Genomic DNA, 42,126 nt, shown 5'->3' with positions numbered 1-42,126 from the left:
CTCTTGCAAATCGGGGGCCATCCACACATGAGGCGGCCTTACGAAAGCCATTCGGAAATAGCGCTACCGACGATTACATGATGACGATGGCAAAGCCAATAAGCCGCCATGGCATGTCTTTGCGCTCCCGCGGCGTCCTGCGGTGTAGGCGGCCATGATGACTTGAGACAAAACGGTCTCAGCGCCCCTGGAAGAAGTGCGCTAAGACCGTTTCGACAGGTCCGGTATCCGCCAGACGTTCCTATAACTTGCGCTATTGCCACTCGTTCCCGGTTTTCCTGCCTCCAACAAATGCCGGATGGCCCGCCGGCGTGAACCGGCGGGCCCTGGTTGTCGGAGCCGGATCAGGCGCAGCGTCGTGCCCGGGCTTCCTCACGCAGCTTGATGGCCCGCGCATGGTCGATTATCTGCCACGCAACCCGATGCATCTGATCGATCGCGGAGTCGGCATCAGGCTGGGCTAACAGGATGGCAAGCAATGTCGCCCAGTCGTCTATGGCTGTAGCATCTGCAAAGGTGTCGTAGCCGTCGGCTCGTCGGACAATCCTGGTGCCCTTCATGCCATCACCGTGGGCAGGTTGTCTCTCCAACCAACCTGCTCCAGCAACCCATCATGGTCCCCGATTCCGGACACCCCGCTCTCCTCGGCCGGGTCGTCGTCTTGCCGGTCGCAATCGTCCTGCTCACCATCGATAGGGGGATAGGGCCAGGCGCTGATCTGTCGCCACGATTTGCTCTGGTCAATCATGCGATCGATCGAGCCTAAGGCTCCGCGTCCTCCCCTCCCCCATCGTCGTCGCAGGGCTCGAGCTCCATGTGGTTGTCGGTCTCGTCCAGGAAGCGGATGAGGCGGTCAATCTCGTCTCTAGCCTCCTTGCGGAGCCTGCCGATCGCGCGGAAGATGTGCGTCTTCTTTCACGTCCAGCCAATCCAGGCCGGCCGTGGGGTTAATTGCAGACGTGTTTAAGGGTGGCGTGCTAAGCACGCTGTCAGCCTGGGTCATTTGGATGCATCCTTCGTGGCTTGGGTTAGAGCCGGGCGGAAGTTCGCGCTTCCCCTCGGCTCGCATTTTTGGTACACCATAAATATGAAGAAGTCAATTTCGGTACACCAAAAAAAACGTGGGCGGCCAGCAACCGGTCGGGATCCCGCCGTGACAATCCGCTTGCCAGAGACAGTTTTGGCCAGCGTTGAACACTGGGCCATGTCGCAAGAGGATCAGCCGCCTCGTTCGCAGGCCATCCGTCAACTTGTCGAAATCGGTCTGTCGAAATCCACACCGGCTAAGCGGCCAAAGGTGCTCTCGACCGCTAAGCAAGGCGCCGAACGCGCGGCCGAACTGGCCGCTGACGTGATCGGCAAACAGATGCCAAACACAAGCAACGAGGAAAAGGCCACGCGCCGGCGTCGCCTCATCAAGGGTCCCTCGGAGTTTCGGGGTGTCAGGCGCGATCGGCCGCAGTGAAGCTAGTTGCTGAGATCTGGGGGCTGAAAGCGAAGGTGAATAGTGGCGAATACCCGACACGTCTACTCGAAAGAGGGGGAGCATGTTTATTATCGCCTCGGCGACAATATCTATGAACCGGTGGAGTCCGCGCGTTTTGGATCAGCGGCACTTGGTGGCATTCGCACGAAGGCGGGGCCGAGTACTATGAAAGAGGAAACTGGATATACAGCAAAGACGGCGAGCCACTATTCTATTACGCCGGGTAGTAGAACAAACCGGAATCTTGGTGGCCCGACCGGCCGTCCAGAGGCCATCCGCCGGCTGGTAGAGCTGGGCCTGAAGGCTAAGAAATGACTACCGTCGTAGCAAGCCGTCCTTGGACGGCGGAGGAAGATGAGCGGCTACGGGCTCTAGCAACAGCCGGTCGGAATGCCGCGTACGCTGCAAAGGAATTAAACCGGACCGAGGCGGCCTTGGCCAACCGCGCTTCTAAGCTGGGCATCCGCTTCGGAAAAGCGAAGTCTCGCGGTTTGGGTGCTCGATCATCCCGCTGAGGTGGTTGCCACCTCGCGCTTTAGTCCCAAAGCCCGCGGCTGCGGCTTCGGCGTTGACCCTGATAAGCGGCAGAGCCTTCTATGCATATTCCGGGTGAGCCTTAAAGTAGGCCCTCCAAACGCGTCGCCCTAACTCCAAATGTCCTAAGCGTTTTGCCTTCGTGCAGCGCGGCCATCATTCGCGCTGCCTTCTCGTCCGAGAGTGGGCCCGTAGCTGCCACCATTGCCGCCTCCACCAAGCGCGTGATTGCGCCGGCAGATGCAGAACCTGAGTCGCGGCAGAGCGGTGGCGCGCGCCGTCATCGCATTTCCCTAGTCGGCGAGATTAATGGGTGAGTCGTTCTCACCGTAAAAAAGCCGCAGCGATCTTTGATAAGGTAGTTAGGCTTCCCGTGAGAAGGGCGCGCGCCTTTTCGGAATGTAGCCTGGCAGGTGGTGGTGATATCTGTTGTGGGTCAACCGCGTCACTTTGGCCGTCGGCCGACTACTTCCGATCTCCCCCTGGGGGCGCACAGGAAACAGATCGGCAACTTAGAGACAACGATAGACCCTTCATTTTGTACCTCCCATTCTGGTTGTTTAGCCGTGAGCCAGATACCTCTTCCACTATGCATTCCAATCCGACCGCAATTCGTATCTAGCTCATAGCTGGTGTCTCTCTCGGCGCCGCCCGGCTGCTGTCAGATCGTCACGCGGCTGCCGTCGAAGCGCGTGAAGGAGAAGCCGTCGAAGGGTTCGCGGAGGGTAGTGCGCTCGTCCCGCAGCATGCCGATAGCCACTTCCTCGCCGATCGCCATTGAGGCGGAAGCGTCGGAACGCCAGTGGATGCCCGCCCAATTCCGCCCGAAACCGAAATTCACCGCGAGCTTGTTCAACTCTCCACCAACCGTGAGCGGTGGGCCGCTGTAGGGCGCGAGCTTCGTCGGGTCAGCCGGATCGGGCTGTACCGGGTTGGCGATGACGCGGCTCTCGTCGAAAAACGCCTTCAATATGGTAGCCGTGACGGCACCAACGCCTGTGGCACCGCCGGGATAGGTGGAGTGAAGGGGCGAGGCCTCCGGATAGGTTTGTGACAAAAGATAGGTGCCGTATTTGGCTTTACTACGATCGAGGGCTTCCGATTTCAGGAAGTTATCATGCAACGGGTAGTCGCTTACGCCATTGGCGAGGCGATGGTGCGCCAGACCGCCATAGGCTTCCGGTCGCACAGCCCGGTGCACGAAATACTTCTGCCAGTAGGATGCGCGGACGGAGTTACTGATCCCCGTGGCGAGTAGTGCCTGCACATGGGGCAACCCGAAGGTTGCACCACCAGGGCCTTGGGTTTTCGATTTCCGATACGGGTTCGATGAGTAGGACACGGGCTCTGCCGGCGGATACATCCCCGAATAACGTTGATCCGTCCCACCGCCGGGGGTCGCAAGGATCAGTGCTGCCGCCCACGCAAATGCAGGAGGCGTGCGGACATACTCCGCGAGATCTCTCCCTGTCGTTATGTATCGCGGTGTCACGTCGAACTGCAGCCTGCGTTTCGCTGCAACGCCGTTCTGGATCGCCAGCCACTCCTCGTATTCGGTCAGGAATTCGCTGGTGGGCAACGGGGTGCGAATTTGAGCGCTGATCCACTGTGCGGCATAGGGCACGTCCCGGAGCAGGAATTGCGAGATCAGCGGGCCGTCCAAAACGCCTGGAGGCGTGACCGAGCGGCCCTTCGGGTCAGCCGGGTCGAAATAAAGCGCATTGGCTCGGAACAGCGTACCGGGTGTGACCCGCCCACCAGACTTCGGCCCCCGGAAATCGGCAAGCTTGTTGAGTTCCTCGGTTGCTGCAAGCACGTCGCGATTGGAGGTGTCGTCGCGCAACTCGGTAAGCGGAACATCACGAAGCAGGGATTGCCAATATACCTCGACCGCCTCGCCGCCGCGCTCCGCACTTGCAAGGGCCGGTGCCGGCGTTATCCCAATCTGAGTAGGGTTTATGCCGCTGAGACTGACGGCCTGTGTGCCCACGGGATTGACCAGTTTGCGAGTGCCGCCGAGCGGGATTTTTTCGAAATCAGCGGGATCGCCCGACTGGCAAGCGGTATAGAGGGCCTGCCATGCCGCTTGTTCCACTTCGCCGCGTTTGTCGTGCGGCAGGCCCCGTGAATCGGAACCGATCTTGTTGGTGTAGCGCGCCTCATCGCCATTCGTCGGGTGGGGGACGATGGGAATTTTCTCGTTGTTTCTCGCGCAGACTTCTCGGACTTCGAAGGCGCGGCGCTTGAACGCCGCATCGAGCGGTCGCGGGTCCGCGCTCACAGGCTGTGCTGCTGCCGGGGCGATTCCGGGCATGCTCGGCGGAGACGCAAGCACGGCGGCGCCAACTGCGATGCCGGCCCCACCGAGGAGCGAGCGGCGAGTGACCGCGGTGGTCGGCAGGGTCGGCGATGCCAGGTCAGATTCAGTCGAAATGGTGGGGTGATCAGCCATGGAGATCTCCTCCCTCGCAGGCACCGCTCTGGGCCCGCGTTTTCAGGATTCAAATGGCACCCGGGCGCGTTTACGGGCACCCGCGTTGGAATGCGAATGGTGTAGGACCGGCGAAAAAAGGAAGTCGGTTATTTGAGTGCAATGCTTGCCGATGGAACGACTGCTGTCCGTTCAGTCCCGCGAGGATTCGGCATTTCCCGCCTGCGACGACAGCTATTCAAAGGGTACCCCATCTCGTGCGTCCTGGAAAGACGTCTGATTTTTGGACGACTTCCGCGAAGGGTCACACTGAGAAGTCCTGAGGTGCAGCCGGGAAGTCGGCTTTGCTTTCAAGAACGGACATCGTCAGTCTGGCCTCTCAGGTCCGAAAAGTGCCATGAACGGACTCATGTACCGCGGAAAAAATGGATTCTATTCGTCCACCTCGTCCCAACGGGCGAGCATCTTCTGCGATGGTCATTCGGGCAGCCCGGCTTGCCGCAATCCTTCTTCATATCGCGCGAGATCGTCGGCCCGCCAAGGGCCCAGCACGGCTTTAAGAGTGGAAACACGTAGCGCGGGATTCAGTTGCCGCAGCCGAGCCACTGCCTGATGTGCTTGCTCCGGCCGTCCGGCCATTGCATTGCTTGCGGCGGCGATGCGTAATCCAGGTTGAAAGTCCGGACTGTCCTGCAATGCCATTGCCGCCCACGATGCTGCTTCGTCATAGCGGCCCAGGAAGAAATGGGCATGCGCGGTCCCGGCCCGCATTCCTATTACCCACGGATCGAGTGGGCTCAGGCGCATCGCACGTGCGAAGCGCTCGATCCCCGCTTCCCGCTCGCCGAGCCAGTTTTTTACCCAGCCGCCCCAATTCCATGCCTCGGCCAAATTGGAATTGAGCACAAGCGCGCGATCGACTAAGCCAGCGCCCACCTCGAGATCGCGAACAACAGCCACTAATGCATACCCGCCGGCTGCGAGCGCGATTGCGTCATCCTTGCCCAACTCAACCGCCCGCTGAGCGAGCCTTGTCACCTCAGCAATCTCGCTCGGTGTGACTGAAATCCAGCCATTGGTCTGGGCTGTGACGTAGCAAAAGGCCGCACGACCGTAGGCGGAGGCAAAATCCGGGTCGAGCTCGATCGCGCGGTTGAACAGGCGCAATGCCTCGTTGTTCGCTTGCCGGTTGGCAAACTGATAAAATCCGGCCAACCCGCGTAAATAGAGGGCATAGGCGTCGAGACTCTCGGTCGGCTTGCGCTTGGCGCGCTCGATCTCGGCTTTTTCCACCGCTGGGGCGATCGCCCCGACAACGCTCTCGGTCACCTGGTCCTGCAGATCGAAGACGTCGCTGAGCCCGCCATCAAACCGTTCCGCCCAAAGATGTGCCCCAGTGGCGGTATCGACAAGCTGTCCTGTGATGCGGACTCGATTTGCCGCTTTGCGAACGCTCCCTTCCAACACGTAGCGCACCCCGAGCTCGCGTCCGACCTGCTTCACGTCGACGGTGCGCCCCTTGTAGGTGAAGCTCGAGTTGCGGGCGATGACGAACAGCGCCTTGAAATGAGACAGCGCCGTGATGATGTCATCGACCATTCCGTCCGCGAAATATTCCTGCTCCGGATCGGAGCTCAGGTTGGTGAATGGCAGAACAGCAATGGAGGGTTTATCGGGCAGCGCAAGGGCGTCATCAACACGCAGGCGGGTCGGCACAGCTGGCACGGTGCGGCCGTATGGGACGCGCCAGACCCGCATCGGTTCGGCGATATTCTTCAAGGATTGCGAACCCAAATCCTCAAACGTTACATCTACCTTGCCACGAATTTGCCGACGAGCGTCATCCGAGACGCTGATACCGCCCGGCTCTGCAATCCCCTCGAGACGCACTGCAATATTGACCCCGTCACCAAAGATATCGTTTTCTTCGATAATGATATCACCGACGTGAATGCCGATGCGGAGCTCGATCCGCTTGTCCTGCGGCACGTCGATATTTTGTTCGGCCATGCCGCGCTGAATTTCGTCGGCACATCGCACGGCGTCGACCACGCTGGCGAACTCGGCAATAGCGCCGTCCCCGGTATTCTTGACGACACGTCCGTGATGCTCAGCGATTTTGGGATCGAAAATCGTTCTTCTAAGCGCTTTCAGTCGCGCCAGCGTGCCCTCTTCGTCTATCCCTATCAGGCGGCAAGAGCCCGCGACATCCGCCGCCAGAATTGCTGCCAGCCGCCGCTCTACGTGCTCGCCGCTCAAGGTGGCCCCCATGCTCGGGGAAATTGATGGCTATATAGCACGATCGTGAGCCGATGTCGGCTATGCCGAGTCCGAAATGGGTCATTAGCGTCGGTTTGACCGGATCACGGCGACTTCCGGTCCTACCCCTGTGAACGGACATTCTCAGGATAGGCGGGCACGTCTCAAAGGTGCCAAAGGCGGTCATTAGTTGAAGCGCATAATTGACGTGGTCTCGACCCACTTAGTGTCCACTCAGCACCAGCGTCTTGATCGGCAGCAGCAGGGCCTGAATCCGCAACAGCATCGCGTGCACAAGTCCGGTCGCATCGACGACGTGCAGCGCGAAGCTCTTGAACGAACCGACTTTCCCTGACGAGATCAGTTCGTGATTGCTGGTGTAGGCGTTGGCGATACAGCTGCTGCCAGGCGTCACGCCCTCCAGCCCGCCCTTGTAGATCGGCTCCATGAAAACGAGAATGGTGCCGGGACGCACGGTGTTCTGCGCCTCGATCAGCTGTTCGCCACCCCTGAACTGGCCCGCCGCGATGTAGTCCTGCACGTTGGTAACCACCATCGGAATGATCGTCCACGGCTTGGAAATGCAGGTAGCCTCGGCCACCATGCCGACCTTCATGACCTGAGCTTCTATCTGCCCGAACCCCGCCGACAGGGCGCGCCGTCCCGCGCCCTCCGGAATCAGAACGCCGGCCGACCGCACCATCGGATTGACGATGTCCCCGGGCCTCAGCCCGAACTGCTCGACCCGCCCGTCGACGCCCGCGCGAATGAAGGTCTTGTCCAGATCGACCTGCGCCTCCGCCAACGCCGCCTCCGCACTGGACTTCTCCGCCGGCAAAAGCGCGCTTAGCCGCGTCGTCGCGGATTGCTTGGACGCGGTCGCGGCGTCGAGGCTGCCCTGGCGACCCGCGACGGTCACCGTGAGCTTTTCGATGTCGCGCTGTGGGACGATGCCGGGATTGCGCTTCTGCAGTTCGCTTTTGGTGTTCAGTTCGTCCTGCGCCTGCTGCAGCGCGCCCTTTGCCTCTTGAAGCTGACCTTCCGCCTTCAGGATATCCGCCTCGGCGGACAGCATCGCGGCATCGACTTCGGCGATCTTGCGCTTGGCCGTCTCCAGCGCGGCCTTCTGCTTGGCGCTGTCTAGTCTGAAGAGCACGTCGCCTTGCTTGACGGACGCGCTGACATCGATGTTAACCTCCGCGACCCGGCCGGCTACTTCGGGCACAATCGGGACGGTCCGATAGTACAACGTCGCCGATGTGGTCGACGGATGATAATAGAAAATCATCGTGATCAGCGCGACCGTGAGCATCAGGCAGGAGATGATGCCAAATCGCAGTTCGAACCAGACCGAATAGAGCGTGATCTCGTGACCGAGGCGTTTGCCCTGCCGGTAACGGCGGTAGAGATAATCCGGGAAGATGGTCAGCAGCGAACAGAGGAGCAGCTCAAGCATGGGCGTGCACCTCGCTCTTGGCGCCACCGGCCTTCTCGATGCGGGCCTTGGCCTCGGCGGATGCAGCAGCGTGCGCCGCATCCCCAACCGGCGGCTCGGTTGTGTCCTGTTCAGGCGGAACGCCGGCCATCTTTTCGACCGATCCGGCGATCCTGCGCAGCGGCGTGCTGAAATCCGGCAGGTCGATCATCGCGAGGAACAAGCCGATCACCCAGAACAGGTGGTTGTGCGTGAACAGCGACAGCAGGCCCAGCACGGCCACGATTTCCAACTGGAACTTCTGCGACTTGTGGGCCATCCGCTCCGGCAGTGAGTGCAGGTGCAAATAGAAGTTACCGACCGCGAGAATGGAACCGATCAGAACAATGCCGATCACAATCATTAAAACGTCGGTGTCACCCGGCGCGGTAATAAAGCCTGGGAGATGATGGGGGGCGCTTGGATGAAGTGCCTCGCTCACGTAGTGCTCCATCTGAAATGCAAACTATACTCCAGTGGAACACTCGGCGTCTTGGAACGCAAGCTCAGGCTTGCCTTTGGCCAACGTCCGTTTCGGGTCAATCGCGTCATTTTGGTCGTCGGCCGACTACTTCCGGTCTTCCCTTGGAAACGGAAATCGTCAGGGCGGTCGCCATGTCTCAAAGGTGCCAACAACGGAAGTCGCAATTCTTGTTCGCGTCGCGGCAACTCAGGCAAAAATCGAACTGTCCTACACTCTTGCGTTTAGCAGGTGGGCGGCTATGGGAAAGGCCAGTTCATCATTGCTCGTGAATTTACCCAAGGCGTTCCTGACGTCAGTGATTAGAGTTGCACGCGCCGCATCGTCCACCTGCGATACCGGACCAGCTAACGGCGAGCCCGCAACGTAACCTCAACACAAATCGCTCGACCGAAGGAAAGCTTACGGTCCCACTCCGCTGTTGAATTGCAACGTCCTGAAAACCTGCGGCACGAACGAGAGCTTCCAATTCGTCGGCATTGGACAACCCAAATGGCGCACGCATGATAGAACTAATTTCTTAGCCCAAGTGCTGCATAGTGCCTGCATTGCCGGCAAGACCGCAGCCCCTGCATCACCTTAGATTCGCAGTTCCCACCTGCTCACCGTGTGTTGTGGACCGCTCAATTCCGTCAGCGCCCACACCAGCGCGTCGACCCGATCCGGCGAGTAGCCGTTACGCCCGCGGTCGAAATCACTGGTGAATGCGCACATCTGATCTTCAAGCGTCGAGAAATTGCCGACGTGATGAACTTTACGCTGCTCGTATAGCGCGGCGATCGGCTCTGCTCGAACCACCTTGCCGCGGCTTGCGTGCACCGACTTGAAACTGACCAGCCGATCCAGAGCGCGAATTGTCGCCTCGACCATCGCGCCACCGTTGTTGATTTCGGCCAGGATGCGGTCGGCTCGGTACCGCCGGTATGCCTCGATCGCCTTGGCCGCCCACTCGTGGGGCGCGTAGCGGCCGGATAGGTCGTCGAGCACGTAAATTTGCTGGTCCTTGGTAACGCCGGCAATCACGATGCCTGTTTCGTCCGAACCCTCATTGTTCGAAACAGCTGGATCGATGGCCACAACGATACGCTTCAAGTCGGGCGCCTTGCTCACGCGGTCGCGGTCGAGCCAATCGAGTTGCCAGAGGGCGCCGGGCGTATCAGATAGCATTTCCGCGTGGATTTCCTGCCGTCCTAAGCGGGTGCCCTCGTAACGATCGCGCAGCGCTTGGATGAACGTCGGTGCCAGGTTGGCTTCGTTCTCGAACGTCGAGCCGCGCGTCACCACGACGTCCCGCCCCTCGCGTGCTAGCAGCGCTTTTAGAAGCTTCACGGGCCGCGGTGTGGTTGTCACGAGCCAGCGCGGGCGCGCACCGAGGCGCAATCCGAACTGCAACATATCCCATGTTTGCTGCGGCTCATTCCATGCTCCCAGTTCGTCGGCCCACGCCAAATCAAATTGGGGACCCCTTAGCCGGTCGGACTCTTCGGCGGAGAATAGAGTGGCGATGGCCCCGTTTTTCCATGTGAGCCTACGTTTGCTCGGTTCGTATTCTGGCATATTCCACGACGGCGCGAGGCGCAGTAACCCGCTCTCGCCTTCGACCATGACGTCGCGGGCATCGGCGGCCGTTGCGGCCACCAGGCCGATGCGACCGGCGGCGCCGGTTTCGACCATCTCGTTTATCCAGCCGGCGCCCGTGAAATTCTTCCCGAAGCCACGGCCAGCCATGACCAGCCAGCCGTTCCAGTCGCCGTCGGGTGGTAGTTGGTTCGGTCGGGCCTTGGCGCGCCAGCCGCCGTCGGCCAGTGTGTCTGCGAAGGTTGCGAAGATGCTGGTCATGCGTTGCTCGGCAGTTCGATTGGACATGGCGACAATTGGGGCGGCTGGAGCGGTTCGTGCTCGATAACCGGCGCTGCCTTAGGCTGTCGTGCCGGCGCATCCGCCATTTCAGCGTCAAGCGCGCGCAGCTCAGCCATGACCGCAGCGCGAGCGGCCGGGAACGGTGCTAAGGCGCGGAGAACGCCCGCTTGCAGCCGTGCGAATATCGGGCTGTTGATGATTGCGACGTTGTTGTTCGTGATGTTGACCGTGCTGGCGAACGCAGAGATTTCGCCAGTGACCTTGCCGATCTTTTCCAGCGTGGCAATGAGCTGTCCGGAAACCAGCGCCACGCCGCGCGCATCGCCAGCCTCGCTGCATGCCGTCATAGCGGACATCAGCGCCGTGCGCACGATCCTGAAATAGTCGAGCACCGACTCGCCCTCTGCCGCGGCGTTGGCGTGCAGGGCTTCCATTTGGCTCGGGCCGGCTAGGTAACTGGCCTTCGCATCGTCATGAACGTGCCGAGTCCAATGGCGATGGATCGCGTCTCTGCTAACGGAGAATTTCTCAGCCAGGCTGTCGAGCGATGCGCCACCAGCGCGCAGCAATTCAATACGCCATCGGTCTGGATGGTCGCAGATTGAGCAGCGCGGTCCCTTTTTACTCAAACTTAACTCGCAAAAATTCGTTGCACATGCAACTAATATCACAATGCGAGTGCGGGCGCAACTTAGGGCGCTTGGAGACGTCCAATCGTCGTCGGATCCACTGCAAACGAGCGCGCGATATCCGCTTGCGTCTCGCCGGCAGCGAGTCGCGCCAGCGCTTCCCTCCGTTGGTGCGGCGTCAGCTTGCTCGGGCGGCCGAACCGAACGCCGCGGTCTTTGGCTCGCTTGCGCCCCTCGCCCGTGCGCGCTCGGATCAGCTCGCGTTCAAACTCTGCCAAGCCGGCCAGGATCGTGACCATCAGGCGGCCGTGCGCGCTGGTCGTATCGCACCACGGATCACCGAGCGATCGGAAGCCGACACCGCGTTCGCCAAGAGTATGCAGGGCGTTTAGAAGGTCGCGCGTGGAGCGCGCCAGGCGATCGAGCCGCGTCACTAGCAACACGTCGCCGGCCTGCACGGTGCGGAGCGTCTTGGCCAATTGGGCACGGTCGCTTTTGGCGCCTGATGCTATCTCAGCAAAGACCCTAGTCGCGCCGGCGGCTTTAAGCGCGGCCACCTGTGCCAACACAGTCTGCCCGTCCGTCGAAACTCGCGCGTATCCGTAAATCGCCATGTGAAAGCCCCTGACTTTTGCACCCGACTTTCGCAGGTTGAAACAGTCGCGAAATCAATGCAATGAAAATACTGCAAAACTTGTGATTTTTGCAGGTTACGTCGCGCAACAGATGCTGTAGCACGTTGCGCGAAGAGAGGCGGCTAGGCGTGATGATGATGCCGCAAACGTTCAAAATCGAATGCTCGCGCAAATATTTTTCGTCGACGCGAAGGACATCCGGCGGCGCGGCGGTGTAGGCTTTCATGTGATCGTAGAACGCGTAGCGGTCCGCTTCGCCCAAATCGCGCGCCTCGCTGATGCGGAGGATCACGCTTTTTAGGAAGCCGTTAAACCGGCCGAGCACCTGTTGGGGCGAAACCTCCGCAAAATTCCACCCGCCAACGGCCGCTTTGACCGGCTCCAATAGCGTATCCTTACCAATGCCCTGCGCGCCCCCGAGCACCAGCGCATGATTGACCTTTTCGTGCGGTCGCTGCACGCGATGTGCCAGCCATCTAATAATATGGTCCGCTTCCTCGCCGAAAACGTACTCGACGTGCCGCACCCATGGCAACGCATCCACGCCAGCCGGTGGCGGCATCAGGGCTTGTGGCGGTCGGTAGAGATTGAACGCCTTGGCGCCGATGTGGTGTACCCACCCGCCATCCGCCATCAATCGGCTTTCAATAACGGTCGGCTCGCCGGGCGCCCAAACCATTTGCTGGACGGCGCGATTTTGATCCAGCCACTTGCTCGCCAGGATCGGCTTTTCCCGCATCGGGATTTCGACCGGCGGCAATCGCGAATCAACGCTCGCGGCCGGCCACAGTTCGCCAGTTGGAATGTAGATGTATTTGTGGTCCGGGAGGTACGCCCAAAACTCGTCATGGGTTGCCTCGCCGGGCTTGGCGTCTTTCTTTTCCTTCGGCTTCCGCGGTGCCTTCGGCTCCGAGGTCAATCCCCGGAGCCGCGCGAGCATGCTGGTCGGCAATGTACCGTCACTCACCGCGGGACCTCAAATAGGTGGCGACCTCGGTTGAGCTACGGAAGAATGGACCGTTAGGAAGCGCGACCCATCCGGTCTCGGTGCCGAGCACGTAGCCCGTATCTACGTCGAACTTGCCGAACGGTGTGATTGGCACCGGTATGTCCTGCCCGTTTACGGACCATGCGATCACGTCGATCAGACTGAACAGGTTTCCGGGCTGGTTACTCAGTATCCAGATTCGCTGATCTGGTTTGGCGGAAATGATGGTCTCAGGCATTTGGTGGGTCCTTTTCTGGTGCGGACCCGATCGAAAAATTAGTTGCACGTGGGACTAATAATGCGGTATGAAACTGGTGTTCCTGCCAAGCTAGTCCCCGTCGTGCGCGCCAACGTCGATCGGGTCAAAGATTAGAAGCCCTCCGGGAGTCGTGCCCCGGAGGGTTTTTTGTTTTAGATGTTGGGCGGCTCGACAAGCTCATGGTTCGAGAGCTTCACCAGTGCCCCAACGTAGTCGAGTGCGTCCGAGTTCATATCGCCACCGCTTCGTCGTAGCCGAGAACTCCAAGGTCGCGCCCTAGATCGATCAGATGGTTGGCCCCCTCAAGCCACTGGAATTTGGGGACAAGGACCAGCCGCCCGTCGTCCTCGGGACGTTTCGGCAAATCAACGAAGAGATACGGCTGATCGGGACGCCCCGTCTTTTTGAGCCTGATGCGCTCCCGAGCCAGGACGCGGTTGATGCGTTTCACAAGCGCGGTTTCTGTGATGATGCGGAAGGTCATGCCGCCACCTCCAGGCCGAGCTTGCGGCGCAGCGGAGCGGTCAGAACCAGGATGCGGCCCCCTACTCGCATGGTGTCGATCTCGCCACGATGCACAGCGTCGTAGGTTGCGTTCCGGCCGGTACCGAGCACCTTGGCGGCATCGTCCACGGTGATCGTCGGTCGGCTCAACAGTTTCTGCAGGTCAACGTCCATAGTAGGTTTTCCTTTAGTGGTGAGTAGTACCCACTGTTTGCATCGCCATGATTTGTCAATAGTGGTGGACAGCACCCAACATTTCCGCTATATACCCTCCCATGGCAACATCATTGAAGAGCTTCATTCCCGACCTCGCCCGCATCTTAGGCGAGACACCCGGCGCACTTTACGAACGCCAGCGCGCCCTTGTTCGTGAGGGACTGTTGGAATCAGCGGTTGGCCATGGTCCAGGCAGCGGTGTCCGCGCAACACAGGAATCAGTGACCATGCTTTTGATCGGACTACTCGCTAGTGTGAGCCTCGCGGAGGCCGGTCCGCTCGCTGAGTCGTTGGCTAACGCAGTGCATGGTGCAAAGTGCCCCCTCACCGGCGCCAAGGTATTTCAGGCAGCTTTGACCCGAATCCTTTTGGACGAGTCGCTTTCGAAGCGGGTCAATGAAATCAGCGTTCAAGTGAATGCTGGCCTAGCCACAATAACCTTCGACGGCAGTAATCCCCAGTGGGAGCAAACGACAAAAAAACTTAAAGCTGGGTTGGAGAGTCGCGGGGCAAAACACGTGAAGATCACTCGAACGCCCGATAGCAGCGTATTTCTAGCGCAAAAATACAAGAGCGCTGGCTTGCGCGTCAGCGTTTCGATCGGTGGTGAGACGGTGCAAGCGCTGGCCAAGATCGTATCCGGCTTAGTTGACGAAACGTCATGAAGGGCCACATCCAGCAGCGCGGCAAGAATTCGTTTCGGCTCAAGTTCGATGCCAGCCGCGACGAAAGGACGGGTGAGCGAAAAACTCAATTCGTAACGTTCCGCGGCACCAAGCGTCAGGCCCAGATCAAGCTGGCCGAACTAATCACGGCAGTCAACCAGTCCAAATACGTCGAACCGAGCAAGGTCACGATTGCTGAATTCGTGCGTGTCCGCGTCGACCATTGGGAAGCCGCCGGCGACATCAGCGCCAGGACGGCGGGGCGGTATCGCGAGCTGGTCGAAAATCAAATCGTGCCGCACATCGGCGCCAAGTTGCTGCAAAAGCTGCGAACGCTGGATATCGAGGAATGGCATACGACGCTGCGGACCAGCGGCAAAGCGAACGGCAAAGGTGGGCTTGCGCCACGCACGATCGGCCATGCCCATCGCGTGCTCGGGAAAGCGCTGCGCGACGCCGCAAAGAACGAAATGGTCGTTAAGAACGTCGTCGCCTCTCAATCCGCGCCCAAGGTCAACGACGACGAAATGGTGATCGTCAAGGACGTGCCGGCGTTTATCGAATTGGTGCGCGGCCACCGCCTATTCGTCCCGGCGATGATTTCGCTGTTCACCGGCATGCGGCTTGGCGAGGTGCTCGCGCTCCGCTGGGGTCGCGTCGACCTCGACCGAAAGGTAATTCAGGTCCGCGAGGCGTTGGAGGAAACCAAGGCGCACGGCATCCGGTTCAAGACGCCCAAATCCAAGGCCGGCCGCCGGGACCTCACCCTGCCCGATTTCCTTGTCGATACGCTGCGCGAGTTCCGAAAAGGGCAGTTGGAAAGTCGGCTGGCAATGGGGCTCGGTAAGCTACAGGACGCCCTGCTATTCGCGGGCCTTGACGATGCCCTGCCCTCTCAGAAGCGATACAGCAAGGCGTGGAGCGACTTTGCCGATCAGATCAAGATGCCTGATTTGGCGTTCCACAATCTGCGCCACACCCACGCCAGCCAGCTCATTGATGCCGGCGTGGATATCGTGACAATTTCCAAGCGCCTCGGGCACGCAAAGCCAGATATCACCTTGCGCATCTATGCCCATCTGTTCCAAAAGGACGACGGCAAGGCGGCAGCGGCGATCAACGCGGCGCTGAATCGCTAGGGTGCCAATCGGGTGCCAGTTTCGTGGTTTGTTCTATCGTGAATTGACGCTAAGCACTTGATTTATTGGTCTGGAAGGGTGGCCGAGTGGTTTAAGGCACCGGTCTTGAAAACCGGCGTGCCTGCAAGGGTACCGTGGGTTCGAATCCCACCCCTTCCGCCAGAATCTGCTATAACATATTGATTTTCTAGGTTTTTGACTTCGGTTGCCATGCCTACGCACAATCGGCTGTACAATCTGCTTTCGACGACACAGACATTATCGGCCTCATCGTTTTTGCCGTTGTGCTGATGATTTTTTTTATCGCCGCCTTGCTCTCACGGCGCAGGAAGTGCCCGCCGGGATGACACATTGAAGCCGGAAAAGGCTGGAGCATTTCCCCCTTCCGGTCTCCTTTCGTCCCTTCTTACAGCAAGAACGCACCCTAATGCTCACAGCGAAAATGCGAGGGGGCGTTATGGGAGAAATGGACACAGACACGATCGGTCTGATCGTTCTGATCGTCGCCGTCCTTGCGGTCATTGTTGCGGGGAAGCGGCAAGCGCGCAAAGCCTGATTAGGGCTGCGATACTACTTTCTGCCAGACAATTGATGCCCGGATCCCTAGCCGACGCCGTAAGGCTTGTTGAGAAAGTAGTCGCGGTTGCCCAGCGCCTTCTCCGCGTACTGATCGATCGCAACGGTGATCGCCTGGACGTGCTGATAGCAATGGCCTTCACGCGTGGCTCGCTGACGCAATTCAGCGAGCGCGTCGATCCAGTCGGAGTTGTCTGCCTTTTCGTCGTACCATTGCAATTGTTCGCGCGTCACCATAGCGCTCCTTCATTACCCTCTGGATTGTGCGGACGAGCCCTTCCGTCAAAACCCATTGAAATAATTGAAGATCTTTCATTATATCAATCGTACGCACAATCGAGCGTACAATCGTTTGGCCACACCGATACCATCGGATGATCGCCGCGTTAGCCGCGCCGGAGTATTTATTGGCCTAGTATGCTCTTCAGCACAAGGAGGTGTCATGGACCCCGCGTCGATCCTATTTGTGATCTTTATCGTTGGGATTGGCGCCGCCGCCTTGTGGCCGAGCCGAGCACGATAAGCTGGTCCCGATGCGCCTAGGTTAGCGGTCCAAATACAAGATACAGCAAGAGAACGATCACCGACGCGGTCACGATGGCATCCAAAATGACGCGATGAATCGAGCGTTGCATATGGCAACGGTATAGATTCAAGCATAGCAGTCTGCCCGTTACATTGCATAAGTATGGCCGTCACCGGCCCCCGGCAAAAACGCAACGCACCGGGCCACCGGCCAGGAACTAAGCGGCCCGCGCACGCAAGATCATTGCCCGAAATGAATCTCTGAATTGCGACAAGGTTCTGGCTCGGCTTTGACTCCCTGACATGCGTCAGGCGGACTGGTCGGAATCACCGGAGGCGAAGACAATTGAACGGCGCCTGGGGCGCTCTGACATATGGGCGTGTTTGTGAAACATAAGGCGAGACCGGCCGCAGTGAAGGCAGTGCGAGGTCGTCGATCACAGCCTGAGCTGAGTCCTCACTCGCGGATGGAGAAATCCCATGGAAATCCGAATAGGCTGGAACGACGTCGGTGATCCAACGAAGCCCGGCGATTACAAGTTTCGCGACGGTACCGTTACGCTCACTGACGAGCAGATCGGCCTGTGGATTGCCGCGCCTGCAGGATACTTCGAGGCCGCTCAGTCGTCCGATTCCAAGCCGGGGCACATCCGATATTTGGTTGGTGAGTTCTACGCTCCAACAACCTGATGGTTCTCGTGACCAAGCGCGTGATTGCGCCGGCAGATGCAGAACCTGAGTCGCGGCAGACTGGTGTCGGATTGCGCCATCGCGTTTCCATAGTCGGCGAGATCAGACTGAGTCGGTAGATATCCGTACCGACAGCTTCCGCGCGTTCCGATACTCAAGGCGATAACGGCTTAATGCCGCAATCTGTAGCTGGTTGCCGTTGCCGCACCGGCCGCGCTCCAATGAGCACATGGCTGACAAGGGCTGGCAGCGCAAAATCGAGCATCCGATACCGCTGTCAGGCGGGCAAAAGCTCATCACGTTACGAGACGCCGCCGATTACATCACCACTCTTCCAAAGAAGGAGTCCGACCTAGCCGGCGACGGTTCGACGGTGCCTGGAGCAACAAACAACCGCCGTGGACGGTGCTACGGTGAAGCCTCATCGCGCTGGAAAAAGCGCTATCAGATCAACGGCATTGGTCGTAAGGTAGGCGGTCCCAACCCTTCCGCCAGTACCGCGTCAATGTTACCCAACACAAGCGCGCCTAGCTGTGGCGATTGCGGCGCGCCCGATGATCATCCTTGGCAGCGACTTCATGATCCTCCCTTGCCCTGACTAGCGTTGCGCTTGCCGCTCTCACCGAAGGCTGCCCGATAGATCATCCAGTACATCGCGCCAACGAGGCCGGCACCACCTACGATATTGCCGAGCGTGACCGGCACAAGATTGTGAATGATGCCCGCCATTGTTACGACCGATGCGTCGAAATCAGGAGGGACATTGCCTGTCCGCACCATCAACCAGGCCAAAGGCAGGAAATACATGTTGGCGACGCAGTGCTCAAAGCCGGCGGCTATGAAGGCGGAGACTGGAAATACGAGCGCAACAACTTTGTCGGTAACCGACCGGCCGGCATACGCAAGCCACACCGCCAAGCAAACGAGCAGGTTACACAAAACTCCCTTGAAGAATAACGTCACGGCGTCGGGCTGGATCTTGGCGACGGCCGTATTCAATATCGACAGGCCGACGCGGCCTCCGTTCATGTCGAGATGATGCGAAAGGAAGACCAGGACCACAAGTCCGAGCGCGCCGATCAGGTTGCCGAAATAGACAACGACCCAGTTGCGCAGCATTTCCTTCGTCGTCACATTTCCGCTCGCCCAAGCCATCACGATCAGATTGTTTCCCGTGAAGAGTTCGGCTCCGGCAACCAGAACGATGACCAGCCCGAGCGAAAACGCCACTCCACCCATCACACGCGCCGCGGCGAAGCTCAGCCCCGCATCGCTGACGATGACGGTATAGTAAAGCGCGCCCAGTCCGATGCTGCCCCCCGCGATCACCGCCAGCATGAATGAAGCCAGAAAGGGAAGGTTCGTCTTCTTGACTCCGACTTTCTCGACAGCCTCCTTGATCTCGGCCGGGCTGTAAGCATTCAAGTTGAAGATGGGTGGTTGCGGCGGGGATGCCCGATCAGCCATGCCGTATCTCCCGTGCCTGATCCATCGACGAGCGTAACCTTCCGGCGCGCCCATGGTCCGGCGAACGATCTTCGCTGGGATCGTCGATCTGCGAGATCCTGGTCATGAATGAACCATGGCAAGGGCTCCAGTCACCTAGCCGGCGCTGCTCCCAACCATGAGGAGACCCACAATCTGGGTGGCGATTACCTTCACTATCGTCATGGAAGGAAAGATCATGGCGTAGCCGATGTCGGGCCGCTCGGTGGGCGCCATTTTGGTCGAATAGACGAGAATAGCCGGATTTCCTGTCGCCCCGGATGCCACGCCCACTAGGTCATCGTACGGGATCTTCAGAACGTAGTGGCCGACCAGCAGGACGATGAATACCGTCGTCAGAAGAACGGCAACCCCGATAAAGAGCATTGTAAACCCGGATTCCGCAACGGTTCGAACAAAGGGCTGCCCCGCGTTGACGCCGACGGTAGCAAGAAACATCGCAAGTCCGAAGTTTCGCAATACGATGTTCGCTGGCAACGGCATGGTCCATAGCATGGGGCCTGTGCGCCGCAATTTGCCAAGGATGAGAGCGACGATCAGCGGTCCCCCTCCGATACCGAGCGTCACGACGCCTACTCCAGGAATCGGAATAGGAATAAGCCCAAGCAAGACGCCCATGACCATTCCGAGTCCGAGCGAGACGTAGCTGAATTCGGCCGCCGCCTTCACCGTGTCGCCGAAATGGCGCCGGATCTCTTCCTTGCGGTCCGGAGGCGTCAGTATCCCGACCCGATCTCCGAATTCGAGCATCAGGTCGGGCGCCGGCACGAGGTCCGCATCATAGCGGCGGACATGCAATAAATGGGTTGGATAGCCCGTCGGCATGGGAAGGCTGGCAAGAGGTACTCCGACTACGTTGGCCTTCCCGACAAAGACCCTGATGTAGTCGAGATCGGCGCGGTCGCTGGCCAGGCGGCCGGGCTCCAGTTTTCCGAGCGTGGCGGCCGCCCTGGCAATTGCTTCATTCTCCTCCGCGACCACGAGAATGGCATCTCCAGCGGACAAGACGGTATCGGCAGCAGGAACGACGTTGTGTCCGCCCTTTCGAACCATCGTGACCCGCACACCGCCGAGCGCCGTCGTCAGTTCGTCGAGTCGCTTTCCGGCATGCCTTTCGCCGATCGAAATTTCGCCCATGTGGAACCGCTGCGCCTTGGCCGGAAATTTCGGCTTTACGATCTGGGTCATGAAGTAAATGCACAGGATCGGACCGATCACCCCGAAGGGATAGGCAATGGAATAGCCAATCGACGGATCCTTGTTCTTCATAACGTCGAGGGCCGCCTGGAGCGTGGCGGTGCTCGTCATTGATCCGGCATAGATGCCGAGCGTATGTCCGATCTTGATGCCGAAGATGTGCCCGAGCCCAAGCGCAACGATCAAGCCGGCCAGGCATCCGACAAGCGCCAGCAGATTATACTTCTGCCCGGCGCCGACCATGCCTTCGAAGAACTGCCTGCCGTAGAGGATTCCGATCCCATACAGGAACATGATCAGTCCTGTCAGCCCGATTGGTCCGATGATCTGGGCTTTGGGTGCGAACGCACCAATGGCAAGGCCGACGAAGAGAACGGCGCCGACGCCGAGAGAAAATCCCCCGATACTGATCTGACCGACCAGGTAGCCCAACCCGATCGCGAGAAACGCCGTCAGTATCGGTTGGCTTCCGATGATCTCGCGAGCAAGGTCCAACATGATGTCCGGTCTCCCCAGCCTGTCGTCAGCGCACCCGGCAGCCTGCCGCGCGGAACTGCCCGATCACCCGATCCACCAGCTCCCGGCCGGCCGTCGGAGTATAGATAAGCTTGTAGTCGAGCCCTATCGCCTTCCACTTGAAAGCGCCCATCTGATGGAACGGCTGCACCTCGACCCACTCGACGTTCTTCATCGGCGCAACGAATCGAGCGATGCCATCGACGTTGGCGGGGTCGTCGGTCTCGCCGGGGACGAGCGTGAAACGGATCCACACCGGCTTGGATAGCGAAGCGAGGCGCTCGGCGAAGCGCAGCGTCGGCGCAAGGTCGCGAGCTGTCACTCGCCGGTACGTGTCGGGATCCGAACTTTTGATGTCGAGCAAGATGAGATCGATGTTCGACAGGTAGCTTTCGTCGGCGCGATCCCCCAGAAATCCCGAGGTCTGAATGGCCGTGTGCAGGCCCATTTCCTTCGCTCCGGCGAATATCCGCCGGGTGAATGCAAGCTGAACCATCGGCTCGCCGCCAGAAATGGTGAGCCCCCCACCAAGCGAGAGAAGTGCCGGCGCGAAATCGCCCAGGCGACGGAGCACGTGATCGGCCGAAACGTATGTCCCGTCCTTCAGATGCCAGGTATCCGGATTGTGGCAGTACGTGCAGCGCAGCAGGCAACCGGAGACAAACAGCACCACGCGCAGCCCCGGCCCGTCATATCGGGACGAGGTTTCGTAGGAGTGGCAATATCCGAACGCGCCCTTCTCGTCCTTGAACTGGCTTTCGTCGGGCGCGTCGGGTGAAATCCCTACCCGGAGGTCATGACGACTTCCGGGTTCAAGTGTCTGCACCGTCGACATGGTGCACCTCGATTCAGATCTGGCCGTGGAAAGTACGGCTGATCACATCTCTCTGCTGCTCCGGCGTCAGACGAACGAAGTTGACGGCGTAGCCGGAGACTCGAATGGTAAGCTGCGGGTACTTGTCCGGATTCTTCATGGCGTCCTCGAGCGTGTCCTTGTCGATCACGTTCAGGTTCATGTGGAATCCGCCACGATCGAAGTAGAGGTCGAAGGCCTTGACGGCTTCTTCGATCATCTGGCTTTCCGACAGGTGCGCCTTCTGCGGCGCGACGGAGACCGTGTAGCTGATGCCGTCCTGCGCGTCCTTGTAGGGAAGTTTTGCAACGGACAGGCAGGATGCGAGCCAGCCATGGCTGTCCCGGCCGTGCATCGGATTTGCGCCCGGCCCGAATGGCTCACCCTTGCGGCGGCCATCGGGGGTGTTTCCCGTAGCCTTGCCGTACACCACGTTCGAAGTAATGGTCAGCACGCTCTGGGTGTGCGTCGCGTTACGGTAGGTGGGGTGTTTTCGTATCTTCCCCATGAAGCTGGTGACGATGTCTGACGCGATTTGATCAACGCGGTCGTCGTTGTTGCCGAACTGCGGCGTCGCCTTATTCCCCTCATTTTGATAGTCAACCACCAAACCTTTCTCATCGCGGGCGATGCGGATCTTTCCGTACTTGATCGCGCTGAGACTGTCGGCCACCACCGAAAGGCCGGCGATGCCGAATGCCATGGTTCTGAGAATGTCGCGATCGTGGAGAGCCATCTCCAGACGCTCGTAGAAATACTTGTCGTGCATGTAGTGGATGCAGTTCATCGCGTGGACGTATGTGCGCGCCAGCCACTCCATGGTGGTATCGAACTTGGCCATCACATCGTCGTAGTCGAGGAAGTCGCCCGCGACCGGCAGCGTTTCGGGGGCGACCTGCTCGCCTGAGACCTCGTCGCGGCCGCCATTGATCGCGTACAGCAGCGCCTTCGCCAGGTTTACGCGGGCGCCGAAAAACTGCATCTGCTTGCCCAGGCGCATCGCCGAAACGCAGCAGGCAATGCCGTAATCGTCACCCCAGAACGGACGCATCAGATCGTCGTTCTCGTACTGAAGGGAAGACGTATCGCGGCTGACCTTGGCGCAGTATCGCTTGAACGTTCCGGGCATATGGTTGGACCAGAGAACCGTAATGTTCGGCTCGGGTGCCGGGCCAAGATTTGAAAGCGTGTGCAGCATGCGATAGCTGCTCTTGGTCACCAGCGTGCGCCCGTCCAGATCCATACCGCCGACACACTCGGTCGCCCAATAGGGATCTCCGCTGAACAGCGCGTCGTAATCGGGCGTGCGCAGGAAACGGACGATACGGAGCTTCTGAACCAGCTGATCCCACAGTTCCTGAGCTCTGCCTTCGTCGAGAACGCCCGCCTTCAGGTCCCGTTCGATGTAAATGTCCAGGAAGCTCGATATGCGGCCGATGGACATTGCCGCCCCATTGGCCTCCTTGATCGCCCCCAGATAGGCAAAGTAGGTCCATTGGAATGCTTCCTGGGCATTGCTGGCGGGCTTCGATATGTCGTGGCCGTACAGCTTCGCCATCGAGGCCAGGTCCGCGAGCGCGCGCATCTGGTCGGCCAGTTCTTCGCGCAGCCGAATGATGTCGTCGCTCGGCCACATGTCATCGGTCTGTTCCCGCTCGGCACGCTTGGCCTGGAGAAGGCGATCGATCCCGTAAAGAGCGACCCGCCGGTAGTCCCCAATAATGCGGCCGCGGCCGTAGGCATCCGGCAGGCCCGTGATGATCCCGGACCGTCGGCAATTCATGATTTCGGGCGTATAGGCGTCGAAGACGCCGTCGTTATGCGATTTTCGGTAGTTCGTGAAAGCCTTGTGGACAGCCGGATCGGGCTCGAAGCCCGCGGCCTTGAGACCCGCCTCGACCATCCGCAACCCGCCGAAGGGAAAGATCGCCCGCTTGAAAGGCTGGTCGGTCTGAAGACCCACGATGATTTCGTTGTCGCGATCGATATAGCCGGCTTTGTGGGCAAGCAATGTCGAGGGAGTTGCAGCATCTACGGCAAGCACGCCCTTTTTTCTTTCCTCGGCGAAGTACGGCTGCAATTTCGCCCAAACGGCTTTGGTGCGCTGCGAAGGCCCGGCGAGAAACGCTTCGTCGCCTGTGTAGGGCGTCACGTTACGGACGATGAAATCGCGAACGTTGATGGAGCTGAGCCAATCTCCAGGCCGAAAACCGTCCCAGGAATGTCCGGCATCAGCCTCCTTCCTCAGGGCTGCGCTTGCCTTCATGATGCCTCTCCCACCGGAGTGTATGCCTAGACGTCCGCGGCCGATCCGGACGTGCCGCAGGAATACGATCATTCGAGGTCCGGCACTCCGACCCTTGATCTAAGTCAACGAAGTGATGGTCCCGCCGGCGATCTTACCGGCACTGTGCACTCGCTGAGCCAGGACTCAAAGCGGGCATACCGTCGTCAATTCCAGCGTGATAATGCGAGGGCATGAGACCGTGTGACGTCAATTTCCGAACGGGACGATAACGATAAGAAGAACTCCGTTCCACCGACCGACGCACTGGATGTTCTGCTGCGCTTCGGCGCATTGATGCTGCAGGCGGGCAATACCGCCTTCCGCACACGCAAATGGATCAACGCGATCACGCCGAAACTGGGTTTCAAGGCGGCGTCGGTGACCGTTTCGCTGGACAGCATCACTGTAAGTGTTCGCCGCCGGAGCGATTGGCTCATGGCGATGCGGGACATTGGGCCACCAGGCATCAATGTTCTGCGCATTGCGCAGCTAGAGCGGTTGGCAAGAACCGTGCGCGCCGATGGTACGCCGGCCGAAATAGCGGTTGAGCTTGATGAAATCGAGTCTGCAGCTCATCAATATTCCATCGAGCAGATTGCCGCAGCCGTGGGTCTGGCAAGTGGCGGCTTTGCCTTTCTCAACGGCGCCGCAGCGCCCGAGACCTTTGCTGCAGCCATCGGTGGCGGTTGCGGCCAATGGCTAAGGTTGTGGCTGACACACCGCCGGCTGAATCACTACGCCGCTGCCGCGGCGTCGGCGATCATGGCATCAGGCGTTTTCGTTCTCTTGGCGGCAGCGGGAAGCCGCCTTGGCTTCGGATTTGCGCAATACCCGGCAGGCTTCGTCGCCTCCATATTGTTTCTGGTCCCGGGTTTTCCGTTGATTGCTGCGCTGTTTGACTTGCTGCAATACCAGACGCTCGCCGCCCTGAGCCGGTTCGCATACGGCATGATGATCCTATTGTCCGTCGCTTTCGGCCTCAGCCTTGTCGTTGCCGTCGGCGGAGTCGACGTTACAAGGCAGCCCTCGATAGAGCTCGCCTATGCGCTGAAGCTGCTGCTCCGCGGCGTCGCCAGTTTCATTTCGGGCTGCGCTTTCGCAATGCTGTTCAACAGCTCACTGAGAACGGCGCTTGGGGTCGGTCTTCTGGCTGTGGGCGCGAACGGCTTGCGCTTGATCCTGATCGATGTCGGCATGATGCCCGCGCCAGCCGCATTCTTTGCGGCCCTTTCTATTGGGACCGTCGCTCTGATGATAGAGCAGCGCTACAAGATACCGCCTATCGCGGTGACGGTGGCACCGATCGTGATCATGATCCCCGGAATATACGCTTTCGAGGCGATCGTGTTTTTCAATCACGGACAAATGCTTGACGCCCTTCAAGCGTTCGCGTCATGCAGCTTCATTGTCGGCGCGTTGGTAATGGGGCTGGCGGTAGCAAGAGTTCTTGAGCCGGCGATAATGTGATCTTCGCCGCCGTTGCGGGATGCGCGACCTTGGGCGCTTCTGCTGCAGGCGCGATCCGAAGTGCCTTCCCGGGAAAGAGCTGGACTCTCTGACGCCAGCCGAGCAGGTTCACTTCAGTGAAATCCTAACCTCACTGAGGTTCGCGGCGAACTCCATTCCCGCTCGAGGTCCTTGCAGGGCGATCTTTACGCCTTTCTCATTCCCTAACTGAACGCCTCCGAAGCCGCCAACGAGGGTGCCCCCGCCACCGACCGAACTGTAGGTACCGGCAAAGTCGCTGACCTGCCTGATGCCTGACGCCCATCCTTCCAGCCGGCTGACAGATGCTCCAGCTGTCACACCCAGGCTGAGACCGGATACTCGGAATGGATAATCGCGACCGCGATACGTCAGGACGCCGTTGCCGCCACCGGCGCCCACCATCAGGCCCGCTTTCACCAACTTGACCCGGACATAACCGGGCGCCTGTGCAAGCGACGATGTCGCCGGAAGAACGGCGGCGATAAGCACCAACACAGCGAGCCGAACGATCCGTGACATCGCTGGAGCCTCGCGTTCAAGGGGCCGCCACATCGACCTTCTTCCAGGTCTGATCCGGATCGAACGAGTAAATGCGCTTGGCGATGCTCTCGGTCCGCTTTCCAAGATCCTTCTGGTAGACGGTACCGGCATGATTGACCATGAAGGTCATGACGCCGGAATTTCCGTACTCGGCGGGGTATGCGATCAGCCCGAAGCCGCCGATCATCTTCCCCTTGACGACGTAGTTCAAAGCTCCGCCCGGCGCGTTGGATCCCTGGCCGTTCAAAATTCGATAATAATAGCCATGATAGGGCGTCGCCTGCTCTCCGACCTTGTACCCTTCGGCCGATGCTTGGGCCGCCAATTCGCCAAGCGGGCTCGGGTCGCGATCGTCGCGCCAGAACAGCCCATCCTTCTTGCCCGGGCTACTGACGATGCGTTGTGCGTAGGTCCCCACTCCCTCGCCAGTACGATCCTTTTCGGCGTATTCGTTCTGGGCATCGACATAAGCCAGCGAGGTTTGAACAGCGTCCAGTTCATTGCGTCCGATGCGACGATACAGAATCTCGAGACGCCCGGCAGCCGGGTCGAACTCCCAGCCAGTCCTGTTGTTCACCAGCGGAATCGGGAACGGAAAATCGTCCGCGCCGAGGATGAGCGTGGCCTTCTTGTTTTCCTCGGCCTTGATGGAATGTTTGGCGTCATAGGCGGACAGGAAACGCTGGCGCATTTCGGCATCGGCAACGTCATCGCCGGACTCGATGATGTCCGCGGCATCCTTGCCGAGGACCTTTAGAATGGTGCTCCTCGTCCCGGTCTTGACCGCGGCAGCCAGCGCCGCCGCAGCGTCCTCCGGCGAGGGATAGGCCTGCTGCGCCTGGGACGCCGTGGTCAGCAGCGCCACTGCCACGATTGCACCGAGGCCCACCGAAGCCGTGCGACGGAGCGAATTGAGCATGATCATGGCAAGATCTCCGGTCGCGTGGGGATCTTTGCGCCGCCGGCAAGCCAGTCGCTGTAGGTGCGGAGCTTCAATCCCAACTGTTCGTAATAAACCCGGAGATACCCGTCGCGACCGCGGGTCACGGCTTCCGGCACCAGGCTCTGCACTTCCTGCGCGATCACGCCGACATAGGGCTTGCTGCTGCCGAGATAGCTGAAGCGGTAGTAGCCGAGACCGTTGACGAGATGACCGAGCAGGACAACATCATGCTTCAGTTCGATGTCGGAGCGCCGTCCGCCGCCGCCACCACCACGGAAGCCGCCGCCACCTCCGCCGCCGCGGAAGCCACCTCCTCCACCGGCAAATGCCGCACCGCCTCCACCACGTCCGGCGAAACTCGGAGCACCTCCGCCGCGCGGACCCATGCTCGCCATGCTTGCCCGGCCGCGGGCCGATTGCGCAGCAGCAGCCCTGCCCGACGACACGTTCATGGCGGAACCGCGACTACCGCTACCGCGCGCGGCGCTGCCGCCACGATTGGCGGCCTTCGCGCGATCACCGCCACCCTTGGCGCCTGCCTTGCCGCGATCTCCGCCGCCGGCTTTGGCGCGATCGCCACCGCCTTTGGCACGATCCGCCGTGCTCGGCCGATCGCCGCCACGATCCCCGACACGATCGCCACCGCGGTCCCCTGCCCGATCGCCGACGCGATCACCTGCACGATCGCCAGCGCGATCGGCAACGCCCGGTCGATCCTGTCCGGGACGAAGCACCTGCTGCCCGTCGCGGCCACGGAAATCCATCCGATTGGAGGCGCCGGCCTTCAGGTTGTTGTTGCCGAAGCGCTGCTGAACGTTGACGTTGTTGTATCGAACGCCCTGACGATGCGCGGGATTGTGCTGCCAGGTATTCCCGATGTTGGTCGTCCTGTTGAAGTGGTTGACATAGACGTTGCGATTGCCCCAGTTGAATCCACCGCCCCAGTAATTGCCCCAGCGCCCGATCGCCCAGGCGGTACCGAAGGCGAGACCCGCCGCGATCACCCCGGCGCCGATATAGGACGGGTAGCCGAAGTAATAGGGTGGATATTCCGCGTAAGGCCAGGCTCCATAAACGGTCGCCGGATCGTAGTACGGCACGTACATCGTATTGGGATCGGCCTGCTCGATGACGATTGCCTGCTTGTTTTCCTGTGTCTGAACGCTGACCTTCTGCTGCTTGGTGGTGACCAGCTTCTTGTTGTCATAAGCCTTGGAACGCAGGCGCTGGATCGCGTCCATCACGTCCGGCTGCTGCGCGAGCACGGCATCGCCGAGGCTCTTGGTCCAGTCGACCTTGTCGCTCATCATCGTTACGACATCTGCGGTGCTGGCGAGCGCCTTGACGCTGTTGTCCCAGGACTGCTTCTCGACCTCCTTCTTCAACGCATCGCCCTTCAAGGTCTTGTTTGCTTTCAGCCAGCGATCGGCCTGCACCACCTCGAGCGGATAGGTCGACGCTGCCAGCACATTCGCGAGCAATTCGTCGGGATAGAGCGCAATCGGCGCAACCAGCGCCTCCAGCTGCTCGGGCTTCAATAGCTCTGCACTCGGCGGCGGTTGGCTCGCCGGTTGTGCCGGACTACTGGGGGGAGCAGGCGGATTGTCGGCCGTTTGGGCCGCGACGGCGACCGGGATCGCCATCACCAGCGCGAGCGCGAACAAGGTCTTGCCGCAGCGGAACATCACACCCTCCTTGGGCTCATCGCGGCAAGCATCGGACCGAGGCCAGGTCGTTCTTTGACAAAGATCAAGGAAACCAACGGCACCGCATTGCTGCGGCGCAAGAGCAGCGTGGCCGCGTGTATCAGGCCGAAATTGGTCGACCGCGGGGAATCGGAAGCCTGATCGTGAAAAGCGCGCCGCCGGATGACTGATTGGCCGCAGAAACCTGTCCGTGGTGCGCTTCGACGATGGTGCGGACGATCGCAAGTCCCATGCCCATACCCTGCGGTTTTGTCGAAAAAAAAGGATCGAAGACGCTCTTGAGATCGCCGGTCGCAATACCGGGGCCGGTGTCGCTAATCCTGATTTCCGCACTGGCGCCTGAAAGGTTCGTTGTTACGCTGACTTCGCGCTCCTTTGCCTCCGCATCGGATATCGCATCCATCGCGTTGATAATCAGATTCAGAACAACTTGTTGCAGCTGAACAGCATCGCCCTTGACGTTCAGATCGGCCGCGGTCGTGCCGTACTTCAGTGCGATGCCGCGCCCGTGGGCCACGGCTGCGACGAATCCGATCGCTTGCCGTACCGTCTCGTTCAAGTCGATATGTTTCATCTCAAAAGGTGTTTTCTTCAGCACGCTGCGCAGCCGGCGTATCACTTCGCTGGCGCGCTGGTCGTCACGCCTGATGTCAGCGAGGATTTCCCCGAGTTCTTCGAGATTCGGTGAAGCGCCCTTCAGCATGAGCTCGGCCGTTTCGGCGTTGGTAAGAATTGAGCCGAGTGGCTGATTTAACTCATGCGCGATAGAGGTTGTCAGTTCGCCGACGGCCGAATAGCGGTTGAGGTGTGCAAGCTCTGTGAGGCGTTGGCGCGATTCGACTTCGGCGAGACGGCGGCGGCGCCGTTCGTGGAGCAATCCGCCGATCAACCCTCCCTGGATCAGGATGACGCACGCAATCAGCGACATCTGCCAACTATATCTTTCCCATATGCTTGGCTCACGAAACAAGACTTCGCTCCCCGGGGGCAGGTTGCTCTCGTTGATGCCCCAGCGCTGCATCTCCCGCCAGTCGTACTTCGGTGATGCAAATCCGATCGGCTGCACCTTGATATCGGCTGGCTTCTCGCCACCCAGAATGCGGATGGCGGCATTGACAGTTTTGTTGCTCGAAGCGCCGATTGAATGCATCGGTCCACCAACGGTACTTCGACCGAAAAAGCCTTCCTGGAAGGAAAAGATCGGCGCGTTGGCGACCGCATGAAGGTTGCGCAAGGCGAGATCGCCTTCATGGGGGACACCTGCCCCATCGACCGACATCAAGCCCCAGAACAGAACGGTATGCGGCGGGAGCGCCGACGCCCGCTTCAGTATTTCCGCAAAGGAGAGGTCGGCATACCAGACGAATGCGACCCGGTTTTCGAAGGGTTTGACTTCCCTCTTTACCTCCTCCAGCCAAAATTTCTCCAGGGGCGAAGCGCCTATGACCACGGCAATCGTCCGCGTGTCCGGCAGAACCTGAAGAATGCTGTCGAAAAAGGCCGAGAAATCGTTGTGAACCGCAATGACGGTGTCGCTATCCGTCAAATCCGTCCGGTTCACCAGCCGCTGCTCGACCGCCGTCAGCACCATGGGTGTTTTGGGGAAAAGCTCCGCGCGGTATTTCTGAACAAACCGGGCCGCAGGTGCGCCAACGCTCACCACGATGTCCGGCGGACGGCCAGAGTAAAGCGACCGTAGATAGTCGACAAACGGAGCTTCCGGTCCCGGGTTGTCAAACCGTGCCGACAGTAAATTGTGTTCCTGAAGCTCCAGGGGCCACGGCGACTGTTGCTCGAGCTCGGTTCGGATGGTGCGGGCATATGCGCTCCACGGCAGGAAGTCGCGCCCGAACGAGTGCAGCATCAGCACGCGTTTGGGTTCACCGCGCGGCTCGCCGCTTGCCGGTCCGGGCAGTAGGGTCGCCAGGACCACCAGGCAGACGCAGAGACGGGCGACCAGGACTGGCCAGCCCGGGTTGATCGCTGCGGTCGGGACGTGTCCGCTCATCCACTGACCCCGGCAGTTCGAACGGGCTGCATTCCAGCACATTTCCAGTGCCAGCGACACCGCAGCCAACCGCCTCAGCCGGGTCGGACGATGACGTCAACAGGGCGTCGTGACCCGACCGTAGGCCTCCACGCCCTGCATGCTTACCCCCGATGCGGATTGTTTGATTTGGATCAAGGGAACGACGTCGCCGCCACCTAGCCTCCCGGCAACGCAGACGCAGAACCACCACTCAGGAGCCACCAGTCATGCCTGGCAGCATCGATAATCTCATTCCCACTGCGAAGCAGATCCAGAAAGAGGCGGCCCTCAAGGAGGCCGAAAAGGCAGAACAATATGCGCGCCTGGCCGCGGCCGCTGAAGCTGAGAAACGTGCGCTGATCGACCGGCTCAACCGTCCGTCAGGCAAATCCGAGGAGGAGAAGATCCAGCTCGCTTCGACCGTCATCCAGCGGGCGGTGCGAAACGGAATGACGGAAGTGCAGGTCTATCGGTTCCCCAACTCGCTGTGCTCCGACAAGGGCCGCGCCATCATCCAGCAAGAGAAAGGCTGGGAAAATACGCTGACCGGAATTCCGAAGGAAATATTCCAGCTCTGGACCGACTACCTGAAACCGCGCGGCTATCGCATCAGCTATCAGGTCATCGAGTACCCGGGAGGCGTTCCGGGCGACATCGCCATCACCATTGCCTGGGGAGACTGAGGACAGTTCGGGCGGATATGGATTGAACAATGGAACGGTGAGCATGTCAGCCGACGAGCCCGCGGAAGGAATGAAGCGCAAGGATTACGAGAAAAAGCTAGGGAAGCTCCAGGTCGAGCTTTGCCATCTCCAGGAATGGGTGAAGGCCGAGAAGCTGAAGGTGATCATCATCTTCGAAGGCCGCGACGCCGCCGGCAAGGGCGGCACCATCAAGGCCTTGACCGAAAAGGTGAGCCCCCGGATATTCCGTGTCAGCGCTCTGCCCACGCCGTCCGACCGGCAAAAATCCCAGTTGTTCCTGCAGCGCTATATTGAGCAATTCCCGGCCGGCGGCGAAATCGTGATCTTCGACCGTAGCTGGTACAACCGCGCCGGCGTTGAATACGTGATGGGCTTCTGCTCGCCTACCGAACACAAGCGTTTCCTCGAGTTGTGCCCGTTGGTCGAGAAATTCGCCGTCGATGCCGGCATCATCCTCATAAAGCTGTGGCTCGAGGTTGGGATGGAGGAGCAGGAAGCCCGTTTCAAGGCACGCATCGAGGATCCTCTGCGACAGTGGAAGCTAAGCCCGATGGACACCGAGTCGTTCGGGCGCTGGTACGACTACTCGCGAGCACGCGACATGATGTTCGAGGCAACCGACACGAAGCATGCGCCGTGGCGGCTGATCCGCTCCGACGACAAGCGACGGGCACGGCTCAACGTCATCTCGCATATCCTCGAAACGATCCCGTACAAGAAGATCGCGCGAGAAAAGGTCAAGCTGCCGAAGCGATCCAGCAAAGGCCGCTACGACGATCAGGCCAGCCTGCGCCGGATGAAGTTCGTCGAAGAGCGGTACTGAAGCAAATCGGGCCGCGCAACTCCGCGGCCCCGTCGCCTCCCGCTTACTTCAACCCTTCAACCGTATCGTGACCCCACCGACGGCGGCAGACACTTCGGCGCCGACTCTGGGACCGCTGAGCTGCAAGAGCACACCATTGGCGTTTTGCAGTTGCACACCTCCGGCTCCGCCGACGACGGCACCTCCAGCTCCGACCACGGCATAGGAGCCTTCAATTGAAGCCGGCCCCTTCAGATTGAGCGCACGGCCGACAAACTTGGTGGTGGAGGCGCCGATCGTGAAGCCCACGCTCATGCCCGATACGGTGAAGGGATATCGCTTGCCACGAAGGACCAGCACACCCTCGCCACCACCGACTCCGATGATGAAGCCGCCCTTGGTGAAGACGACTGCAACCTGGCCGGTTTCAGCTCGGGATGGCGTACTGATGCCAGCCACGCCCACGAGCAAGGCAACCAGGGCAACGCTTATGGCAGATTTTCTCATGACGTTTTTTCCTCTGAAGAGACGCGATGCGACGACCACCTATTGGGCTAGGAGCAAGGCGAAGTACGGTGAGCAGAATGCCGGACACGGCATAGGTGATGGCTCGTCGGATCGTGCCCCCCTGCCCGCCCGCTCCTTTGATCCAAGTCAAGGATCGCGCTCTCTCAATACGAACTCGCCAAGCTGGCGGCGAATGCTGCGCTTCGCAATGCAATAGCTGTGAGGGATATCTGTCGGTCGCCGATTATCAGCGGGATTTCACGGTCCGGGCAGCCGTTCCTCACGAAGACCTGATCGCTCCCTGGCATTGCCCTCGCCCAGCACGCTGTCGAGGGTGCGGAGCCATTCGCTGCTGTCCGTCTTCTCCGCCAACCCTTCTGCCCGCAGCAAGTCACGCAACTGCGCATGGGCGCCGACGATGCAGAGCGCTACATGACGCGACGCCAGCTCTTCATGGAGATCGAGCAGCATCCGCGCCCCGGCGAGATCGATGTAGGGGGATGCCGAGAGATCGCAGGCCACCAGCCGGATGTCAGGCGATTTTCGTAGCGCCCTCAAGACCGCTTCCAGAATCGTCTCGGCATTGATGTAGAGCAGCGAGGCTTCGGGTCGGAACGCGATGACACCGACCAGCGGCTCGACGCCCTCGTGCCTGGCGCTGTCGGAATAGCGGCCCGTTCCAGGAAGCCGCCCGAGGAACGCAATGTTGGGATTCGATGCCCGGCCAAGCAGCAGGAAGATGGACGCGAGGGCAGCAAGCAGGACGCCCTGGAGGATCCCAAGCAACAGCACTGACACGAGCGCGATAACCGCCGCATAGAAGTCGATGCGGCTTACCCTCCACATGCGAAGCAGCGCGCGAATGTCGACCAGCTTGTAAACGGCAACAAAGACAATACCAGCCAACACTGCCTTGGGAAGGTTGGTCAGCAACCCCGTAAAGAAGAGCAGGCAGAGCGCGAGGGCAAACGAGCAAACCACCAATGCCAGGGACGTGCGCGCTCCCGCCCCGTCATTGACCGCGGACTGCGACAACCCGCCGGCCACCGGATAGCCATGGCCAAACGCAACTGCGAGATTTGCGGCCCCAAGCCCCAGAAATTCCTGCCGGACATCGAGGCTATATCCATGCTTGGCTGCAAAACTCCGGGCCGCCGAAACACCTTCTATATAGGCCAGCAGCACACATCCGGCCGCTATTGGAAATAACTCATGGAATTCCAGCATCCCGAAAGTAGGCACCTCGAAAGCCGGCAATCCCTCCGGAATGTTCCCGGTAACGGGTACGCCCAATGCCGGCAGGCCGAACAAGGTTGCCATGAGGATCGACAGCGCCACCACAGCGAGTCCGACCGGCCTGCCCGATAGAAACCGTTCACCGACGAGCAAGAGCAGGATCGCCGCGACTCCGATTCCCAATACGAGCAGGTTGGTATCGCCGACCTGAGCCGCAAGCCGGATTGCCCGGTCGAAGAAGTTGTGGCCGCCACCGGCCACGCCGAACAGGCTCGGTAACTGACTCATTATGATTGTGAGGCCGGCCCCTGCCTTGAAGCCGACGAGGATGCTGTCGCTGACCAGACGGACGAGAATGCTGAGCTTGAAGAGCCAGGCGATCAGGCAAAGCACCGCCACCGCGAATGCCGAAAGGCTCGCGATCTGTGCGAAGCGTATCGCATCCCCTCCGGCGAGCGCCCCGACGCTCCCGGCGATCATGAGCGAGATTGCGGAGGTCGGGCCGACCGCAAGCTGACGCGACGACCCAAGGAGTGCATAGCCCAAGCCGCCAAGCATATAGCCGTAAATGCCGACCTGAGGCGGCAGCCCGGCAAGGCCCGCATAGGCCAGTGACACCGGGATAGCATAGGCGGCGAGCGTCACGCCCGCGATCGCATCATGGCGCAACCAGGACGGCTCATATTCGCCAAGCCAGGTCAACGGAGGAAAACTCCGTGTCCAGCCCGTTCGCTGAAACGAGCGTGACTTCATAGGCGATCCTCGCCGGGTCGTATCTCGTAGCGAAACAGGACGATCAGCAGTGCCACTGGCGGCAATATCCAGAGAACTCATGTCACGACGCAGGCTGTCGCGGGCCCTGGACGGCCATAGGCGATGTCTCGAGCCCACCGCGGATTGATCTGGATCAAGCTTTCGACGGGTTCCCGGGAATCAAATTGACGCGCGATCGAGCGGTGAGCCCCGGGATACATCGAGGAGTCACGGCATGTGCCAGCAGCGCTTCCGGGCCCTAGCCGCTACGTTACTGCTGTTTTTCGCAAATCTGATCACGCCATCGCGGGCGGGCGATCAGGCCACGTCGCGCCTTATCCAGGAAGAAATCTGGGCGCTGCCGCTGCCGCTCCCGATGTTCGCCTACCTCGTGCGGCCGGTCGGCGACGGGCCTTTCCCGCTCGTGATCATGAACCATGGCGTTTCACTCAACCCGACCGACCGCAGCTTCTTTCCGCTCGTCGAATTCCGCGACGCTGCCAAGTGGTTCGCCAAACGCGGCTATCTTGTCGTGGCTCCCGTCGGCACTGGGTACGGCGCATCGGCCATCGACATACCCGAGCATGGACTCTACGGCCCGTTCTTCTCGAAAGTAGGAAAATGCAGCAATCCCAATTTTCGCGCTCCCGGCCTTGCGGTCGCGCAAGTCAATCTCTGGATCATCGACTACATGACCGACGAAAAGCGCATCGTGCCGAAAGATGTCATCGTCGTCGGGCAATCCGCCGGCGGATGGGCCTCGATCGCGCTTTCAAGTTTGAACCCGCCTCAAGTCAAGGCGATCATCATCTTTGCCGCCGGCCGTGGCGGTCGCGTCGACGGCAAACCGAACAACAATTGCGCGCCAGACAAGCTAGTGGAAGCGACCAGTGAGTTCGGCCGCACGTCGCGCGTGCCGATGCTCTGGATCTATATCGAGAACGACACCTTCTTCGCCCCTGCTCTGTCGAAACGCATGCACGAAGCGTTTACGGCAGCAGGCGGAACAGCCGAATACCATTTGGTGCCGCCGTTCGGCAACGAGGGGCATTTCTTTATCGGCTCTCCCGATGCCATCCCGATCTGGTCGCCGCTGGTGGCGAAGTTTCTTGACGAACAGCGATGACGAGTAACCAAAGCCGGAGGCGTAACCGTGACATGCTCACATCGCACCGAGAGGCGGCCAGAACGCGATTGCGCAACGCTCTTCTTTGCGGCCCTCCTCCTGGCGATGGCCGCAAGCGTTGCATCCAGCCGGCCTGCCATGTCGCAACAGACCGAAATTGCGATCCGTGGGCAGCGAGAGGTAGAGGACGTCACTTATGGAGACTGGCGCAAGCTCTGCTTCAAGCCGGGCGGCGCTCAGAAGCATTGCCGGACATCGATCACCGGCAAGTTTTCAACCGGTCAAATGGCAGTCCGTCTGGATATCATCGAGCGGGAGGGCGACGGCAGCGCACGGCTGCAGATATTCTCCCCCGTCGGCATGTACTTACAAAAGCCGGTCAGGCTTACCGTCGACCAAGGGGCGCCCTATCACGTGCCTTATACCTGGTGTCTCACCAACACCTGCATCGCGGGGAGCGTGGCCGCCCCCAAGATGATCCAGGAATTGGCTTCGGGACAGGCGCTTCGGCTGGAATTCGTCGATTCAAACCTGTTGGCACTCACGACGTCGCTTCCCCTTACACATTTCGCCTCCATCAACAAGGGCGCGCCGGTACAGACGTTCGAGCAGGACATTGATGAATGAGGAGACCGATCGCGCTAGAATATTTCCACAAGAGCTCTGTCGACCGCTTCGATAAGCGATCGGGCCGCGAATGGCTTGGGTAGGTAGGCGATACATCCCGCCTCGATTGCGGCTGAGCGGTTCGCATCGCTGTCATTGCCGGTGATAAAAATTACCGGCAGTCGGACGCCTTTATCGGCGAGCTGGCGCCGCAACTCTATGCCGGATTGGTCAAGCAGGTTGATGTCAATGATGACGCAAAAGGCGCCATCGAAATCTGCATGACGGAGCAGCGTAGCACCCGAATCGAACAATAGTACGTTGAACCCATGCTCACTCAAGAGCCGCTTGATGCATTTGCGCATCGACGAATTATCGTCCACGACAAGGATTGATTTGGGTGTGCGCAAGATGAGCGGCCTTCGGGTTCTCAAATCGTCGGTTACTGCGCCATCGCGCTGCGGCCATTTTCGCCAGTCTGAAGACCCGCATTAGCCGACTAACCAACGCTTCATGCTCATTGCCTTAGACACCCTGTCAGCGAGTTTTCATATTGTCCTTTTGTACAGGATCTCACGACGGGAACCCTACTCGTGAGACAAACTGCCGATTAGCTTCTCTAATTGGCGCGACGATCGAGAAGACCGAGCCGTTCCGCACTCGAAACCAATTCCGCGAGCGAGTGTACCTGCATCTTCTCCATCACTTCATGGCGATGTGCTTTCACCGTGCGCTCGGTCGTTCCCAATTCCGTGGCAATTTGCTTGTTGATCTTGCCACGCACAATCAGATCGAAGACCTGGCGCTCACGCGGCGTCAGTCTCGCCAAATGAGAGAGAATCAAATCGAGTTTGGCCCGTTGACTACGTAGAGCCTCGTATCGTGCCAGGGCGCGCTCGATAGCCGCGATCAGCTGTTCTGATGATGCCGGCTTGGTCAAGAAATCCTCGGCGCCCGCCTTGATGGCCCGGACCGTCGTCGGAGTATCGGCATGGCCCGTAACAAAGACGATCGGCAGGATCGATCCAAGTTCGATAAGACGGCTTTGCAATTCCAGCCCGGTCAGTCCAGGCATTTGCACGTCCAGCAGGATGCATCCCGGTCGTTCAGCGGCCGGCACACGATCCAGCAATAGTTGGGCCGAAGAATAGGTTTCGACTTCATAACCGGCAACTTTCAGCCGGCGTTCGATCGCCGTCCGAAACGAAGCATCGTCGTCAACCACGTACACAAGGCCAGGCATTTCCCCTCCTAGCCGTCAATCAAAACCGTTGACGTCTCACTTGCCAGATCAAGTGAGGTCACTGGGCAGCATCGCATCACCTCCACACAGACTGTGCATCCTTGAGGCGACAACTAATCGAGTCCGTCGAAACATTACTTGCCCACGACTCTATCAATACATCCAAATCCGTGGGTTAGGACAGGTATCCGTGCCTTTCTGGCAGGGTATTACAGACCTGTACCTTGGTACAATGACCCTTCAGCCAATAGTCAAAAATAATGCCTTCGTTAGAAGATCAACTATTGCGAGCGGGCCATTCCTTCCGACGAAACATTTCCTAGAGGCAGACTACCGGCAACAACCAGTTAGCGTTCAGGAGTTGGCCATGTTTGTCCGCATCACGACTGATCCGGCCCCCCGCCCCACCTCTCTCGGCGAACTCGGAATAGCAAGCGAGTCAAATCCGAAGGTTAGCTTAAACGAATTTACCTACAAGAAAGGTACCGAAATCTACGGCGAAAAAGAGCCGGCGGACTATGTCTATCAGGTGAAGAACGGAGCGGTGCGAAGCTACAAGCTGCTTTCGGACGGCCGTCGGCAGATTGGTGCGTTTCATCTTGCCGGCGACATCTTCGGTCTGGAAAACGGAAGCGAGCATCGGTTTACGGCGGAGGCGATCGTGACCACCACGGTTCGCCTGATCAGGCGCCGTAGCCTCGAGATGGTGGCTGAGTGCGATGCCCTGGTCTCACGAAACCTGCTCAGCATGACCACCGACAATCTGCAGCACGCGGAAAACCACATGCTCCTGCTTGGCCGCAAGACTTCGCTGGAACGGGTCGCCGCCTTCCTGATCGAGATGGATCGACGGCTTACGGCGGCCGGCGTCATGCCACTGCCGATGTCACGACGCGACATCGCCGACTATCTGGGCCTGACACTGGAAACCGTGTCTCGCGCGTTGTCGCGGCTGCATGAACTCGACATCATCGGATTCATCGGCAGAAATCAGCGCCAGATCATCCTTCTGGACCGGCGGCAGCTCGCTGACCTCGATCTGCAGAACTGAACCCGGGAGCGCCGACCGCCGCGAAGCGCTCGAGCGTCCTGCGGAGAACCTCGAACAGAACGGCGGGTTGACCAGCCGAACATGAGTATACCGTTCATTGCGGTCATTGGCCCGGTCAGTCGCCACGCTTGCACAGGCGTGATATCTCCGTAACCAAGTGTGGTGTAATTTACGAAGGCGAAATAGAGCAGGTCGCTGTCGGCAGGCGCCGCGCCGACGAGCCCATAGGTTAGCGCCCAAACAAGGACCTCCAGCGTGTGCGCTACCATCAGGGCCGCCGCGGTTCCGACCATCACGGCTATCAAGTGCATTCTCGGCCGCTCGCGGAGCCGCAACCCCGCGGAGCGGGCAATGCCGATCGCCCCGACTGTCACAAGCGCATGGATCATAATGTTGATCAAGCTGACGACGAAGCCGACCAGGAATTGAAGCGCCATAACCATCCCACACTGATCGGACGGCAGAGCGTCATCGAACGCTCCGGCCGGCCGAGCCTGCAGCTGCCTTCAACTCTTTGGGGTGAAGACGCTTGTCGCAGCCTTCATGGCAGACTCACCCATGCTCCTTGCATGGTCGGTCAGCGAGCGCATCTGGTCCTGGAGAAATTCAGACTGAATCTTGGCCGCGTCCTGCATGTCCTTGGCTTGAATCAGCTTATCGCCGAGATCGAATGTCGCGGTGACATTGCGCTGCATGTAGCCGCAGAACTGCTTCGCCTGGTCGGCGATCGGCAGCGGCGAGGAACTCAGGCCTTTCTCGAGCAGGCCAAAGTACTCCGCGCTGGCGCTTCGAAGGCGCTCGTTGGCCTCAGCCAGCATCGTGCGGACTTTATCGGCGGAAAGGTTGGCGTCTGACATCACTAACTCCTCCATTTGAAGAACGAATCCGATCGACTACTTTGGAAGCCCCCGAACGAGGCCCCGAAATAGCCGGCGCCGGCAGTTCGAGAATTCATCGAATGCCCGATACTGGGCATAACCACGAACCGGCAGTCCGGCATTGCCGCAGCCATCGTCCGGAGATCGCCTGGCGGGATTCCGAGCATTAGCGGGCCGTCGGCTATCGCTGACACGACCGTTACCCGAACGCCCCGGCGTTGGATAGTTTCCACTGGCTCCCATTGTGCTGGCGAGTGCATCGTCAAATTGCTTCATTGTTAGCTGGCCGGCTCGCATGAGGCTTTCAAGATACGCTGAGCCAACTAGGGATGACGAGCGATCCATGTGAATCTCCTACTACTGAATTGGTGATCGGCCGCTGTGATGCTAGCTGCGAACCAGTCCGATCACGTTGCGCGCTGAGCATCGCGATCGCCTAGAACACGCTGTTGTTGCAGTGCGCACTGTGCAGACGGCTTGACATGGATCAATAGAGATCGGCGTACCCCCTCTAACTCATTGCTCAGCATGCTGGCCAAAGCTCTATTCCGAAAGGCGGCAGCAGGGCTCCAAGATTAGTAATGTGGTGCGTCCTTTATCCACTAAGACAGGGAATGTCAGCTCACTCCGCCCATTTCGCACCCGGGAAGAGAGGCGCCATGGATCATCCACTCAGACGTCCGGAAGAAATTCTCGCCTATCGATCGTTGAAGCAGATCCTTGCCGCCAAATCACAAGCGCTGTGGACAGTCGGTCCCGGGGATAACATGCTTACGGCAGTGCGCCTCATGGCTGAGAAGAACATCGGATTTCTCGTCGTCATAGAGCGCGGAGCGATCGTCGGCGTTCTTTCCGAACGCGATTGCGTGCGGCGACTGGTGCTGGCGGGGAAATCCCCTGAAGCCACCCCCGTAGCGGACGTCATGGTCCGAGACGTTATCAAAGCTGATCTGGCCCATACGTTTGCCGACTGCCTGAGGCTGATGCACACGCACCGCATTCGTCACCTGCCGGTGGTCGATAACGGCACCGCGATCGACGTTATCTCGGTTCGTGACTTGCTGAGCGAGGCGGTGACACATCACGCCAAGGTCATCAGCGAGCTTGAGCGCGAACGGATGATGATGCTCACATCAACTGCTTGAGGTGCCTGCATCCACTGGCTCGCTATTTGAAAGGGAGTGTGGCTATGGATCTCTTGATCGTGTTGGGCGCTCTTATCTTTCTGATGTTTGTCGCCTACCGCGGCTACAGTGTGATCCTGTTCGCTCCGATTGCCGCGCTTGGCGCGGTATTGCTGACCGATCCCTCGCTCGTTCCACCGCTATTCTCCAGCGTCTTCATGGAGAAGATGGTCGGCTTCGTGAAGAATTATTTCCCCGTTTTCATGCTGGGCGCTGTCTTCGGCAAAGTCATCGAGCTGTCGGGTTTCTCGAAGTCGATCGTCGCCGCCGTGATCGGCGTGCTCGGCCGGGAGCGCGCTGTACTATCTATTATCGTCGTCTGCGCAATCTTGACCTATGGCGGCGTGTCGCTATTCGTCGTCGTGTTCGCGGTCTATCCGTTTGCGGCCGAAATGTTCCGGCAGGGGGATATTCCAAAGCGGCTCATCCCCTGCACGATTGCGCTCGGTGCGTTCAGCTTCACGATGGACGCCTTGCCGGGAACCCCGCAAATTCAGAACATCATTCCTACGACGTTCTTCAATACGACGACGTGGGCCGCCCCGGTGCTAGGGCTCGTCGGCAGCGTTTTCGTTTTTGGGGTCGGTCTTGCCTATATCGAGAACCGCCGACGGGCGGCGCAGAAGCGCGGAGAAGGCTACGGTACGGAGCTTCTCAACGAGCCGGAGCCATTCGAAGAGAAGGCATTGCCTAACCCGTGGATCGCCATCGCGCCGCTGGTCGTGGTGGGTGTCGCGAACTTTATACTAACGCATCTGGTGCCTCGGGCTTACGGCGCGAAGCACGAAGTCACACTCGGCGGTCATTCGATCGTTACGCAGATTGGTCCGGTGGCAGCCATATGGGCAGTCGAGGGCGCTCTGCTCCTTGGTATAGTGATGGTGTTCGTCTTTGCCTGGCGTCCGGTGCTTGCAAAATTCGCGGATGGCAGCAAGGCAGCCGTTGCCGGGGCTTTGCTTGCGTCGCTCAATACCGCGTCCGAATATGGATTCGGTGGAGTGATTGCGCTGTTGCCGGGCTTTGCGGCGGTTTCCGCTGCGCTCAGGGCGATCCCCAATCCGCTTGTCAATGAAGCCGTCACCGTGACGGTGCTCGCCGGCATCACGGGCTCGGCTTCCGGCGGCATGAGCATTGCCCTTGCCGCGATGTCCAATGAATTCATTGCAGCCGCAAAGGAGGCAAACATCCCGCTTGAAGTCTTTCATCGTATCGCGGCCATGGCGAGCGGCGGCATGGATACATTGCCTCACAATGGAGCCGTCATCACGCTGCTTGCTGTTACGGGCTTGACCCACAGGCAAGCCTATAAGGATGTGTTCGTCATCACGTTGACAAAAACTGCGGCGGTGTTCGTTGCCATCGCATTTTTCTATTTGACCGGAATCTACTGAGAAATGCAGCAGAGAGGCTGGAATTTCGCCACAAGAGTTGCCTGACGCCCAGTTTTGCTGCTGTCGCGCACCGATAGAGGTCAACAGACGACTCGGTAGCTTCTGGAGGACTCATGTCAGCTGAGCCTCGGAATTAGCCTACCCTTTCCATTTCTCGGCATGCCACGGAGCGGACCCGTCAGGTGTGCACACGAGCCTTTTCCAGTTCGACAATCAGAAATTGCGCTGA

40 protein-coding genes, 1 tRNA gene and 1 pseudogene are annotated in these 42,126 nt (G+C 59.6%); 14 read left to right on the top strand and 28 right to left on the bottom strand.

What is annotated here, in order from left to right:
* Window positions 1-344: 344 nt before the first annotated feature.
* Window positions 345-560 carry a hypothetical protein gene (locus tag KIP88_RS39160; protein WP_214493488.1) on the bottom strand — a complete coding sequence of 72 codons (216 nt, stop codon included), beginning with the start codon at window positions 558-560 and terminating at the stop codon, window positions 345-347.
* On the bottom strand, window positions 557-748 hold the full coding sequence (locus KIP88_RS39155) for a hypothetical protein (RefSeq protein WP_214493487.1): 192 nt from the start codon (window positions 746-748) through the stop codon (window positions 557-559). Before KIP88_RS39155 ends, KIP88_RS39160 begins: the two co-directional genes overlap by 4 nt.
* A gap of 405 nt (window positions 749-1,153) precedes the next feature.
* Between KIP88_RS39155 and KIP88_RS39150 the strand changes: the two genes are divergently transcribed.
* Window positions 1,154-1,465, top strand: coding sequence for a hypothetical protein (locus KIP88_RS39150; RefSeq protein ID WP_214493486.1), 312 nt, complete (start codon window positions 1,154-1,156; stop codon window positions 1,463-1,465).
* Between the two features lie 1,216 nt (window positions 1,466-2,681).
* Here the strand turns inward: KIP88_RS39150 and KIP88_RS39145 are convergent.
* From KIP88_RS39145 to KIP88_RS39095, 11 genes are all read right to left on the bottom strand, one after another.
* On the bottom strand, window positions 2,682-4,472 hold the full coding sequence (locus tag KIP88_RS39145; RefSeq protein ID WP_214493485.1) for a vanadium-dependent haloperoxidase: 1,791 nt from the start codon (window positions 4,470-4,472) through the stop codon (window positions 2,682-2,684).
* Between the two features lie 456 nt (window positions 4,473-4,928).
* Window positions 4,929-6,710 (bottom strand): adenylate/guanylate cyclase domain-containing protein, encoded by a 1,782-nt coding sequence (locus KIP88_RS39140; protein ID WP_249791359.1) that lies wholly within the window; start codon window positions 6,708-6,710, stop codon window positions 4,929-4,931.
* A 223-nt stretch (window positions 6,711-6,933) separates the two neighbouring features.
* Window positions 6,934-8,166 carry an HlyD family secretion protein gene (locus KIP88_RS39135; RefSeq protein ID WP_214493483.1) on the bottom strand — a complete coding sequence of 411 codons (1,233 nt, stop codon included), beginning with the start codon at window positions 8,164-8,166 and terminating at the stop codon, window positions 6,934-6,936.
* A complete protein-coding gene (locus tag KIP88_RS39130) occupies window positions 8,159-8,626 on the bottom strand; it encodes a hypothetical protein (protein WP_214493482.1) in 468 nt (155 codons plus the stop codon). The genes KIP88_RS39135 and KIP88_RS39130 overlap by 8 nt, the downstream gene beginning before the upstream one ends.
* A gap of 618 nt (window positions 8,627-9,244) precedes the next feature.
* Window positions 9,245-10,504, bottom strand: coding sequence for a DNA-packaging protein (locus tag KIP88_RS39125; protein ID WP_214493481.1), 1,260 nt, complete (start codon window positions 10,502-10,504; stop codon window positions 9,245-9,247).
* On the bottom strand, window positions 10,501-11,094 hold the full coding sequence (locus KIP88_RS39120; protein ID WP_214493480.1) for a hypothetical protein: 594 nt from the start codon (window positions 11,092-11,094) through the stop codon (window positions 10,501-10,503). The genes KIP88_RS39125 and KIP88_RS39120 overlap by 4 nt, the downstream gene beginning before the upstream one ends.
* Before the next feature lie 122 nt (window positions 11,095-11,216).
* Entirely contained in the window at window positions 11,217-11,768 is a 552-nt protein-coding gene (locus KIP88_RS39115) for a recombinase family protein (RefSeq protein ID WP_214493479.1), read from the bottom strand.
* Window positions 11,698-12,549, bottom strand: coding sequence for a primase-helicase family protein (locus KIP88_RS39110; RefSeq protein ID WP_214493478.1), 852 nt, complete (start codon window positions 12,547-12,549; stop codon window positions 11,698-11,700). The genes KIP88_RS39115 and KIP88_RS39110 overlap by 71 nt, the downstream gene beginning before the upstream one ends.
* Before the next feature lie 199 nt (window positions 12,550-12,748).
* Window positions 12,749-13,015: a hypothetical protein gene (locus tag KIP88_RS39105; RefSeq protein ID WP_214493477.1), complete on the bottom strand. Its 267-nt coding sequence runs from the start codon at window positions 13,013-13,015 to the stop codon at window positions 12,749-12,751.
* A 250-nt stretch (window positions 13,016-13,265) separates the two neighbouring features.
* Window positions 13,266-13,520: a hypothetical protein gene (locus KIP88_RS39100; RefSeq protein ID WP_214493476.1), complete on the bottom strand. Its 255-nt coding sequence runs from the start codon at window positions 13,518-13,520 to the stop codon at window positions 13,266-13,268.
* Window positions 13,517-13,714, bottom strand: a complete 198-nt coding sequence (locus KIP88_RS39095; RefSeq protein ID WP_214493475.1) for a helix-turn-helix domain-containing protein — start codon at window positions 13,712-13,714, stop codon at window positions 13,517-13,519. Before KIP88_RS39095 ends, KIP88_RS39100 begins: the two co-directional genes overlap by 4 nt.
* A gap of 113 nt (window positions 13,715-13,827) precedes the next feature.
* Here KIP88_RS39095 and KIP88_RS39090 point away from each other — a divergent pair, with 113 nt between their 5' ends.
* The 3 genes from KIP88_RS39090 to KIP88_RS39080 all read left to right on the top strand — a co-directional run bounded on the left by KIP88_RS39090 (window position 13,828) and on the right by KIP88_RS39080 (window position 15,722).
* A complete protein-coding gene (locus KIP88_RS39090; protein ID WP_214493474.1) occupies window positions 13,828-14,421 on the top strand; it encodes a hypothetical protein in 594 nt (197 codons plus the stop codon).
* A complete protein-coding gene (locus KIP88_RS39085; protein ID WP_214493473.1) occupies window positions 14,418-15,560 on the top strand; it encodes a site-specific integrase in 1,143 nt (380 codons plus the stop codon). Before KIP88_RS39090 ends, KIP88_RS39085 begins: the two co-directional genes overlap by 4 nt.
* A 72-nt stretch (window positions 15,561-15,632) precedes the next feature.
* Window positions 15,633-15,722 (top strand) — tRNA-Ser (locus KIP88_RS39080).
* 441 nt (window positions 15,723-16,163) lie between these two features.
* Here the strand turns inward: KIP88_RS39080 and KIP88_RS39075 are convergent.
* Entirely contained in the window at window positions 16,164-16,370 is a 207-nt protein-coding gene (locus KIP88_RS39075; RefSeq protein ID WP_308163744.1) for a hypothetical protein, read from the bottom strand.
* 771 nt (window positions 16,371-17,141) lie between these two features.
* Here KIP88_RS39075 and KIP88_RS39070 point away from each other — a divergent pair.
* Together KIP88_RS39070 and KIP88_RS39065 are read left to right on the top strand one after the other, a co-directional pair.
* On the top strand, window positions 17,142-17,351 hold the full coding sequence (locus KIP88_RS39070; RefSeq protein WP_214493471.1) for a hypothetical protein: 210 nt from the start codon (window positions 17,142-17,144) through the stop codon (window positions 17,349-17,351).
* Between the two features lie 229 nt (window positions 17,352-17,580).
* Window positions 17,581-17,949 carry a hypothetical protein gene (locus tag KIP88_RS39065; RefSeq protein WP_214493470.1) on the top strand — a complete coding sequence of 123 codons (369 nt, stop codon included), beginning with the start codon at window positions 17,581-17,583 and terminating at the stop codon, window positions 17,947-17,949.
* Here KIP88_RS39065 and KIP88_RS39060 read toward each other — a convergent pair.
* From KIP88_RS39060 to pflB, 4 genes are all read right to left on the bottom strand, one after another.
* Window positions 17,928-18,872 carry a formate/nitrite transporter family protein gene (locus tag KIP88_RS39060; RefSeq protein ID WP_249791357.1) on the bottom strand — a complete coding sequence of 315 codons (945 nt, stop codon included), beginning with the start codon at window positions 18,870-18,872 and terminating at the stop codon, window positions 17,928-17,930. The two genes, KIP88_RS39065 and KIP88_RS39060, sit on opposite strands and share 22 nt — an antisense overlap.
* Before the next feature lie 81 nt (window positions 18,873-18,953).
* Window positions 18,954-20,552 carry an aspartate:alanine exchanger family transporter gene (locus KIP88_RS39055; protein ID WP_214493469.1) on the bottom strand — a complete coding sequence of 533 codons (1,599 nt, stop codon included), beginning with the start codon at window positions 20,550-20,552 and terminating at the stop codon, window positions 18,954-18,956.
* 25 nt (window positions 20,553-20,577) lie between these two features.
* Window positions 20,578-21,405: a pyruvate formate-lyase-activating protein gene (pflA, locus tag KIP88_RS39050; RefSeq protein WP_214493468.1), complete on the bottom strand. Its 828-nt coding sequence runs from the start codon at window positions 21,403-21,405 to the stop codon at window positions 20,578-20,580.
* A 13-nt stretch (window positions 21,406-21,418) separates the two neighbouring features.
* Entirely contained in the window at window positions 21,419-23,689 is a 2,271-nt protein-coding gene (gene pflB, locus KIP88_RS39045) for a formate C-acetyltransferase (protein ID WP_214493467.1), read from the bottom strand.
* A gap of 222 nt (window positions 23,690-23,911) precedes the next feature.
* Between pflB and KIP88_RS39040 the strand changes: the two genes are divergently transcribed.
* A complete protein-coding gene (locus tag KIP88_RS39040; RefSeq protein ID WP_308163743.1) occupies window positions 23,912-25,177 on the top strand; it encodes a threonine/serine exporter family protein in 1,266 nt (421 codons plus the stop codon).
* Window positions 25,178-25,285: 108 nt separating this feature from the next.
* On the opposite strand, the gene KIP88_RS39035 is transcribed toward KIP88_RS39040, so the two are convergent.
* The 4 genes from KIP88_RS39035 to KIP88_RS39020 all read right to left on the bottom strand — a co-directional run bounded on the left by KIP88_RS39035 (window position 25,286) and on the right by KIP88_RS39020 (window position 30,395).
* Entirely contained in the window at window positions 25,286-25,717 is a 432-nt protein-coding gene (locus KIP88_RS39035; protein WP_214493466.1) for a hypothetical protein, read from the bottom strand.
* Between the two features lie 16 nt (window positions 25,718-25,733).
* On the bottom strand, window positions 25,734-26,663 hold the full coding sequence (locus tag KIP88_RS39030; protein ID WP_214493465.1) for a DUF2950 domain-containing protein: 930 nt from the start codon (window positions 26,661-26,663) through the stop codon (window positions 25,734-25,736).
* On the bottom strand, window positions 26,660-28,366 hold the full coding sequence (locus KIP88_RS39025; protein WP_214493464.1) for a DUF3300 domain-containing protein: 1,707 nt from the start codon (window positions 28,364-28,366) through the stop codon (window positions 26,660-26,662). Before KIP88_RS39025 ends, KIP88_RS39030 begins: the two co-directional genes overlap by 4 nt.
* Before the next feature lie 121 nt (window positions 28,367-28,487).
* Entirely contained in the window at window positions 28,488-30,395 is a 1,908-nt protein-coding gene (locus tag KIP88_RS39020; protein ID WP_214493463.1) for an ATP-binding protein, read from the bottom strand.
* Between the two features lie 248 nt (window positions 30,396-30,643).
* Between KIP88_RS39020 and KIP88_RS39015 the strand changes: the two genes are divergently transcribed.
* Both KIP88_RS39015 and ppk2 read left to right on the top strand, forming a co-directional pair.
* A complete protein-coding gene (locus KIP88_RS39015) occupies window positions 30,644-31,099 on the top strand; it encodes a hypothetical protein (RefSeq protein ID WP_214493462.1) in 456 nt (151 codons plus the stop codon).
* 43 nt (window positions 31,100-31,142) lie between these two features.
* On the top strand, window positions 31,143-31,943 hold the full coding sequence (gene ppk2 / locus KIP88_RS39010; RefSeq protein WP_214493461.1) for a polyphosphate kinase 2: 801 nt from the start codon (window positions 31,143-31,145) through the stop codon (window positions 31,941-31,943).
* 48 nt (window positions 31,944-31,991) lie between these two features.
* Here the strand turns inward: ppk2 and KIP88_RS39005 are convergent, their stop codons facing one another.
* Both KIP88_RS39005 and KIP88_RS39000 read right to left on the bottom strand, forming a co-directional pair.
* Window positions 31,992-32,429 carry a hypothetical protein gene (locus KIP88_RS39005; protein ID WP_214493460.1) on the bottom strand — a complete coding sequence of 146 codons (438 nt, stop codon included), beginning with the start codon at window positions 32,427-32,429 and terminating at the stop codon, window positions 31,992-31,994.
* Between the two features lie 258 nt (window positions 32,430-32,687).
* Entirely contained in the window at window positions 32,688-34,418 is a 1,731-nt protein-coding gene (locus tag KIP88_RS39000; protein WP_214493459.1) for a SulP family inorganic anion transporter, read from the bottom strand.
* 235 nt (window positions 34,419-34,653) lie between these two features.
* Here KIP88_RS39000 and KIP88_RS38995 point away from each other — a divergent pair, with 235 nt between their 5' ends.
* Both KIP88_RS38995 and KIP88_RS38990 read left to right on the top strand, forming a co-directional pair.
* A complete protein-coding gene (locus KIP88_RS38995) occupies window positions 34,654-35,544 on the top strand; it encodes a S9 family peptidase (RefSeq protein WP_214493458.1) in 891 nt (296 codons plus the stop codon).
* A gap of 138 nt (window positions 35,545-35,682) precedes the next feature.
* On the top strand, window positions 35,683-36,171 hold the full coding sequence (locus KIP88_RS38990; RefSeq protein WP_249791356.1) for an invasion associated locus B family protein: 489 nt from the start codon (window positions 35,683-35,685) through the stop codon (window positions 36,169-36,171).
* Between the two features lie 14 nt (window positions 36,172-36,185).
* Here the strand turns inward: KIP88_RS38990 and KIP88_RS38985 are convergent, their stop codons facing one another.
* Both KIP88_RS38985 and KIP88_RS38980 read right to left on the bottom strand, forming a co-directional pair.
* Window positions 36,186-36,560: a response regulator transcription factor gene (locus KIP88_RS38985; protein WP_214493456.1), complete on the bottom strand. Its 375-nt coding sequence runs from the start codon at window positions 36,558-36,560 to the stop codon at window positions 36,186-36,188.
* Window positions 36,561-36,769: 209 nt separating this feature from the next.
* Window positions 36,770-37,393, bottom strand: coding sequence for a response regulator transcription factor (locus tag KIP88_RS38980; RefSeq protein WP_214493455.1), 624 nt, complete (start codon window positions 37,391-37,393; stop codon window positions 36,770-36,772).
* Between the two features lie 367 nt (window positions 37,394-37,760).
* On the opposite strand from KIP88_RS38980, the gene KIP88_RS38975 reads away from it, so the two are divergent.
* The gene (locus KIP88_RS38975) at window positions 37,761-38,444 is read left to right on the top strand and encodes a helix-turn-helix domain-containing protein (protein ID WP_214493489.1); all 684 of its coding nucleotides are present in this window, start codon (window positions 37,761-37,763) and stop codon (window positions 38,442-38,444) included.
* On the opposite strand, the pseudogene KIP88_RS38970 reads toward KIP88_RS38975, so the two are convergent.
* A pseudogene (locus KIP88_RS38970) lies at window positions 38,395-38,881 on the bottom strand (potassium channel family protein). The gene KIP88_RS38975 and the pseudogene KIP88_RS38970 overlap by 50 nt on opposite strands.
* Before the next feature lie 69 nt (window positions 38,882-38,950).
* Entirely contained in the window at window positions 38,951-39,301 is a 351-nt protein-coding gene (locus KIP88_RS38965) for a phasin (protein ID WP_214493454.1), read from the bottom strand.
* Between the two features lie 680 nt (window positions 39,302-39,981).
* Here KIP88_RS38965 and KIP88_RS38960 point away from each other — a divergent pair.
* Together KIP88_RS38960 and KIP88_RS38955 are read left to right on the top strand one after the other, a co-directional pair.
* Window positions 39,982-40,467, top strand: a complete 486-nt coding sequence (locus KIP88_RS38960; protein ID WP_214493453.1) for a CBS domain-containing protein — start codon at window positions 39,982-39,984, stop codon at window positions 40,465-40,467.
* A 44-nt stretch (window positions 40,468-40,511) separates the two neighbouring features.
* A complete protein-coding gene (locus KIP88_RS38955; RefSeq protein ID WP_214493452.1) occupies window positions 40,512-41,897 on the top strand; it encodes a GntP family permease in 1,386 nt (461 codons plus the stop codon).
* The last annotated feature ends 229 nt before the right edge of the window (window positions 41,898-42,126 follow it).

This window comes from Bradyrhizobium sp. SRL28, assembly GCF_018596315.1.
GTDB lineage: Bacteria > Pseudomonadota > Alphaproteobacteria > Rhizobiales > Xanthobacteraceae > Bradyrhizobium.
Note: the sequence above shows the minus strand (reverse complement) of the source record. Positions and strands in the feature narration are given on the sequence as shown.

Excerpts from the sequence above, each read along its gene's own strand:
- KIP88_RS39160 (WP_214493488.1), bottom strand. The coding sequence starts at position 560 with ATGAAGGGCACCAGGATTGTCCGACGAGCCGACGGCTACGACACCTTT.
- KIP88_RS39155 (WP_214493487.1), bottom strand. The coding sequence starts at position 748 with ATGATTGACCAGAGCAAATCGTGGCGACAGATCAGCGCCTGGCCCTAT.
- KIP88_RS39145 (WP_214493485.1), bottom strand. The coding sequence starts at position 4,472 with ATGGCTGATCACCCCACCATTTCGACTGAATCTGACCTGGCATCGCCG.
- KIP88_RS39135 (WP_214493483.1), bottom strand. The coding sequence starts at position 8,166 with ATGCTTGAGCTGCTCCTCTGTTCGCTGCTGACCATCTTCCCGGATTAT.
- KIP88_RS39125 (WP_214493481.1), bottom strand. The coding sequence starts at position 10,504 with ATGACCAGCATCTTCGCAACCTTCGCAGACACACTGGCCGACGGCGGC.
- KIP88_RS39115 (WP_214493479.1), bottom strand. The coding sequence starts at position 11,768 with ATGGCGATTTACGGATACGCGCGAGTTTCGACGGACGGGCAGACTGTG.
- KIP88_RS39105 (WP_214493477.1), bottom strand. The coding sequence starts at position 13,015 with ATGCCTGAGACCATCATTTCCGCCAAACCAGATCAGCGAATCTGGATA.
- KIP88_RS39100 (WP_214493476.1), bottom strand. The coding sequence starts at position 13,520 with ATGACCTTCCGCATCATCACAGAAACCGCGCTTGTGAAACGCATCAAC.
- KIP88_RS39095 (WP_214493475.1), bottom strand. The coding sequence starts at position 13,714 with ATGGACGTTGACCTGCAGAAACTGTTGAGCCGACCGACGATCACCGTG.
- KIP88_RS39085 (WP_214493473.1), top strand. The coding sequence starts at position 14,418 with ATGAAGGGCCACATCCAGCAGCGCGGCAAGAATTCGTTTCGGCTCAAG.
- KIP88_RS39070 (WP_214493471.1), top strand. The coding sequence starts at position 17,142 with ATGGAAATCCGAATAGGCTGGAACGACGTCGGTGATCCAACGAAGCCC.
- KIP88_RS39065 (WP_214493470.1), top strand. The coding sequence starts at position 17,581 with ATGGCTGACAAGGGCTGGCAGCGCAAAATCGAGCATCCGATACCGCTG.
- KIP88_RS39060 (WP_249791357.1), bottom strand. The coding sequence starts at position 18,872 with ATGGGCGCGCCGGAAGGTTACGCTCGTCGATGGATCAGGCACGGGAGA.
- KIP88_RS39055 (WP_214493469.1), bottom strand. The coding sequence starts at position 20,552 with ATGTTGGACCTTGCTCGCGAGATCATCGGAAGCCAACCGATACTGACG.
- pflA (WP_214493468.1), bottom strand. The coding sequence starts at position 21,405 with ATGTCGACGGTGCAGACACTTGAACCCGGAAGTCGTCATGACCTCCGG.
- pflB (WP_214493467.1), bottom strand. The coding sequence starts at position 23,689 with ATGAAGGCAAGCGCAGCCCTGAGGAAGGAGGCTGATGCCGGACATTCC.
- KIP88_RS39035 (WP_214493466.1), bottom strand. The coding sequence starts at position 25,717 with ATGTCACGGATCGTTCGGCTCGCTGTGTTGGTGCTTATCGCCGCCGTT.
- KIP88_RS39030 (WP_214493465.1), bottom strand. The coding sequence starts at position 26,663 with ATGATCATGCTCAATTCGCTCCGTCGCACGGCTTCGGTGGGCCTCGGT.
- KIP88_RS39025 (WP_214493464.1), bottom strand. The coding sequence starts at position 28,366 with ATGTTCCGCTGCGGCAAGACCTTGTTCGCGCTCGCGCTGGTGATGGCG.
- KIP88_RS39020 (WP_214493463.1), bottom strand. The coding sequence starts at position 30,395 with ATGAGCGGACACGTCCCGACCGCAGCGATCAACCCGGGCTGGCCAGTC.
- KIP88_RS39015 (WP_214493462.1), top strand. The coding sequence starts at position 30,644 with ATGCCTGGCAGCATCGATAATCTCATTCCCACTGCGAAGCAGATCCAG.
- ppk2 (WP_214493461.1), top strand. The coding sequence starts at position 31,143 with ATGTCAGCCGACGAGCCCGCGGAAGGAATGAAGCGCAAGGATTACGAG.
- KIP88_RS39005 (WP_214493460.1), bottom strand. The coding sequence starts at position 32,429 with ATGAGAAAATCTGCCATAAGCGTTGCCCTGGTTGCCTTGCTCGTGGGC.
- KIP88_RS39000 (WP_214493459.1), bottom strand. The coding sequence starts at position 34,418 with ATGAAGTCACGCTCGTTTCAGCGAACGGGCTGGACACGGAGTTTTCCT.
- KIP88_RS38995 (WP_214493458.1), top strand. The coding sequence starts at position 34,654 with ATGTGCCAGCAGCGCTTCCGGGCCCTAGCCGCTACGTTACTGCTGTTT.
- KIP88_RS38990 (WP_249791356.1), top strand. The coding sequence starts at position 35,683 with ATGTCGCAACAGACCGAAATTGCGATCCGTGGGCAGCGAGAGGTAGAG.
- KIP88_RS38980 (WP_214493455.1), bottom strand. The coding sequence starts at position 37,393 with ATGCCTGGCCTTGTGTACGTGGTTGACGACGATGCTTCGTTTCGGACG.
- KIP88_RS38975 (WP_214493489.1), top strand. The coding sequence starts at position 37,761 with ATGTTTGTCCGCATCACGACTGATCCGGCCCCCCGCCCCACCTCTCTC.
- KIP88_RS38965 (WP_214493454.1), bottom strand. The coding sequence starts at position 39,301 with ATGTCAGACGCCAACCTTTCCGCCGATAAAGTCCGCACGATGCTGGCT.
- KIP88_RS38960 (WP_214493453.1), top strand. The coding sequence starts at position 39,982 with ATGGATCATCCACTCAGACGTCCGGAAGAAATTCTCGCCTATCGATCG.
- KIP88_RS38955 (WP_214493452.1), top strand. The coding sequence starts at position 40,512 with ATGGATCTCTTGATCGTGTTGGGCGCTCTTATCTTTCTGATGTTTGTC.